The sequence below is a fragment of the Saccharicrinis sp. 156 genome (assembly GCF_050589685.1).
Classification (GTDB): Bacteria; Bacteroidota; Bacteroidia; order Bacteroidales; family Marinilabiliaceae; genus Saccharicrinis.
Genome location: NZ_JBNGOS010000038.1, coordinates 1 through 57,671 on the forward strand (window position 1 = coordinate 1; position 57,671 = coordinate 57,671).

Here is a 57,671-nt window from a genome sequence, read left to right on the forward strand (position 1 = left end):
CTCGTTTCAGTAATGCCTTGTTTTATTGTACTTGCAATGCTCATGACGAACCTCCAATACATAATCCGGGTTAAACCGGCAAATCAGGAACAGGAGATGGTTCGTTATCTAGGTATTCTTGTATGCCTTGTTTGGTTCAATCAGGAGTATTTTTTCTCTGGAAACTTTTGTATCCATGCAAGCGTATTTGAGAATGTTATATAACAATGGGCGGTTATACCAGTGAAAGTTTTGGATTCGCTGTACTGAAATATACGAAAATTTCCTTTTTTTATATGGTAAAAATGAGGTATGCGCGGCAAGGGTTTTGTCTAGATTCATTATGAAAAAGGCGGAAACAAATAAATGTCTCCGCCTTTGTATTCATTGTTATGTTGTCGATATTTTTATTCTTCCGTTTTAAACCCAAATTCGCTTAAGTGCTCCCAATATTTAGGATACGATTTAGAAACTACGGCCGGATCGTCGATATCCATATTTCCAATTGTTGATGCAGCAGGGGCAAAGGCCATCGCCATTCGGTGGTCTTTATAAGTAGCAATACAAGGCGTTTGCTCTTTCTCACATGTTGTGCCATCCCAAACCAAATCGTCTACTTGATTCGAGGTCAGCACAAATCCCATCTTTTTTAGTTCGTCTATCAGTGCGTTAATTCTATCGGTTTCCTTAATTTTTAAAGTTTGCAACCCGGTAAACTTAAATGGTATATCCAGGCAGCAGCAAGTAACGGCAAAGGTTTGTGCCAGATCGGGTTGTTCGATAAAGTTATAATTAAACCTTTTAACTGTTTCGCCCGTATTTTTCAGTATCAACCCTTTTTGTGAGAATTTATGGCTAACGCCCAGTTGATTGAAGAGTTCTGCAACTTTCGAGTCTCCTTGTTCGCTGTACTTTTTAACACCTTGCAGGATTAGTTCACAACCGGGTGTTAAGGCAGCTATTTCGAACCAGTATGAAGCAGCACTCCAATCAGCCTCTACCGTAAAATCTGTGGGTTGGTAATTGCCGGCTGGAACAGATATCACATTTCCTTTCCAATCGCTCTTAACCCCAAACGTTTCCATCATCTTTAAAGTAAGCGTGATGTACGGTCTGGATATAATTTCACCTGTCAAGGTCAGTTTGAGGCCGTTTTTCATGGTTGGACCAATCATCAATAACGCCGAAATGTATTGGCTACTCACATCGCCAGGTAGTTCAAGTTCTCCGCCTTCCATGGAACTGCCAAAAATACGCAATGGTGGATATCCTTCCTTTTCTATATACTCTATTTTTGCACCTAGCTTATTTAAAGCTTCAACTAAAATCTTAATAGGGCGTTGCTTCATACGTTCCGATCCCGTAATGGTCCATTCGCCTACAATCTTGGATAAAAATGCCGTTAAAAATCGCATGGTCGTTCCGGCTGCCCCAACGTCAAAATTATTGCTGTCCGACTGCAAAGCTTTTAACATGAGTTGGGTATCGTCACTGTCGGAAAGGTTTTTTATTGGCTTGGCACTATATGCCAAAGCGTTTAGTATAAGCGCTCGGTTACTAATGCTTTTTGAGGTAGGCAGTGCTACTTTATAGGGTGCAACTTCTTTTGGTGCGGTAACTGTATATTGCATTTTTAATTAAATATGGAGTGAAACTATCCCGAATTAAAATTAATAAAAGGTATCGGGATTTCACCTTGTTTAATATCCCACCACATATCATTGGTTTTTGGCGGGAGGAGATAAGAGACGTTGTGATTCTGCTTTAGTACCAATATGTGGCATTGCTGTCACGTCTATCTTATATGTACGATCAAAATATTAATAATTAAATGTTCAGATAAAACTCCAGTGCCTCAAAAATTTCTTCCTTGGTGCAGGTCTGGTTTATTTTTATCTGACCGATATCTTCCAAGAGGGTGAAATTAATTTGGTTTTTCTCGTTTTTCTTATCGTGGGTCATTAAATAATACAGATATTCAAAATCATTTTCGCCAAACGAAAATTTACCATAAATTGAAGTCAATATCTGATTTATTTCCTCTAGTTTAGTCAAGGGAAAGCCGCAGATCTTATGGCCAAGATATAGTTCGGCAATCATGCCGTAGGCAACCGCATATCCATGTAATATAGGGGTGCCCTCCTTCATGGCAAAGCTTTCGAATGCGTGCCCGATAGTGTGTCCAAAGTTCAGCGATTTTCTGACGTTTTTTTCGGTAGGATCAGCCTTTACAAAGTGCTCTTTTATATGTATTGAATTAACAACAAGAGGCTTTAAAGCCTCTATATCGGTGTTTTGTATATTGAAGCTTTTTAGTTCGTTCCAGGTATCTTTGGAATAGATGAGGGCATGTTTTATCATTTCGGCAAACCCCGAGCATATATTTTCCTGATCCTGCGTTTTTATAAAGTCGTTGCACACCAGTACCGAAGCGGCATGTTTAAATACCCCAATCTCGTTTTTAAAACTATGAAAGTTGATGCCTGTCTTTCCTCCCACACTGGCATCTACCTGACTAAGTAGGGTAGTTGGTATGTTAATAAAATCGATTCCTCTTTTAAAAGTGGCTGCGGCAAACCCACCCAAATCGCACGGCATTCCGCCAGCCAGGTTAATAAGCATCGACTTTCTGTCGGCACCGTGCGTGCTTAAAAAATGCCAAACATTTGAAATCGTTTCCACATTTTTGTTGTGGTCACCCTGCTCAATAACGAGCATGTTGTCTTCGTCGATCTCGGGCAACCCCTTTATTTTAGGATAGCAATGTTTATGTGATCCGGTATCCATTAACAGGAAAACTTTGCCTCGCCTGTATTTATCAATTAGTGCTGAAAGATCTTTCCTTAAATCGTCGGCTCCGTACACCTTCGATTCGCTCTCTTCAATTACCTGCATTAATTTTATTGTTTGCGTTGAATTTTAAGTCGTCAAAAATAATTAAAAAAGGATGGCGCAGCGCAAAATTATTACTTAAAATGTGACTTTTTAAGCCTGCGAGGTTTTTATACACGGAAATAGTTGGTCGATAAACTGTTTTTGCAGCTAAAAGGCGTTTTGTGTTTTGCGCATTTTTATTTTAATTTACTAAAAAATGTACAGACAAGATGAATAATAGAAAGACAGCCGGCAGTTTCCAATTGATATTTACATTCGGGATCATCATTTTTGCAGCTTTGTTTGTATGTTCGTTAACTATTGATGTTTTAATGCATATTTGGTTACAGTGGACCAGTGGGTTTATTGCGGCCCTTATCGTTTACTTTTTTGTGTATGGTGGTTACTATTATTTTGAGATTGACAAAGTAGACGACCATTTTGAAGTCAGATTCTATAATTCTTTTCCTTTTGGCAGGGATTTTAAAATGTTCCGGGTGCCTATAACCGCATTTATTAAATATGAAATCAATGGGAATAAGTTTTATAGAAAGAAACTGCTGTTGTATCAAATGTCATCCAGCCAGTTGGCTAAGTACCCTCCCATCTATATAACTGCGTTTTCGAGCAAGGATTTGAACGATCTTAAAAAATTCTTTGCTTCCATCAAGTAAAAACCGCCGACGACCCGAATTGGGGGCTTTAGTCATGTTTTTCGACTGACAGGTCGGGTTTTTCCATAATGTGGATATAATGTTTAAAAATTAAAGTTATTGTTGGCATTTGCCCATTAATTCAATAGGCTTAATCGTTGTTAATTCTATATTTTTACCGGATTAAATGATGCCTTGATATTGGAGAATCAGTTAAAATATAAAATTGCCATTAGCTTGGTGAAGGGTTTGGGGCCAAAACTAATTAGGAATGTTGTGGCCTATTTGGGTGATGTAGAAGCTGTTTTTAAAGAAAAGGAGAAGGTATTGGTAAAAATTCCGGGAATCGGAACGAAGCAAGCTTCGTTGATTGCGAATTCATCACCGCTGGAAAGGGCAGAGCAAGAAATCGAATTTCTTGTAAAGAAAAACATTGAAGCCTGTTTTTTCCTGGACGATCGTTTTCCCTCGCGACTTAATAATTGTGACGATGGTCCAGTGATGATTTATAAGTTAGGGGCGCATTCTTTGAGCGGAAAAAAGCTTTTATCGGTTGTTGGAACAAGAAAGGTTACGGAAGAGGGAAAGCAAAACTGCAGAAACCTGATTCGTGATTTATCTAAAAACAATCCCCATGTAACTATTGTAAGCGGTTTGGCCTATGGAGTGGATATTTGTGCGCACCGTGCGGCTCTGGAATTTGGATTGCCTACCATTGCCGTTTTGGCGCATGGGCTCGACCGTATTTACCCGAACATGCATAGGGGTGTGGCAAAGGATTTATTGGATCAAGGTGCTTTGGTGACCGAATTTATGAGTGAGACGAATCCTGATAAACCAAACTTCGTAAAGCGAAACAGGATTGTGGCGGGCCTAACGGATGCTACCTTGGTGGTGGAATCAGCAGTAAAAGGAGGGGCGTTGATAACCGCTCATCTGGCACAATCATATAACCGGGATGTGCTGGCCATACCCGGAAGGGTGGACGATGAATTTAGTAAGGGATGTAATAAATTGATAAAGACAAATGTGGCAGCATTGGTGGAGAGTGCCGAAGATTTGGTGTATGCATTAAATTGGGAACCGGAAAAAAACAAGACGGGAGAAAGACAGCTAAGCATGTTCGACGAGCCTTCCGGTGAGTTTGGTGTAATCTATCGATTGATTCGTCAAGAAAAAGAGGCATCTGTTAATTTTCTGAGCATAACGACAGGAATACCTATAGCCAAGGTTTCATCCATGCTGTTGCAACTGGAATTTGACGGTTTGTTAAAAAGTTTACCGGGAAATAGATATAGATGTTTGTAGGGGGGATCGCGAACAAGAAAATTCTCTGAAAAAGCGTATGATCAAAATTAACTATTAGTAAGTGAAGTACAAACGAGTACCTTATTGCATGATTTTGACTTAACAAAATTTGCATAGTTTCTCGTTTTTAACCAAACCTTTTTTTAACTAAAGACGTAGAAAAGTCTAGGTTTGATTTTTTAATTGAACCATTGGGGACTAAAACTATATGTACATGCTAAACCATCACTCACTCAACCTTAATAAAATAGGGCTTAGGAGAAGTACACTTCGCCTAGGTCTGTTTTTTGCGTTAATATATCTGGGATTATTTACTTCTGTTTATGCACAGGAATATGGCACTTGCGGCAGGAGCGAAATAAATTTTGATGAGCTCATCAAGTTGGCATTTGGCGCTGGGTATTCTAATGGCACGGGCATAGTTGTTGATTTGGACGGATTATCAATTGATGATAAAGGTACCCCAGGTGATTATACCGATGATGTAATTACAGGATGGAATCCGGGAGGTGACTACGAGGTTGAATTAGATTTTGGATCGGGCCAAGTGGATTTAGATATTAAAGAAACCAGCAGTGCCCCTTCGGTAGTTTTGTTCGATCATATTGATGGTGATAGTTTTATATGTCCGGCAACTGATAATTATAAAAATGGTTTTGATATTAGAATTACCGGTGGAGAAGATGATTATGATATTGAATTTTCCACTACGGCAGATGGCTTGCATACAGATAAGGTACATGACGAAGACAAAACTGAGGAAATACATGATGGAACTACTAACCTTCGACCTAATATAGTTCACTTAGTAAGTGTAGTTGATAAATATTATTGTAGTGCTGACCTTACTGGGATTAATGATCTTATTTATACAACAGGTGCAACAGCCGTATTGGATGTTTCCGGAAGCCCGGTTCCATCATGCGAGTCTGGAGTTGGATTAACACTCAGTTTAGATGCTACCGCAGCTAGTGATACCCCTGAAAATGGTGTTGAATACGAATTACAAAGAGATAAAGATGGAAATGGGACATATGAAGATGTTGCCTTAAGCACTTTTGTGGGAGATGGCTCTTCCGCCATTAGTTTTCCTACACAGAATGTGGCAGGAACGTACAGGGTAGTGGGTAAAGCATGTGCCGGCGATCTACCCATGAGCAATGTATATACTGTTGACAAAGATCCTGATTTAGCTTTTACTGTTACAGGTACCGACGCCTGTTCGGATGTTGGAACCATTATAGGACTGTCAGACAGTGAACTGGGAATTGATTATCAATTGCACGATGGAACTGGCCTGGTTGCAGGGACTAATACAGCGGGAACAAATGGAGCTATTTCGTTTCCCAATATGACTACTCCGGGAACCTATAAGGTTGTAGCTATAAGCGGATGTGGCACCTTCGATATGGATGGAGGAGCAACAGTCACTATTTATACTCCACCTTTAAACAGGCCCATAACTACTGCAACGGCTTGTGAAACATCAAATACGAGTGTACAATTATTAAACTCAGAATCAGGAATAAGTTATAAAGTTTATAAGGATAATGTTGATTTAGGAGAGGCAGCAAAAGTAGGAACAGGAGGAACACTTACCTGGGGGCCTTATACGGGTGCCGGAAGTGCAGGTGTTTATACCGTAAAAGGCGGCAATCCGGGATGTACGGATGTTGTGATGGGTGGGACTGTTACGATTGAAGCTGATGTAACGGGCTTAAATATCGCTTCTTCATTAGTTCCGCCATTATGTGCGGGTACACCGGTCACCTTTAATACAGTGACCAGCGAAACAGATGTCGATTATACCTTATATAGAAATTATGGTATGGGCAGTGAAACGCTCATTCAAACGGTAGCGGGTGATGCAGGTGGAAATGACAGACCTTTTAATCCGCAGTCGGTTGCAGGTATTTATACGGTTGTTGCATCTAAAAATGGAGTATGTGAAAAGGTGATGAATAATACCTTTACCATTAATCCTTCACCCGATGTTTCCGCCATAACCTTTAGCGCATCGGGCAATTGTGAAGGAACACCCATTACCATAACCTTATCGAACAATACGGAAGCAGGTGTAAACTATAATTTATTGTATGATGATGGATCAGGCCCCGTTGCCACCGCCTATTCAGTTGGGGGAAACCCGGGAGCTAATCCAAAAATTGTTACGGATCAATTATTGGCTATAGGAACCTATACTATCGAAGCAACAAACGGTTTTTGTACGGAACAGGTTTCGGGTTCTGTTTCGGTGATTGCAGCTCCAACCGATATTAATTTTAACACATCCGGTTATGTTTGTAATGTAGGCAATATCGTATTATCCAATCCCGGGCAATCCGGAGTAAAGTATACATTATATAAAAATGGAGCTCCGGATGCGTCCTATCTTCCAATAGATGGTAATGGTATTAATACCGTGCAATTTAACGGTTTGGTGCCGGCTACCTATTCGGTGGTTGCTGATAATGGAACTTGTACAACGGAACTTACGCATAAGCTAATCGTTGAAAAAAGACCGGATGTACAAACGGTAACCATACCTGAAGATAATTACTGTGAGTATGAAGCCGGTGTCGTAATTACTTTGGCAGATACAGAGACGAACGTGGAATATGTGTTGGTAGATGATACCGGAACAGATGTCGTATCCATTACGGGAGATGGCCACACGAGGGATTTTACAGGCGTAACAGCCGGAACCTATACCTTGGAAGCTAGATCACAAAATGCCAGTTGTTCGCTTAATTTGTTGACTACAGCTAAAACTATTATCGAAAACTTAAAACCCAATGGCGGAATCGATAACCTGCCTGGCGATTTTTGTGAAGATAGCCCACCGGTAACCCTTCTGGGTAGCCCTCAAAATGCAGGTGGTGTTTGGTCTGGAGCTGGTTTAGGCGTTTTCCTGAACGATAACGGAGATGGAACGGCTACATTTAGTCCCGGTGCAGTGAGTACGCCCGGTACTACCTATAATATTACCTATTCCTATACGGATGGAAACGGTTGTGTTAACTCCTGGACAGAAGGGGCAACCGTTCATGCCAACTCGATAAATGGGACTAATCTTGAAATAACCTTATTGGATAATTCGGCACCGGATACTGATTATTGCGAAACATCCTTGGATGTGAATATAAAAGCCAGACTTTTAAATGTGGATATTGGCACGGCAGATGCGGTTTTCAGCGGGCCGGGGATTACAGATAATGGAGATGGTACAGCCGTATTCTCTCCTTCAACAGCCGGATTGGGGAATCACTCAATATCCTTAAGTTACTTAGACCCGGTTACGACATGTAGTGGAAACACCTCATTAAATGTGACAGTTGGTGTGCCATTAACATTGCCGGTTCAAGCTACTTATTGCGCAAACGAAGGAAGTGTTTCACTGCTTGGGAATGAAACAACAGGTAAGGTAACTGTTTATAAGTGGGTTGCAGCTGATGGCGATTATACAAATGAGCTGAGTACCGGACCGGCCGATGGTTCAGTGACTTTTAATCCTTCGGTTCAAGGAGCAGGAAGATATAGAATCGATTTTGAATTTGCCTCGACTAATTGTACCAATGTATTACAGCAGGAAGTGGAAGTGCTGGCTATGCCGGATGCCACTTTCCTTTATCCTGATGATGGCAGTGGAGGTGAACAAAACCAATTCTGTGTTAATAATGCAGATGTTGATTTACGTCCCAATGTTGCCAGCGGATTCTTTTCCTTATATGACGATCTGGGCAATCTGGTCGCCGCAGGTGTTGATGGCAAGAAGTTTTCACCAGCCGGTGCGGGTCCCGGAGACTATGATATAACCTACCAGGTCACACAAAATGGTTGTACTTCCATCTACATGCATCCGGATAAACTGTCGGTGGTGGATCTGCCGTCGGTTGAGTTCAGTGGGCTACAGGATTCTTATTGCGAAAATGATGTTACGCCTCAAACCATAACCATCAATACGTTGTCTGCGGCGGGTACGGGCGTCTTCAGTTCTACCAAAAGTGGAGTGCTCAATCCATTTGTGACGGACAATGGCGACGATAAAACTGCCGAAATCGATGTCACCGTTGGTCCGGGTAATTATACGGTACGTTTTGTTTATACCGACGATGCTTCAGGATGTTCCGAAACGATTAGTAAGGTGGTGGAGGTATTTGACCCGATACCGGTTACTTTTTCGGATATTACTTCTGGACAAAAAATTTGTACATCATCCGGCGATATTAATCTCAATGGGTCAGGACCTTCTGCAGGAAACGGAAACTTCTCGATAGTTGGAGGTTATCCCGGGATTGTGGATGCAACTGCTGATGATGAGAAAGCAGTGCTCTCTCCATCCCTGATGACTCCCGGTTTTTTTACAGTGCGTTATGAATATGAAAGTGTTGACGGCTGTATCACTGCGCATGAGATTACCATTGAAATTGTAGGTACACCTACTAATACGTATTCAGTAACAGGTGGAGGTGCATTCTGCATGGGGGATGCAGGCATAACAGTTGGCTTAGGCGGTTCCAACAAGGATGTTGAGTATGAGTTACTATTGGATGGAAATTCTTTTTCGCCTGCAGTAAAATATTTGAATACGACAACTGGTGGAGCTTTTAACTTTACTGTAAACACGGATGGTTCCGGAGGAGATCGATTCTTTGATTCTCCGGGTAATTATACGGTTCGTGCAAATTATGCCGGATGTACATCTTATATGACCGGCAGTGTTGATATTGAAAGATATGAACTTGTTCTTCAGCTGGATTCAAAGACGGATGTAAGCTGCAAAGGCGCAAGTGACGGAGTAATAAATTTAAAAACTGGTGGTGGAAGTGGTTCCTATCTGTATTCCGCCGACGGAAGTACCTGGCAAGCCTCTCCAACATTCTCAGGATTAAACCAAGGCGTATACTCATTTTCAGTAAAAAATGCAGTCGCCCCATTCTGTCAGGAAGACGATGTGCTAACGGTGAATATAGATGAACCGGTAGCAGCTTTGTCGGTTACTGAAGATTTATCAAAAAATATTAAAGTAGGTTGTACTTCGTGTACCATGGGAGGAACTTGTGAAGGTAGCGCAACCATTGTTATTGCTGGAGGAACACCGTTCACTGATTTGGTGACTTATCCAAGCGGATATAATATTACCTGGCCAGCGGGTATTGGAGCAGCCCAATTAACGAACAAAGAGTTAACCGCTAACAATTTGGCTGTAGCAACCTATTCTGTTTTGGTGGAAGATGCGGAAGGTTGTTCACAAACGGTTGATGTTACAATCTCTAAGAATACGGCATTAGGCTTAATGGAACTGGATCCGGCTGCCAACCATGTCGATAATTTGTGTTTTGGTGGAACGGATGGTGAATGCGTAGTTCAGGCCAGCGGTGGATCTGGAGATTACCAGTTTAGTATAGATGCAGGTGTAAACTGGTTGAACAGTAACCGGGTTAACACCAACGAATATATATTTACAAATCTGAGCGCTGGCTCATATACCATATTAGTCAGGGATAAAAATTATCCTAGATGCGAATTTACAATGGCAACCGATGTTGTAATTACTCAACCAACAGCAGGATTGTCACTCGCCGAAATATCTAATACTCAGGCTACTTGTTTTGGAGCTGCTGACGGTTCATTTACAGTTCAGGCAGCGGGAGGAAATGGAACATATGCATTTTCCGAGGTAAATCCTGCAGTAGCAGTAGCCGGTGATTGGACTGTTAACGGAACAAACGAGTACACAGTATCTGGTGTGGCCGCAGGTAATCATTCTGTTTGGGTTCGGGATGCAGGAGCTACTTCTTGTACCGAAGGTACGGTTGTTGTAATTGTGGGCCAGCCAGTTGAGTTGGCATTGAACACGCCTGTAATAACCCATGTAACCTGTAATAGTGGTACCGATGGAACAGTAACGCTTACAGGCGTTGGAGGAAGCGGTAATTATGTTTACTCGATAGATGCCGGATTAAATTGGCAGGCAAGTAATGTGTTTACCGGACTTAGTGCAAATATACCTTACTCTTTCAGTATAGCAGAAAGTTCAGATGTAACCTGTCAGAGCCTGGATGTTAGAACAGTGACTTTAACAGAGCCTTCGGCATTTGCCATTTCTGAAGTTGCAGGTAGTCATAAAAATGTTAGTTGTTTTACTGGGGCTGATGGAGAATTTGCAGTGACTACATCTGGTGGTGTTGGACCATTTGAATATAGGGTTCATGATGGCACAAATTATATTACTTCATGGGATGCTGCCAGCACGTTTACTGGATATGCAGTTGGCACATATGAAATTTCCGTTCGTGATCGTGGATCGTTGGCTGCAGATTTCTGTGAGCAGGACAGAGTGTTGTCCATAACAATTACAGAACCTGCTTCGGCCATTAGCATCCTTACGGAAAAAGTAATCGATGCGGATTGTCATGGAACGGCTAATGGTAGTATTAACATAACATTGGCAGGTGCTACTCCTCCGTACAAATACCAATGGGTTTATGTACCAACCGGTACAAATGTTCCTGATTTGGATAATGGTAAAACTGCAAATCCTAAAAATTTATTGGCAGGTGATTATAGAGTTGATGTTGAGGATAATAATGGATGTACATTTAACAAAATCTATACGGTTGGCGAACCTACTGCACTAAATCTGGTAACCGATAATATTACTGACGTTACTTGTAACAGTGGTAGTAATGGAGTTATAACAGTCATTGCATCAGGTGGTTCGGGCACATATCAATTCAATGTTGACGGAGGTGGATATAATGCAGGCGACAATGCGGCTACCTTTACAGAGTCAGGATTGTCTGCCGGGAATCATGCTATTTGGGTAAGGGATTCAAAAGCAACAGGTTGCGAGTATAAGATGCCTGCTTTTATTAAAGTAGATGAGGCACCAATATTAGATTTGATAGTTTCCGATCATACGCATGTTTCGTGTAATAGCAATACAGACGGGTTCATTGAACTTACAGCATCAGGAGGAAGCGGTAATTATGATTACTCCAAAGATGGTGGAACAAGCTGGGTGTCCGGAACAAGTGCGACCCACACGTTTACTTTACTGGGAGCGGCCACATACGATTTAGTCATTAGAGATAAAAATGATTATAGTTGTACCAAATCCATAAGTTTTGAAATTACCGAACCTAGCGATTTTGTTACTACTGTTTCAAATGTGACTCCTGTTTTATGTTATGGAGAATCGACAGGAGAAATTGAACTTTCCACTACAGGAGGAGTTGGACCGTTTGAATATAGTTTGGACGGGTCAACAGGGTGGCAGTCTTCTCCGATACAAAATCTTACGGAAGGAACTTATGATATTTATGTAAGAGACATGGGTACTACAACTTTATGTCAGAAAGATAAAGTGATTACCGGAGGAGTTACGATTGCACAACCGGCAAGTGAATTAACAGTACCTGCTGGTATAGAGCTGATTACGGATGTTAAATGTAATGGTGAGTTAAATGGTGAGATTAATCTACAAAATAATGTAACAGGTGGAGAAACGCCTTATAAAAATTATACGTGGTATAAAGTGGGTACAACGGCTGACGTAATTCAAGGGCAAGGAGCAACATTGAAACATATAACTGGTTTAGGGGCAGGTGAGTATTATGTAGTAGTGGAAGACGATAATGGTTGTACCGTACAATCAACGCCAAACTATAAAGTTAAGCAGCCGGATGCATGGGATGTAGATTACACCCTTATTAATTTAACAAAATATAACGGTGCTGACGGTGTTATAAATGTATATAAACATGATGGTGCCAATACAGGTCATTCTATTAGCTGGTACGATGTAACAGATACGGAAATGGTTGCACTTGCAGGTACATGGACAGTATCCACTTTTGATGCTGGTACATACCGTTTTAAAATTACAGATGATAACACGTGTCTGTACGAAAGTCCTTATATCACATTAACACAACCTTTTGAATTTATAGTCAAAGATCCTGATTCAGATAAAATTAATATTTCTTGTTATGGAGGTAATGATGGATTTATCCCGATTCAGGTGGAGAGTGGAAGTAGTAATTATAATATTAAAGTAAGTGCGACCCTGATTGATGCTTCTGCATTTACAGCTGTTGACGAGGATTTTACCACAGATACTTATGATAAGCTTATAGGTTTAAAAGCAGGTACATATGATATTGAAGTAACCGACAAAGAAACTTCTGAGGTATATTATAGTACCGTTGTTCTTACTCAGACCGATGAATTATCGGTTTCTGTAACACCAACAGATATTACTTGTAATGGAGAAGTTGATGGTATTTTATCTGTTGATATTGAGGGACATATTGATGGTGCCACTATTTCCTGGACGGCAGACAATGGTTATGCGATGGGACCAGAAAACTTAGATGTAGCGATAAAAACGTATTCTAAATCAGGTTTACAGGCAGGTAATTATACGGTTACGGTAAACAATAATAATGGTTGTTCTCCTGTTCAGGTAACACCTATTACTATTTCAGAACCAAACCCATGGATGGTTAGTTCAGGTGTTACCAATGTTACCAGTTATGGTCATACCGATGGAAGCATAACAGTGAATGCACCAACAGGAAATACACCACCATACATTATTGCCTGGAGTGATGGAGGAACAGGTTGGTCGCGCAGTGGATTGACAGTGGGGGACTATACTTATACTATTACCGACGGCAATGGAGCAGGAACTTGTACTTATTCAGAAACGTTAACGGTTTCAGGCCCAAATCAATTATTATTCGATGTAACCGCAACTGATGCAGGGTGTTATGGTTCTGCCAATGGTAGTATTGGTGTCCTGGTGAATTCGGGAAATCCGAATTATAACATTGCACTTACAGGAATTGATTACTTAGGAACTACAGTAAATGAGTCGGACCTGGGAAATACATCTGGTAATCATGTGTTTGATGCCTTAACGGCAGGTGCTTATGAGGTTGTCATTACTGATAGTGAAGGAGAATCCTTAACCAAGGTTGTTACTATAAATCAACTGGCTGAAATCTCGGTCGTTGAAGTATCATCTAAAAATATAACTTGTTACGACGGACACGATGGAGAAATAGAAGTCGCCATATCCGGTAGAGCCATTGATGAGGCCAATTCTACTGTCAACTGGACACGTACCAATCCTGTGGGTTGGTCCACATCAGGTGCTTTCAGTGCTGAGAAGTCGCAAGTGGATTTATATGCAGGTACCTACACTATTAGTGTGAAGGATAAAAATGGTTGTGATGCAATGCCATTGTCGGTTGTTCTAACAAAACCGGCCGATATAACTTCCTCAATCGTTCAGCAGGATCATGTAACTGCAAATGGAGCTTCAGATGGAAGAATTCTGATTGACGCTGTCAGCGAAAATGGTGTAAAATCAATTGTATGGTACAAGCAGAACGCCGGTGGAACTTACGATGTATACGAAAATCCAGTTGGTACTCCTGTAACGGGAGTGAACAATAACGGAATTGAGGCGGGTGTTTACCAATATGTAATTACAGACAATAACGATTGTACTTTCACTAGTTCCGGCATAACTATCACAGAACCAGGTGAACTGGTTGTTAATGTGTCAGATGTTGATGTAAATTGTTATGGTGGTGAAGATGGTGAGATACTAGTAACGATTACATCGGGGAATGCTCCTTATTCAATTGAATTAACGGGTACTCCTGATGATGGTTCTGTATTTGCCCAAAAAACAAGTGCAAATGCCAATGTGTTGTTTGAGGATTTAAAACCAGGTATATACGAAGTTGTTGTAGCTGATCATGCGAGTCAAACGCATAATGAGACAATTACAATTTCCGAAAATGCCGAAACAACAGTTTCCGGGGCATTAACACAAATCGAATGTAACGGACAAGGCGGAGGTAAGATTCAGATTACTTTGGGCGGCAGAGAAAATGGGACAGAAACCTGGAGTGTAATTAATCCTAATAATATTACATTAAGTGGTTCTGATATCACTGCTATTGCAGCTAAAATTGGAGAGGCGAATGCTGATATTTCCGGTGATTATCAGGTGGTTGTCACAAATCAAGATGGATGTTTAATAGAAAATACCTATACTATTACAGAACCGGTTGCATGGGATGTTCACCATAATGTAACACACATTACACCAACAGGTAATAACAATGGTTCTATTGAAATTGATGTGTTAAGCGGCAATACCCCTGACACTTCGTTACCTGAGGATTATAAAATTACCTGGTCAGGTCCAGCCGGAGTTGCTTTTACTCAGAACGAACGTTTACAAACTGGGTTAATTGCAGGTACATATTCTTATCAAATTGAGGATTTGTATGGATGTTTGTACGATTCAGGGGATATTATTATAAATGAGCCAACTGCCCTATCGGCCAACGTAACGGAATCTTCAGATAATATGAAGTGTTATGGTGATGAAGAGGGAGAGATACTGGTTACGGTTCTGGCTGGTAATGAGCCATATACTGTTGTTCTTACCGGTAATGAATATGATGGAGGTGCTTTTAGTTCTACACAAACTATTATTGCCAATACAGGAAGTTATCTGTGGGATACGCTGAAAGATGGTGAATACCAGGTACAAATAACCGATAATGTAGGGAATGTGTTTGCTGAGAATGCCATTATGATTTCTCAACCAGCTGAGAATATCATTACACCTGCTTATAACGATTTAACTTGTCATGCTGCAGATAAAGGCGGACAAGTAGTTTCCATTCAGTTAAACAGAAATTTTGTAGCGATAGATAAAGTAACATGGACTGGACCAAGCGGAATTATTGATAATGGAGCTCTTGATACAACAGGTGATACTGACGCAATAAATGTATATTCAGGAGGAGATTATACCTATACATTTGTGGATGGAAACGGCTGTACTATTTCTAACACCATCACTATAGCCGAACCAGATCCTTTTACAATTGTTTGGGACGACGAAGATGCTACCATATATAATAAGGCAGATGGTATTATTGATGTGCATACCTATAGCGGTAACAGTGGCGCTCCTTATACGATTAGTTGGGCCGATGATGCAGCTGTTACAACTTTTAGGAGAGATGATTTACTGGCGGGTTCATATTCGTTTACAATTACCGACGCAAGTGGTTGTGATACTACCATAACTGATATTTTCATAGGGCAACCATATGCATTAGATGCGACTATAAATACTAGTGATGTAACTTGTTACGGCGGAAGCGATGGTGAAATAGAAATAGAATTCAACGCTCCAAATAACGGAGGAATCAAGTACACGGTAACGGGTAACACTTTCGATGGCAATGCCTACGATTCTGGTGAAATATCGGCCACGACCTTAAATCAGGTTGTTAGTGATTTATTTGCAGGGGTGTATGAAATCAATGCTTATGATGCCATTGGCACTGTATTCTATCAAAATAATATAGAAATTAAACAGGATGCTGAAGTTACTTTAATCGCTATACCTAAGGATAATACATGTTTTGGGCAAGGTGATGGTTCAATCACAGTTAGTTTGTCGGGTCGCGCTCCTGCAGCTACTGATATAATTACCTGGAGTGGAAGTAACGGTACATTCGTTAAGAACGATATAGTTTCGTATAATTCTCATTCTGTTAGCAAGGCTGAAGACTATGTTATCTCACTGCTGACAGCTAAAGGATGCATGGATACGGTTAAGGTAGAAGTAGAAGAACCTAACCAGTTGATTATTTCAGTTGATAATGTGCAGGATGTAACCTGTCCAAATGGTGATAATGGAATCATCGAAACATCAGTCTCCGGAAGATCAGGTGGCTCATATCAATACGACTGGTACAAACACGATGGTACCGATTATCAGATATACAAGGTGAACGGTGCAGCTACTTTGAAGAATCCGGTTGTGGCGGGAGATTATCGTTTGAAGGTAACAAGTCTCGGCGACGGTTGCGAGGTTTATGAGGATGGAATTATCGTTGAGGATGGTAGTCAGATCGTTATCAACGAAACGATAGGTGATGTAACAACTTGTTTCGGTGATAACTCAGGATCTGTTAGTGTGAATGTTACGGGAGGAACGGCTCCTTATACTATTAATTGCACGGGTCAAACAGCCATAACCAATAACGGAAGCAGTGCATCCGTGTTCGATAACCTTACCGCAGGGAATTATATAATTGAAGTAACGGATATCAGGGCAGCATGTTCCTCAGTAACAAAATCAGTTGTTGTTAGCGAACCAACACTGCCTGTAAGTGTGAATATAACAAATGAAAATATAGATTGCGATCCAATGGCCACAACCAGTGGAGCGCTTACTTTTGAAATTACCGGAGGTATTCCTTCCGGTGCTACAGAGTATGACTATAAGATTTTAATACCGGAAGCATCCATTGTTAAAACGGTAACCATACCGGTTGGTTCAACACACACAGAGAATGTTACAGGCTTATCCGCTGGCGATTATGAGCTTACTGTTTTGGATCTCAATTCGACTGATCCTGAACGCTGTAAATTTAATTATCCATTTACATTGCAACATATCGAAATTACCGGAACGATAAATAATACCACCTGTAAAGGAGTTACCAACGGTGAAATTACAGGAATTACCATTGAAGGTGCTTCGTCCAATATTGTAACAACATGGTCATCTGCAGATGGTTTGGGCATTGACAATACTTCCCTCGACCAGGCGGGTCTTTCGGAAGGTACCTATGTGCTGACGGTTGAAGATGTAACAAGGGGATGTACAGTAACCAAAGAATTTATTGTCGGTGTAAAAAATGCAATCCATATAAAAACGTATTCGGTTAAGGATGTAAGCTGCAATGGCGGTTCGGATGGTGCTATCAACCTTGTCGTCGAGGGTGCTGTTAACCCAACCTATACATGGTCTGGCCCCGGTATTGTAAATAGTAATTTACAGAACCAGGTTGATCTGATCACCGGGCAATATGATTTAACGGTTGAAAAAGATATCGATGGAGAAACTTGTCAATTGGATACGGTTTTCACGGTTGCTCAACCCAATCCGATTACTTATACGGCAAGTTTTGAGAATACAGCGTGCGATCCGTACGAACGTACCTTAAAAGTAGAGAATATTAATGGTGGTTCGGGTATTAAAACCATCCTTTGGAATGGCCCTGATTTCACACCTGCAGTGCCGGTCGATCCGGCTAATGTGCCTATTTACAAAGGGGGCAGCTATATCGTTACTGTTAAGGACAAGAAAGATTGTGAGGTTTCCAAGAACCTGTTTGTTCCTTATGAAATAAGTGTCGATTCCATTGTTACCCATGTAACATGTACTGGAGGATACAATGGATCTATCCAGCTGACCATCAATGGAGGTTCCGGTTTATTCAGCGTTGACTGGACAGGACCTGCCTCGTTTGATGCCCTGGCAAACAAGGACAAATCAAGTATTTCAGACCTATATGCCGGTCACTATACAGTTGTAATTACCGATCAAAATATCACTGACGGAATTGCGAGTTGTTCTAAAACCTATGAATTCGATATTGAAGAAGATCAGGCCATAGTGATTACCGAAGATGTGATACACCCAACCTGTAACGGAAACAGTAACGGTAGTATCGATATTGTGGTAAGTGGAGGAGCTGGTAATTATAATTACCAATGGAGTCCGGTGGTGGGAGCTAACCTCGCATCGAATAAGAAACAGGAAAATCTTCCTGCCGATACATATACTGTATTGGTTACCGACGGTCATAATTGTGCGGCACAGAAAGATATTACGCTTACTGAGGATGCACCAATCGTGTTAAATCTTGATGTAACAGAAACCAAGTGTGATGGTACAAGCGGTGAAATAGACCTGACCGCAACAGGAGGTTCAGGGGATGGATTCGAGTATACCTGGAGTTCCATGGGAGGCACAGGGCTTACTATTAAAGCCGAAGACCAGACAGGGCTGTCTGGGGGAACTTATTCTGTAATTGTGAAAGACCTTGGCGATGGCAAAAGCTGCACAGCAACAGCATCGGCTACCATAACCGATGCTATTTCCATCATCAATAAAAAAGAAACCGATGTAACTTGTTTGGGTAATAGCGATGGAAGCATTACCTATGATGTCATTGGTGGAGATGGCAACTACAAGTTCGAATGGAAGACGCTATATGGTGATGACACCCGACTGAATAAAGATCAGCAAAACCAAAGCGGATTAAGTATTGGCGAATATGAAGTTACCATAACCGATACGCGTTTGGATCCGGATGGAGCGGATTGTGCAATTACTGAGACATTTATCATTGAAGCGACCAATGAACTTATTGTAAATGTTGCTATCGATAACACCAATTTATGTTTTAATGAGCCGGGAGCTACCTTATCAGCATCGGTAACCGGTGGCTCAGGAATCTATTCATACGATTGGAACGATGGAGCAGGAACCAATAGCACCCTAGCAAATCAAAAACAAGGTACACACAAACTTGTTGTTACCGATAACAATGGGTGCAGTTATACAGGCTTCTATGATGTAGAAGGACCAACAGAGAAGTTGAAGTTCGACGATGTAGTCATCACCAATGTGTTATTATGTCATGGTGACGATAGCGGTGAAATATTGGTATCTGCTTCCGGAGGTACGCAAATTCCGACAACCGTATATAACTACAGTTGGGTTGGTAATCCTTCCACACCGGTAGGAAATGATAATCCAAAAGGCCTGTTGGCTGGAGAGTATACCGTTACGGTTACCGATAACAATGGTTGTACGATAGATACTACGGTATACATAACCGAACCAACATCTCGTATCAAAGTAGACAACGATCGTATTACCCATGTTTCCGCACCTGGCTTATCTGATGGTGTTATTGAAGTGGATGTATACGATGGCGTACCGCCATATAGTTTGCAATGGTATAAGAAAGATGCATCAAGTGTTTATCAACCTATTGCCGTACCGGAGGGTACTGCCAACCCACTTAAAGATGATGTCAATAATGTGGTTACAGCCGGAACGTATCAGATCATCGCTACTGATAATAATGGCTGTACTGCTGAACTAGCCGAGTTGTCGGTGGTTGAGCCGGGTCAGGCATTAAGTTTCGATAAAGTAGTCTATCAGATCCGACCTTGTTCCGGCGACGATAATGGCCAAATAACCATTCGACCCAAGGGAGGACATGCCATTGGAGGAACGCACTATAGAATCAGGTTCGTAGGTAATGGCATTGACAGGGTAGAGGATGATGTGGTTCTGGTGGAGAGTAATTTGTCGCCTGGTATTTATCAGGTTACCGTTACAGACGATTTGTCATCTACTTATTCCGAAAATATTGAAATTTTTGCCATTAACCCGTTGGAATTAGATGTAGATAAACTTGCTGATGTAAGTTGTTTCGGAGGAGGCGAAGGAGTGGTTGAAGTTACCGTAGGCGGAGGATTAGCTGATGCTTCGGGTAATTATTTTGTATTCATTGAAGGTGTAACCAATGGCTATTATAATGAAAAGCTGGATGCCAAGGATGGAGCTAGTTTTACCTTTACTGGCCTGCCTGCCGGCGAATATAATGTAATAGTTAGAGACCACGCTGACGATACGGATACTCATAGTCCGGATAGGGGTTATTGCGATAAGCAGGAGACAGTTTATATCACAGAGCCAGGTGCCGAAGTATCTTTGAGTGCTAACGGTTCTGCCGAATTGTGTAGGGGAGAGGTATTTACTTTAGCGGTTACAACGCTGAATTGGGATTTTAGTGATCCCGCATATGGTAATATAAAAGTCGATATTCTGGATAATTATACAACATTAACGACTACGTATACCATAGATAACCCATTGGTTGAAATTCCGATAGCGGTGGATCATTCCAGAACCTACAAGATTGCAAAAGTGTATAGTTTAACGGATGCTACCTGCTTAAAAGGTGAGGATGTGGGTAATAGTGTTCAGGTTACGGTGCACGATTTACCATCGGCAACAATTACCGGGCCTTCGGAGGTATGCGAAGACGGAGCGGTTACGTTAAACATCGTGGATATTAAAGGTAGGGCACCATTCGATATTACCTGGGCCGACCAAAATAACGGTACCTCCGGAACGATAACAATACATGGAAATGATACTACCTTAACGGATAGTCCGGTTGGCGATGGCAAATATGTGATTCTAAATGTAAGTGATGCAAACGGATGTTCCAATGCAGGTACTGGTGCTGTTGATGTAATTATCAATAAAAAACCGATAGTTACTTTAACGGGTAGTGATAATATGTGTGTTGGGGATAGCAGGGAGCTGATAATCGGATTCAATCAAAACAAAGGACCATACACCATCACCTATTTGGCAAATGGTAAGGAAGGGTCTCTGGTAGTTACACCTGATGCAAGCCTAAGCTATTCCTGGACTGTTGCTCCAGACAGTGTTACTACTGATTATGTGATAACACAGGTGGTTGATGCCAATTCTTGCGAGATGGATATGACAGCGGTACCTGTTCAGGCAACAATAACGTTAAATCCTGTACCAACAAATATTACAGAGATTAAAAGCGATGACGACGACGATGGTATCGTTTGCCAGGGAACCAAAGGAGTTGCATATTACATTGATGACGTTGATTATGAAACAAGTTACCATTGGGATGCAGATGCAGGCATAAACATCATAACGAGTGCGGATGCCAATAAAAAGGTAACGGTTAATTTTGATAGAGATTTTGATGGCGGTTATATCAGGGTTTATGCTAAAAACGATTGTGGTGTAAACAACACGGTTGAACGTTGGATAACAGCAGATCCTATTCCGGATCCAATTACTGTGGCACCGGTTGGAGATACCGATGTTTGTCAGGGAACAAAAGGCTTGGTATATAGCATTAATCAGGTGGATAATGCAAGCGCTTACGAATGGGATTTACCCACAGGTATGATAATTCAGGGGGATGGAACAGGTTCTTCCATTGTGGTTGATCTGGATCCTAACATACCTTCTAATACCGATATGGTAAGAGTACGCCCGGTAAACGACTGCAGCGCTTCTGAAACCTGGTCTCCTGGATTAGAGGTTACAATTACGCCACTGCCAATGGCAGATGCTGGATCCGATGACCGTGTTTGTGGAACGGTTACGGCATTAAATGCTGTTCCGGTTAGCGGCAGTGAAGATGGGGAATGGGAAATTGTGGGCGGATCGGCACAATTTGTCTATGCTGCTACGGATAAAACAAGAGCCGATGCTAATATTTATAACCTGTCCCAAGGTGAGAACGTCTTTGTCTGGACGGTTACTAATAAGGGAACTTTATGTTCGGTAACAGATACCGTTAAAATATTTAACGATCAATTAACAGTAAATGCCGTGGTTGAGAATTCGCCCGTATGTGGCGGTACTGCAACTATCAGTGGAACTCCGGTTGCATCCCTTGAAGATGCGGATGAGGGTTATTGGAATATTATAGCAGGAGGCGGTACTATAACCGATGGAACACTCGATAATACTACAGTAACAGGGTTGGACAAGGGAGTAAACACCGTAACCTGGACAGTTCGCAAAGGATCTTGCGAAAGTACCGCACAGGTTAATATAGTGAATAACGAACCTACAGAACCGGTTATTTATAATGCCAGCGATGTAATCGTTAATTTGGTTGATCTGGAATGTCAAACGGATTTCACAACACTTAGGGGAAGCACGCCGGAGGCTTATGAAAGCGGATATTGGCGAATTGAATCCGGTAAGGTTTCTATCGACAACAAATACAATACAACGATTAATATTACTAATATTGGTAAGGGCGATCATGTGCTGAGCTGGAATATTTTAAATGGAGATTGTCTGTCTAAAACTATTGTTGAGATCAGAAACAACGCATTAGAGGTGGATGCAGGCGTTAATTCTTACACCTGTGACGGAACCATCAACCTTACCGGAACCGAAATCCCGGAGGGTGATGGCGTAACCGGTGTGTGGACCTATACGCAAGGTTTTGCAAACTTTTCGGATGCAGCGGCGGGACACACTGCAGTTAGTGAATTGTCGCAGGAGAATGATGGTGTAAACATATTGCGTTGGACAATGACCCGGAACGGATGTGCTTCGTACGATACGGTTATTATCAGCAATGATGAGCCATCACAAGCCCAAATTCAAGGTCTTGGTACTTCAGATCAAATATGCGGATTTGAATATGATTTGCATGCGGTACCGGAGGTATATGGTGACGGCTACTGGAGTTTGGTTTCAGGGCAGGGTAATCTTGAAGATGCCACAGATCCATTTACTAAAGTGACAAATTTGGCAGTAGGAGACAATAAGATGCGATGGACTGTGACCAAAAATACTTGTTCGTCATCCGTAGATTTCACGATCACCAATTTGCATGTAGATACCTATGCAGGAGCCGATACAGCTGTCTGCGAGCCGGTAGCCAAGCTTAATGCTACCCCTGCCCCCGATGGAGCAACAGGGACGTGGTCCGTAGTATCTAGTATGGGAAGCGGAAGTTTTTTTGAAGACAACGAATCTAAATATAATGGTACAGTGGAGTCATTGGCTTCGGGAAATAACACCTTGGTTTGGACGGTAGACTATAATGGTTGCGTTTCCACAGATACCATGGTGGTTACTAATAACCAACCAACTCCTGTAAGTGCCATTCCATGGACTTCAACCGATGAAAGTTTCGCACCTTTAAATGCTAACGAACCTTTAGTGGGTTCGGGAGTCTGGACCTTACTTGAAGGAAGAGGTGATATTGATGATCCCACATCACATTCTACCTGGGTGTACAATCTGTTCTCTAATATCAACAAATTCAGGTGGACGGTAACCCAACTAAACTGTTCTGATTATGTAGATATAGAGGTTCAGAGTGGCGCCCTGGCGCAAGCCGAAGCAGGCTGGGATCAAACGAACCTTTGTGAGGATTATACCAACCTTGAGGCTAACCTGCCGGAGAATACCTTTGGGGAATGGACGGTTGTAAGCGGATTTGTAAAGTTTGAGGATGATGATCACAATGATCCCGAAGTAAGAATTTATGACATCAGCCCGGGCAGAAATGTTTTGAAATGGACACTGAGGTTCGCAGGTGATGGAAGCCAGTCTACCGAGGATACCGTAGTGATTGTTAACAATAAGCCTACCGTAGCTTCAGCCGGATATGATATGTCAGTATGTGGCGATTCGGCTGTGTTTGAAGCAGTAGAACCGATAGAAGGCAGTCCCTTGTGGTCTGTGCTTTCCGGAGGAGGTAGTTTTGCCGATGATACCGATCCGAAAACTTATATTACGGGACTGGCACCAGGTAAAAACGTGATCAAATATGAAGTGGCCAAAGAAGGATGTCATTCTTACGATACGGTTATGGTTTACAATATGGAGCCTTCGGAAGCATATGCCGGTGAAGATCAGGTTGTATGTGCTGATTCGGCCAAAATTGGACCAACAGCACCTAAATATGGCACAGGAACATGGAGAGTTATTAAAGGTGCTGGTAAAGGCAAAGATGATGCGGGTAATTATACCGATGAAATTAGTGGCAATTACGTGCACGCCCTGGCTCCCGGGTCGAATATGTTGGTTTGGGAAGTACAGGTGTATGGCGCAGAAGCCAGTTGTATAAAACGGGATACCATAGAAATTATCAACAACGAACCCAGCGTTTCATTTGCCGGGCACGACCGACCTGTTTGTACCGATACGGTGAGCCTTTCGGGTAATGCACCCATCTACGGGGAGGGTACCTGGACATTGATATCCGGTGCCGGAGAAATTGCGGATGTATACAATGAAAATACCCTGGTTACTAACTTGGGTAATGGTAAAAACAGGTTCCGTTGGACAGTGGATAATAATGGCTGTACCTCAACCTCGGATGTGGAGATATCCAATGACCTGATTGAGGCGTTTGCCGGATACGAACAAGTAAATTGTGCCGATACAGCAGTACTGGAAGCCAATAACCCATCTCCGGGCGAAGGAACCTGGGGTGTTTTAGGTGGTTCGGGATCGGCTAATTTTGACGATAACCTGGATCCTTATACGAACGTGCGTAACCTGGATAAAGGGGAAAACATTCTGACATGGACTATTCAGTACAATTCGTGTAGGGATGTTAGCTTAGTGAAGATTACAAATAATGCTCCTTCTAAGGCGGATGCTGGTGATAACAAGGCAACCTGTGAAAATAGTTTTGTCCTGGGTGCTTCAAATCCCGAGGTTGGCACGGGTAGCTGGACAATCAGATCCGGAGGCGGTAAGTTTGAAGATTATCTTAATGCGTCTACCAAGGTGGATAGTCTTAAATTTGGAGATAATATTTTCAGATGGACAGTGGAATATGAAGGGTGTAATTCAACCGATGATGTTCAAATCAGTTACAATAAAGTGGATGCTCAGGTAGGAGGAGATCAGGACGTTTGTTCCGATGAAACTTTCCTTGAGGCAAACAGTGCCTCCCCGGGTGTTGGTACCTGGACCGTTGTCGGAGGTGGCAGCCAGGCTAAGTTTGTGGATTCTCATGATCCGGTTACCCAGGTACTTGATTTGGCCAAGGGATCTAACGTATTACGTTGGACTATCAATAATGAGGGATGTATTACTTCCGATACCGTTACCGTGAGCAATCATTTGCCCAGTACAGCATATGCGGGTAATACTCAGGAGCTTTGTGAGGATTTAACAACGCTTGATGCAACCCCGGTTGCTATTGGTACAGGTAAATGGGAAATACTGACCGGATCAGCAATTATACCAGAAGCTGAGTTGCTGGAACCAAAAGCCAATATATCTGGCCTGTCAAAGGGCGAAAACGTGTTGCAATGGGTGGTAACCAGTGACAATGGATTATGTACTTCGGTAGATGATGTATTGGTCATCAACAACCAGCCATCAGTCCCTTATGCCGGAAAAGACGAGGAATACTGTTCGCCGGATATAGAGCTTAAAGCTGCCACGCCGGACTTCGGCACGGGCAGATGGTCCATTATCGAAGGCGGAGGAAACTTTGACGATCCTGCATTACCGAATGCAACCATATCCAGGTTGAACGAAGGTTTAAATAAATTAAGGTGGACGATTTCGCAGGGTGATTGTAGTTTATATTCCGAAATTGAGGTTTTAAACAATACGCCAACTACGGCCAATGCAGGACCGGATATCAGTGATTGCAAGGATTATGCTCCCCTGGATGGCAATGTGGCAACACAAGGGCAGGGATTCTGGACCAGAACTTCGGGTAATGCTTACTTTGTAGATGTGAATGACCCTAAAACAAGGGTGGATAGCCTGAAGTTTGGTGACAACATTCTAATGTGGAATATTCAAAAAGGAAACTGTGTTTCTTCGGATGAAATAATTGTTAGAAACAATATCCCGGATAAAGCCGAAGCGGGTACCGATAAAAATACGTGTGAGGATTATTTAACGCTGAATGCGAATGACCCCAAAACAGGAGCTGGAACTTGGATTGTGTTAAGCGGTAACGGAGATTTCGAGGATCCTAACAGTCCCACTTCGATTGTAAGGAACCTTGAACTGGGCGAAAACAAATTTAAGTGGGTAGTGGCTTATGGAAGCTGTACTACCGAGGATGTGGTCGAAATCGTATCGAATAAGGCCGATCCTTACGCAGGCGAGGATGATGTGAGCTATGCGCGCAGTTATGAGCTTAAAGCATCCAATCCGGGCAATCTGGGTGCGGAATGGACCGTAGTTGCCGGGGATGGCGAATTCGATGACCTCACATACTACAACACCCGTGTGGATGGACTAAAAGAAGGAGTAAATACTTTCCGATGGACCATGGATGTGAATGGATGTATTACCTACGATGATGTGAGTATCGAGTATAAATTAGTGCCGGATGCCGCGTTTAAGGTGGATACATTCCAGGGATGCTATCCGTTAACCGTTCAGTTTACCAACCAATCCATTGGCGGATCAACCTATAGCTGGGACTTTGGCGATGGTAAATCGTCCGACGAGAGAAACCCGGAACATACGTTTAACAATCCGGGCGAATATAAGGTAACCTTAACTGCCCCTGGACCTGATAACGTGAATGGAACATTCCAGATGGATATCCTGGTTTACGACCATCCAGTGGCTGAGTTTTCGGTTGGACCGGAAGTGGTGTATATTCCCGGAGGTTCGGTGAAATGTTATGATCAGTCGGTTGATGCAGCTACGTACCTATGGGACTTTGGGGATGGTAACAATAAGTCCACAAAGGTGAACCCAACCTACGAATATGTTGAAACTGGTTCCTATACAATAACACTGCAGGTTACAAGTGAGTTCGGATGCGAAGATGAAATTGTAAAAGTGGATGCGGTAGAAGTAAGACCTGAAGGATTTGTGGTTTTCCCTAATTCATTTATGCCGCGTCCGGACGGGGGGGCTGCCTCGGTGGCCAGTGGGGATAAAACTACGATATTCAAACCTGTTTATGACGATATTGAAACTTATAACCTGCAGATATTCAATCGTTGGGGACAATTGATTTACGAAAGTGAAAATATTGAGGAAGGCTGGAACGGTTTCTTTAACGGTCAGTTATCACCGCAGGCGGTTTATGTGTGGAAGGCAACGGGTACCTTTATAAGCGGAACAGTGTTTAACGAAACAGGAAGTGTATTGCTGGTGAGATAATAAATATTTAGATTTGAGCTTAATTTAGCATCATAGCATATAACCAAATGACCAATGATTAAACCTAATAACATATGTTTTGTATTTCTGGTGATATTATCCCTTGTAAGGGTGAGTAATGTCCAGGCACAGGATGCATCCTTTTCGCAAAACTATGCATCGCCCCTGTACCTAAGCCCATCGTTTACCGGGCTAACGGAAGGGAGCAGGATGACGTTGCATTATCGCGACCAGTGGCCAAGTATTCCCGGTACATACAGGACTTTGGCTTTTGCGTTTGATCATTATATGGCCGACTATAACAGTGGTGTTGGGGTACAGTTTTATAGAGACGATTCGGGAGGCGGCCTTCTGGTAAAGCAAAATGTTGGCTTATTGTATGCCTACGAAATCTATGTGAACGATAACGTGATGGTCCGGCCGGGGCTGCAGTTTAAGCTGGCCCAATCATTTATCGATCCTACAAAAGGAACGACCTCGGATGCATATGACAACTATGGAAACCTGATTGATCAAACGGCACTAGATGTCGATCGCGACAAGCTCAACAGGTTTGATGCAGCGGCCTCTGTGATGATCTACAGTAATTTTTATTGGGCTGGAGTAACTGCCGATCATTTGGTAAGGAACAATGAGGCATTTACCGATGTTACGTCCGATACGAATCTTAAAATAACTGCATTCGGTGGTTATAAATGGGTGTATAAGGAAGGAAGAAGGCGCATGCCGGATCAAAGTATAACTTTTGCTTTTAATTACCGAAAACAGGCCGATTTTAATCAGCTCGATGTGGGTGCGTATTGGGTGTACAATCCTATTGAACTGGGCTTGTGGTATAGGGGATTGCCCAATGCCAATGCCGAGGGACTGGGCAATCAGGATGCCATGATTGCCATATTTGGTCTTCACCTGGGCCAAATGCGACTGGGGTATTCATTTGATTTAACAACATCCGACCTGACCGGCTCCGGAGGCTCGCACGAATTTTCCATTATGTACACGATACCTTCTTCTAATAAACCCAAAATTAACCGAAGTGCTATCCCATGTTCGCAACCGGGGTATTCCGGAGGGGGTGCTTCGAGAAGTAAATACCGTTCCCGTTCGCGAAGGATTTTTTAATAGTTGTGTTTTTATGTATTGTTTTTTGAATTGAGGACTGGCATATCACAAAAAATGTGAAATAAATTTTTAAATATTTGTTATTAATATATATTTGTTGTCCGTAAAAAAATAAACTCTAGAGGGAACGCACATACTGGAATTTAATCATCTCAAATTCATGTGATGTTAAATTGTAGTCATAAAACTAAAATTACAGAAATGAAAAGGAACTTACAGGTTGTTAATTTTGCATTATTATTGGGGTTGGCATCGTTTATGTTTGTGGGATGTCAAACAAAAACAAATAAAAGTGAGCAAGCAAGCAAAAATGCTTCCGAAGGATTGATTGAGAATGGAACATTTCCTGTAGCCTATATCGATACAGATTCTCTTTTACGTCAATATGGATTGGCCATTGACCTGCAAGAGGAACTTTTAAAGAAGGAAGAGAAATCACGTACTGACTTTAATGAGCAAGCTAAGAAGTTACAAACTCAGGTGGCAGAATTCCAGCGTAAAGTTCAAAACAACGGTTTTTTATCTCGTCAAAGGGCCGAGCAGGAACAAAGGAACCTGGCCGCACGCGATCAGGAACTCCAAAGCTTAAACGCAAAACTATCGCAAGAGTTAATGGTGGAACAGGAAGGTTTGAACCGTCAGCTGCGCGATACCTTAACTAATTATCTGACAGAATTAAATGCCGATGGAAGATATAAGTTGATATTGAGTAACACACTTGGCGACAATGTGCTGTACAGCGTGCCGGGGATAAATATTACACAGCAAGTAGCGGATGCTTTAAACAGCAGATACGAAAGCAGCAAGGGTAACAATGCCGATGCAAAATAATTAGATACACAATTAATATTATTCAGGCAGATTTCAATCGGAATCTGCCTTTTTTGAATACAGACGCAGCTATGAAACCATCGTTTGGGAAGTACCTGGAAAAGCACCCGCCTTTTACATCTTTTAATGTTGGGGATATTAAAAAAGCCGGGATCCTTGTGGTAATACCAACATATTTAGAAGATGGTTTATGCAGAACGCTTGATTCCATATGTGCCTGCCATCCCGTTCAAGGGAGGGTAGCCGTTATTGTAGTCGTTAACGCAGGGGTCAATGCGACAGAGGATATTATTAAACAACAAAAAAAAACCATTCAGGAACTAAAAGATTATAAGGTTAATCGTGATTTTATCGATATATATATTATAGAGGCATTTAACCTTCCTAAAAAACATTTTGGTGCGGGATTGGCACGAAAAATTGGGATGGATATAGCCGTGCAGCATTTATCGGACTCGGATAATGAAAATGGTGTTATTGTTTCATTGGATGCGGATTCAACGGTTGATGCAAATTATCTTACTGAGATAGATAGTTACTTTGCAAAACCTCAAAATAAGGCATGTTCTATTAGTTTTGAGCACCCGGTTGCAGGTAACGAATTTGATCCTACGGTTTATGATGCCATTGCACAGTATGAGTTACATTTAAGGTATTATGTCGAAAGTTTGCGATATATAGGGTTCCCATATGCGTTTCACACAATCGGCTCTTGTTTTGCCTTTAAAGCATCTTCGTATGTAAGCGTCGGGGGTATGAACCGCAGACAAGGTGGCGAGGAATTTTATTTTATTCAAAAACTGTTGCAACAAGGTGGATATGGGGAGCTGAATACCACCAAAGTTTATCCTTCACCACGCATATCTTCAAGAGTGCCGTTTGGCACAGGCCCTTCGGTAAAAAAAATGGTAGAAAATGAAGATGAGGAATATAGGACTTACAATCTGCAAGGTTTTATCGATTTAAAATCATTCCTTGATAACGTAGAAAAATATTACAGAATTTCAGAAGAAACTTATCAGCAACTGGTTCTGGAATTGCCAGGGCGTGTCCGTAGCTTTTTGTTGAATTCCGACTTTTATAACGAACTAAAGCCTGTAGCCGATAATTGTTCAACACTGGAGGTTTTCAGAAAGCGATTCTTTCAGGTGTTCAATGCGTTTAAACTGGTAAAATACATCAACTATACACATGAGCATTTTCTTGAAAAAACGCCGGTGTTTGATGCTGCTATCGAACTGCTGGAACTAAAGCATATTGAGGTGGATGATATTTTTGACGATAGGGAACTATTGAAGAAATATCGTGAAATACAGAAATAGCTCAAGCTACGAGCCGCAAGCTTCCAGCCACAAGCTACTAACCTCTAATCTTCCTAAAGCTCACGTATAAATCGAGAGTGGCCGTAATTAAAACAGCAATCATCCAATAATTCCGATGAAGAAAAATAAGTGCTGCAGCAACAACCAGAAACAATGCGCTTACCACCATAATACCATGCAGTCTTTTGTTCTCAGGTTTGCCTTTTAAATAGTTAAACAAACGTACGCCTAACAAGGGAACAATACCTGAAACCAAACAAATAAATGCATACGGGATGTCATTTAACTGAAACAGGATTCCGGCCAATACCAGTATCATTCCAATATAATAAGCTAAGCTGAGTGTTTTGTAAATATTCATTGTGATATATTTTCGAAAGCGCAATATTAGTTATTTCTAATGCTTTTCCAAAGTTTAAAGCTTTTTCTAGTCACCGGGTGAGTAAAACTTGAATTACTTCGAAAAATAGCCTAAATTGTTACAAAACAGCAATCCATGTATTTTGCGCCGGACCAACTATACCATGTTTACAATCAGGGCAACAACAAACAACGCATTTTTTATACCCGCGACAACTACCTTTTCTTTTTAAGTAAGTTACAAAGGCACCTGCTGCCTCATTGTAGCATATTGGCATGGTGTTTAATGCCTAATCATTTTCATTTGATGCTTAGGTTAAAAGATGCACCAAGTTACTCATCGGATTCCAAGTACTCACCGGGTGACTATAAGCATGACGTAAATCCCATCTACTCACCGGGTGACTATAAGCAAGATGTACATAGTCACCCGGTGAGTAAAGATGAGATGAGTAAAAGGGTGAGTAAAGAGATGGCTACCATCCTTCGGTCATACACTCGAGCCATTAACAATCAAGAAAACAGAACCGGTTCGTTATTTCGCGAAAGAACCAAGGCAGTTTGCATTACCTGCACAGATGGTGTTGCAAAAAATTGGTATATGATTAATGGTGTTACAGTGATAAAAGTAGAAACACCGGAGAGGCAATATCCTCAAATTTGCTACAGATACATTTTAAATAATCCTGTTGCAGCACTTTTGGTTACCCGGGCTGAAGATTGGGAGTTCTCTTCGGCCAGAGATGTTATGGGGTTACGAGAAGGGACGTTAATAGATAGAGAGGTTATTAAAGAGTATGGTTTAACGTTTTAGTTCGTCCAGCTCGCCAGATTCTTCCTGCTCACCCGGTGAGTAATGCAAGCAAAAAAGCCGACCCTGATTAATCAGAGCCGGCCTGTATTTATTCTAAAAAACCTATAATGTATTATCCTAAGAACGGATATTTGTAATCGTGAGCAGGTACAAAGGTCTCCTTGATGGTTCGCGGTGTTACCCAGCGCATCAAATTAATAGACGAACCCGCTTTGTCGTTGGTGCCTGAGCCTCTGGAGCCGCCAAATGGTTGTTGCCCTACTACTGCACCTGTTGGCTTGTCGTTGATGTAGAAGTTGCCGGCGCAATTCACCAATCTTTTAGTGGCTAATTCGGCTGCATACCTGTCCTGTGCGAAGATGGCACCTGTAAGGGCGTACATCGATGTCTTATCCAGGATGTCCATGGTCTCTTGAAATCTGGCATCTTCGTATACATATAAGGTTACTACAGGCCCAAACAACTCTTCTTCCATGGTTACATATTGAGGATTGGTTGTTTGAATGATGGTAGGCTCTATAAAATATCCTTTCGATTTATCGTAGTTTCCGCCGAAAATCACCTTGGCTTCCTTGCTCGCTTTGGCAGCATCAATGGCACTGGCAAGTTTATCGAACGAACTTTCGTCGATAACGGCATTCACAAAATTGGTGAAGTCTTCCGGGTCACCCATCTTTATCTCAGCCAACTGCTCGCCTACATAACCCTTAATTTCTTCCCAGCGACTGGCAGGGATATATACACGTGAAGCAGCAGAGCATTTTTGCCCCTGGTACTCGAAACCACCTCTAACAATACCGGTAGCAACCGCTTTGGCATCGCATGATTTGTGTGCCAGAATAAAATCTTTACCACCTGTTTCTCCAACAATACGCGGGTACGACTTATATCTTTCGATGTTTCCTCCAATTGTTTTCCACATACTCTGAAATACACCGGTGGACCCTGTAAAATGGATTCCCGCAAACTCGGGATGGTCAAAAACAACCTTGGCGGCAACGGGACCGGAAACGTACACCAGGTTGATAACTCCGGCAGGAACACCTGCTTCGTTAAATATTTCCATCAATACCTGGGCCGAATAAACCGCCGTTTTAGATGGCTTCCAAACCACTGTATTACCCATTAAAGCAGGAGCGGAAGGTAAGTTGCCAGCAATGGAAGTAAAGTTGAAGGGAGTCAAAGCAAACACGAATCCTTCCAGCGGACGGTATTCTACCCGGTTCCACATGCCGGGAGCGCTTTCCGGTTGCTCGGCATAAATGTCGGTCATGTATTGAACGTTGAAACGCAAGAAATCCGCTAATTCACAAGCTGCATCAATCTCAGCCTGGAAAGCATTTTTCGACTGACCCAACATGGTGGCTGCATTCAGCTTTTGACGGTACGGGCCGGCAACCAAATCGGCAGCCTTTAAAAAGATCGCCGCACGATGTTCCCAGCTTAGGTTAGCCCACTTTTCTTTGGCAGTTAATGCTGCATCAATGGCCTTGTATACATGCGTCTCATCCCCTTGGTGATAATAACCCAGACAATGCTTAATGTCGTGAGGGGGGTGCATGGAAATTTTATTTCCCGTTCTAATTTCCTGTCCGCCGATATACATCGGAATATCTACTTCGGTTTCTTTGTAAGTTTCCAATTGTGCTTTAAGCTCCTCTCTTTCGGGAGATCCCGGAGCGTAATTTAATACCGGCTCGTTTTCGGCAAGGGGTACGTTAAATATTCCTTTAGGCATAACTTATTATTTTATCATTGTTAAAATTGTCATCATAATTGGGGTCAGCTTAACCTACTAATTCCAAGTTGTACAAATTTAAGATAGTATGCCTCGTATTTAAATGAATAAAATCAGTATTTAGATACTAAAGGGTATGATAATAGTCAAGGTTCAGCTCATCGGTCGACTCAAAATTATCCGATGCGTTTTGAACCAATGATTACACACTGTATGTTGCGGGAAACACCAAATTTCAATTAGGAGTGTTTTTCGAGGGGCCTCGGAAATGTTAAAAATCTTTGATTTTGAAAATTTCGGGACTGAATTACTGCCTGCTCGTAACCGAATTCACCTGGCTAACACCTATTAACCGGTCGTAATAATCGCCCATGCCACGGTAATAAACTATAACCAGGTAGTCGTTTTCGGCTTTGCTGTGCGAACCTTCGAACATGCTGACGGAAGCTTGGTCGAGGTTGTTTGGTTTAAACGCAATTTGATAATTGTAAAACCCTTGTTTCAATAGTAAGGAAGCTTCGTATTGCTTAAAGTCAAAATTATATTTCATTTTAGATGCTTCATCCAACTTCCAGTTGGTGAGCCCCCCGAGTATATGTACATCCCCACCCGCCAATGGTTGGCTAGGTATGGAGAAGTGAACGTAAACGTAGTCGGCTTCCCGTTCGTGTTCGTCTTTTTCTTGGACTTCAATGACATATCTCCCGTTAAAATCATTGTTGAAATAATAAGATCGGCCGGCAACCGACATATCCGGGAAAAGCTCAACATGATAGTAGGGGTCGTGAAAAGATATATCTTTTATTTTACTGCTCTGAAAACGGAGACTGCGTATATCCAGCCAGCGAAACTCGTTTCCGCCCTCAAACATGGTCTCTCGATTGTAATTATATACCAATTCGTTATGTTTGATAAACTGCGGTTTGAGTTTTGTGATGGCATTGTCCGTCCTGCCGTTCTGGAATAGGCTTACATTCACCTCTTCCAGAGGATTGCTGAAATTAAAATCGCTGTGTTTTATGGTCAGGTCAATTTCCTGTTTGGCTTTTCTCAGATCCGAATTCATGGTGTACTTAACACTCGGAATCACATTTACCTTCTGTTCGTTCACCATAAACCTTTGTGTTAGAACTAGATTGTTCGTGTCGTTATCTTCGTAAACCTGAATGATATAGTTTCCTGAAACCAACAATTCGATGTCGTTGTTGGGTAAAACAATATTGTAATGGACATAATCAATTGAAGTATTAAACGAATACACATAATCAAGAATAGGCACTTCATTGATTCCGTTAAGGTATTCTGTTTCCATCAGTTGCGATGGTTCCCAGTTTTTGTCACAATGTATGATGTTGTAGTAGAAATCCTTGGTTTCGCCATCCAAATCATCAAATGACAGTTCTATTTGATCGTTTCCGTTTAAACCAATGATGGGATATGACAATGGCCAGCCAAGTTTATGACATAGTACCGTTTTAATTTTGTGTTTATGAACAGTATTGGTGATAGGTTGAGCTAATGCCGATAGAACAGCAATAGTTAGCCACATGAAAATAGAAGTTATTTTTTTTGTCATGATTGAGGATCTAGTCGTTTAAGTCAATAACTATGCATAGTTGACCTTTTATTATTGTTGTTTGTTGGTTTAAACGGGCAAAATACAATTTTATGCTTTTACATTTACCATTTGAATAAAACGAATAAGACAAATGATATAACCGATGACCTAAAAATGCCTAATCTTTTCGGCAATAATGTGTAATTTCTTAAAGTAAAAGAAACCAATCTGCTAGGGCCAGCTTATAATTTAAAAATTATTTAACGAATTTTTTCTTTATTAGTTAGGTTTAGAGGATTGTCAAGTTATAATTTATTGTATTTTTGCATCGAAATTTTTTTAAAACTTTTTATCAAACATGTCAGACGTAATCAAAATAAAAAAAGGTCTTGATATTCGGCTGCAGGGTAAAGCGGAAAAAGTATTTGGTACTACCAAGTTACCTGAGCTTTTTGCGATCAAACCGGGCGATTTCCCCGGATTGGTTCCGAAGCTAGCTGTTAAGCCTGGCGACAAAGTTAAGGCCGGTTCGGTTTTATTTTTCGACAAATACCGTACCGATGTTAAGTTTGTCTCACCGGTGAGCGGCGAGGTTCAGGTGGTTAACCGCGGCGAGCGTAGAAGAATATTAGAGGTTGTGGTTAAAAGTGATAACCAAAACGAAGCTGAGAAATTTGGGGCTGTTGATCCAAAACAAGTGTCAAAAGAGGAAGCGCTGGAAAAGATTTTGGCTTCAGGTATGTGGCCTTACTTTCGTCAACGTCCTTACAATGTGGTCGCCAATCCCACCGATGAGCCTAAGGCAATATTTGTTTCGGCATTCGATTCTTCACCTTTGGCGCCGGATTACGATTTTATCGTAGCAGGACAAGAAAAAGAATTCCAGGCAGGCGTAGATGTGCTCAACAAACTTACTCAAGGAGGTGTGCACATCGGTGTGAACAACGAAATGGCCTCCAAATCTTTTGTTTCGGCAAGAGGAGCAAAAGTACATTCATTTTCGGGTCCTCACCCTGCAGGTAACGTGGGTATTCAAATTCACCATGTTTCACCTATCAACAAAGGAGATATCTACTGGACCATCCAACCACAAGAAGTAATTTCATTAGGTAAATTATTCCTGGAAGGTGTTTATGATGCTTCCAGGGTTGTTGCGCTGACAGGATCTGAGTTAAAGACCAGGAATTACGTAAAAACAAAGGTAGGTGCCAGTATCGCTTCGTACGTGGAAAATGTTGAAGAAGGCAAGCTAAGATATATCAGTGGAAACGTACTTACCGGCGATCAAATTGCTAAAGACGGGTATGTGGGAAGCTACCATTCTCAAATCACGGTAATCCCCGAAGGAGATGTGGCAGAATTTATGGGCTGGGCAGCACCGGGTTTTGGTAAGTTCAGTGTTTCAAAATCATATTTCTCGTGGTTGAGTGCCAAAAAAGAGTACAAACTAAATGCAAACCTTAACGGTGGTCCCCGCGCTATTATAGTCTCGGGACAGTACGACAAGGTTTTGCCTATGGATATTTTACCTGAGCATTTGATCAAAGCCATCATAACTGAGGATATCGATAAGATGGAGCAGCTTGGGATTTACGAGGTGGCAGAAGAAGATATGGCGCTATGTGAGTTTGTGTGTACTTCAAAACTCGAAATTCAAAGTATTCTTCGTAAAGGTATCGATACGATGATTAAAGAGATGAGTTAATCGGTTCAATCAATTTGTAAAAATTAAAATCATAATAAATTGAAAGCATTAAGACAATATTTGGATAGAATCAAACCGAACTTCGAAAAAGGGGGAAAGTTTGAAAAATTGCACTCTTCATTTGATGCTTTTGAGACCTTACTTTTTGTTCCTAAAACAACATCAAAAAATGGTGTGCACATCCATGATGCTATTGATTCTAAAAGAACAATGGCCGTTGTGGTTATGGCTTTAATACCTGCTTTGTTGTTTGGTATTTGGAATACAGGGTTACAACATTTTTTAGCTATAGGTCAGCCTGATGCTGATTTTTGGCAAATGGTAGGTTATGGTGCTTTAAAAGTACTACCTATTGTAGTTGTATCTTATGTGGTAGGTCTTGGCATTGAGTTTATGTTTGCTCAATTAAGAGGACACGAAGTGGCAGAGGGATTCCTTGTTTCAGGGATGCTGATCCCTTTGGTTTTACCGGCTGATATCCCGTTGTGGATGGTCGCTGTGGCAACTGCTTTTTCTGTGGTTATAGGTAAAGAGGTTTTTGGTGGTACAGGTATGAATATCTGGAACCCTGCTTTAATCGCCAGGGCGTTTTTATTCTTTGCCTATCCGTCAAAAATGTCGGGCGACCTTATTTGGGTTTCCGGCATGACCAAAGGCGAAGGTATTGTGGATGGTTACTCAGGTGCTACTGCGCTTGGTAATGCAGCAATCGGCAAAGTGGATTTATTACCTTCTGCCTTAGAAAGTTTTATTGGAACTATTCCAGGTTCTATTGGCGAAACAAGTACACTGGCAATTTTAATTGGAGCTGTTGTTCTTTTGGCTACCGGTATCGGGAGCTGGAAGATCATGGTCAGTACTTTTGTGGGTGGATATTTAATGGCTCTTTTATTTAATGCTGTAGGGGCACCAGACAGTCTGATGTCTGTAGATGCTATTCAACAGCTTTGCCTGGGTGGTTTTGCTTTTGGTGCCGTGTTTATGGCAACAGACCCCGTGTCTGGCGCACGTACCGAAAAGGGAAAATATATTTACGGTTTCTTGATAGGTGTTTTTGCTATCCTGATTCGCGTATTCAATCCTGCATACCCGGAAGGTGTAATGTTAGCTATTTTATTGATGAACACTTTTGCTCCATTGATTGATCATATGATTGTTCAGCAAAATATTAAACGCCGTTTAAAAAGGGTAAAAGTAAACGCTTAATAAATTAGAAAAATGGACAAACAAGGAAATTTATATACAGTCCTTTATGCTGTTGTCATGGTTGTTGTTGTTGCAGCAGTTTTGGCCCTGGTAGCTACTGGTTTAAAAGAGAAGCAAGATAAAAACGTAGAAGTAGCAAAGAAAATCGATTTGTTAAAGTCGGTAGGGATTGCCAGCGATGCCACAACAGCAGTGAAGCTATACGATAATCATATTGGTGAAAATACGAAAGTAATTAATATGAATGGCGAGGAAATTAAAGGGGAAGCCTTTGCTATTGATTTGGCCAAGGAACTTCGTAAGGAACCCAAAGACCGTAACTATCCACTTTATATCTGTAATCTTGATAACGGAGAAGAGAAGCTTATTATTCCTCTTCGCGGTGTTGGTTTATGGGGGGCAATCTGGGGTTATATCTCCATAGACTCCGACAAAAATACGGTTTATGGGGCCACTTTCGACCACAAGGGAGAAACACCCGGTTTAGGTGCGGAAATCTCAAAAGATTTTTTCGAAACTCAATTTAAGGGAAAAACCATTTTTGATAACTCGGGGGCTTTTACTTCTATTGCAGTTTTAAAAGGTGGTGTTTCAGAAGGTAATCCTCACGCAGTTGACGCTATCTCCGGTGGGACCATAACCAGTAACGGAGTTACCGATATGTTAAAAGAGTGCCTGGAAGGGTACGAAAAATATTTAAAAAATTAAACGGTTAAAAAATGAGCGACAAAGAACCTTTGTTTTCAGCTAAAAACCGAAAATTGATAACAAACCCGCTTAACGCCCAAAACCCTATTACCATTCAGGTATTGGGTATCTGTTCGGCTTTGGCGGTGACGGCTAAATTGGAGCCGGCCATTGTAATGTCTATTTCGGTAATGTTTGTGTTGGTGTTCGCCAATATTTTAATATCACTGCTACGCAACACTATTCCTGCCCGTATTCGTATTATCGTTCAGTTGGTAGTTGTTGCAGCTCTTGTAATTCTGGTCGACCAGATATTGAAAGCTTTTGCCTACGAAGTAAGTAAGCAATTATCGGTATTTGTGGGTCTGATTATTACCAATTGTATTATCATGGGACGTTTGGAAGCATTTGCTTTGGGTAACAAACCCTGGCAATCGGCTCTTGACGGTGTTGGTAATGCCGCAGGTTATGGTGTAATCCTGATTATTGTAGCTTTCTTCCGCGAGTTGTTTGGGTCCGGTACCTTAACACTGCCTGGGTTAGGAACCTTAAATATCATACCTCAGGCATTTTATGATTTGGGATATGTGAATAACGGTTTCATGATTTTGCCACCGATGGCATTGGTAACCGTTGGAATCATTATTTGGGTTCAGCGTTCCCGTAACAAGGAATTGGTAGAGGATTAATTGGTAACTGGAAAAATTGATTTCAATGGAAAATATAATTAATATATTCGTAAAGTCTATTTTTATCGATAATATGGTGTTTGCCTACTTCCTGGGTATGTGTTCGTACCTGGCAGTATCAAAAACCGTTAAAACATCGTTCGGACTTGGTTTGGCAGTTGTGTTTGTACTGGTTATTACAGTACCTGCCGATTATCTGTTAAATAAATATGTACTTGAAGAAGGTGCCCTTTCGTGGTTGGGTGAAGGTTTTGCCGAGGTTGACCTTAGCTTCCTGAGCTTTATCATGTTTATTGCCGTAATTGCTTCTATGGTGCAATTGGTTGAGATGATTGTAGAAAAGTTTGCGCCCGCACTTTATAGCTCGTTAGGTATATTCTTGCCACTGATTGCGGTAAACTGTGCTATTCTGGGAGGTTCTCTGTTTATGCAGGAGCGTCAATATGCTTCTTTAGCCGAAGCAACTTCATTCGGACTTGGTTCTGGGATTGGTTGGTTGTTGGCTATTGTTGGTATAGCAGCGATTCGCGAAAAATTAAAATACTCTGATATTCCTGCTCCATTACGCGGTTTGGGTATTACGTTTATCGTTACCGGATTAATGGGTATCGCGTTTATGAGCTTTATGGGAATTCAACTCTAGCCGGCCTGGCCGGAGCAAGTAACTAAAGCGCTGACGCTGAAGAAACTTGTTTAAAATAAGAAAAATGGAAATAAATATGATATTTTTAGCTAGTCAGGGTACAGTAATCGCTACCAGTGTGGTAGTTTTCTTACTGGTTATCCTACTGTTGGTATCTATACTTTTGTACGTAAAGCAAAAGTTGACTCCGGCAGGAACCGTAACTATCGACATTAATGGCGGAGAACAGGCATTGGAGGTTGCCCCGGGACAAACATTATTGTCGGCTTTAGGAAACAATAAAATCTTTCTTCCATCCGCCTGTGGTGGTGGTGGTACCTGTGCCATGTGTCGTTGTCAGGTGAACGATGGGGCAGGCTCAATCCTACCAACCGAAACGGGTTATTTTACCCGAAAAGAACAGGCCAATAACTGGCGTTTGGCTTGTCAGGTTAAGGTGAAAGAAGACTTGAAAATGGAAATACCGCAGGAAATTCTGGGTATCAAGAAATGGGAATGTGAGGTGGTCTCTAACGATAACGTGGCCACTTTCATCAAGGAGTTTGTGGTGAAATTACCGGAAGGTGAGATATTAGACTTTAAATCGGGAGGTTATATACAGATTGACGTACCTAAAATCACGGTTGATTTTAAAGATATGGAGATCGGGGAAGAGTACCGTGAGGAGTATGAGAAGTTCGGCATGTTCGATCTGCAAATGGTGAACCCGGAGCCTACCTATAGGGCTTACTCTATGGCCAACCACCCTGCGGAAGGAAACATTGTTATGTTGAATATTCGTATTGCCACGCCACCATGGGATAGGGTTAATAACGGGTTTATGAAGGTGAATCCAGGAATTTGTTCTTCATTTATCTTCTCTCGCAAGCCGGGTGATAAGGTAACTATTTCAGGTCCTTACGGTGAATTCTTCATCAAAGAAACAGACCGCGAGATGATGTTTATCGGCGGGGGTGCCGGCATGGCGCCAATGCGCTCACATATCTTCCACTTGTTCCATACATTAAAAACAGGCCGTAAAGCGACCTTCTGGTATGGAGCACGTTCCAAGAAAGAGATTTTCTACCAGGATCAGTTTGAAGCGATCGAAAAGAAATTCCCTAACTTTAAGTTTTCTATTGCTTTGAGTGAGCCTCTTCCTGAGGATAATTGGGAGGGATCGACCGGTTTTATCCACCAGGTGATTAATGATGAGTACCTAAGCAAGCATGAGGAGCCGGAAGATATCGAATATTATCTTTGTGGGCCGCCAATGATGAACGACGCGGTAAACAAGATGTTATACGATCTGGGTGTACCTGATGAAATGATCGCATTCGACGACTTTGGATCGTAGTTGAATAAAAAGACTCAGAGACACTGAGTATAATAATGATAGAAAAAGACTCCTTCGGGGGTCTTTTTTTGTAATGTAGGACCACTTTAATAGGTAAAAGTAAATAAGATAATACTTTATGTATAGCCGCTAACGATAAAAACTTTAATATCGTCAAAGAAATAGATTTTCCCAAAGTCAGCATTATAAGTTTGGTGGAGTTTACAAGTGAGTTAATGAAATAAACCCTCCAATATGCATTAGAAATTCTATTACACATTAAAATTACTTTAAAACAAGACACTTCGTTGCATCACTTCAACTCACCAGAGCGGTGCTCCCGAAAGTAATCGGGACAAGTTATGCCTCGTTTCAGTAATGCCTTGTTTTATTGTACTTGCAATGCTCATGACGAACCCCCAATACATAATCCGGGATAAAACGTGCCGAATAATTTCTTTTTTCTTTCAAACCTAACATTTCAATTCCCTATTTTTCCTACCTTCGTTAAAGTAAGTCTATTTACCTAAATCTTACTACTTGATACTTTTTTAATTATGTCAAAAAAGAGATTATTTCGTAATTTATTTTTAATTGCAGGAGGTTTTGTTCTCCTCTTGATTATTCTTGCCGAAATATTTAAAGAAGATATCATTAAACTCGCCATTGACAAAGGTGCTAAAACCTTTGATGTTCCCCTTGAGGTTGGCGAGGTTGATTTTAGCTTGCTATATCGTTTTCCTTATGCTACCATCGAGTTTAACGATTTGATCATGTTGAGCAGGGGAACTAATGATTCCATCAGAACCCGACCTGATACGGTAGCAGCTATCTCAAAGCTTTATGCTTCGGTAGATCTGATTCAGTTGATGAAAGGCAATATCCTGGTAAAAAAAATCGAGATTGAAGATGTAAAAGCAAAATATTTAGTTGACTCTTTGGGAAGAAGTAACTTTGATTTTTTGCTGAAGGGAGGTCGTGCAAAAACCATCGAAAACACTAAGGACACCACAAAAGTACAAGGGGTTTATACATTGGATAAGTTAGAGCTTATGAACATTGAGTTGGAGTATGTTGATGACCTGCTAAAAACTTCAGCACTTGTTCATATCTCCGAATTGGAAATGAACGGGGAGGTAGAACCTACAGGCTTTAAGGCAGCCACCAGAGGAAAACTGGTGGTAAAGGAGCTTTGTTATGGCGATTATAACTGCAATAGTCTTTCCGATACTAAACTGAATTTTTCGGTTACTGCTTTAAACGATACCATTGGTATCTCCGATTTTGTATTAAATACAGGGCACGCCAAAATTAGCCTGCACGGCACCCTTGTTCAAAAAGACAGTGCTCAAATTGATGTTAAGTTTTCAGGTTCGGAAATTGATGTCGCCGAAAATATGTCCATCCTGCCTCAAAAAATGATTGCTGACCTGAAGTTAAACAAAGTGTTGGGCAAGGTTGGGATGGAAGGCACTGCCCAAGGTTATGTTACCGCCAATACATTGCCGCAAGTGGATATGGATTTTACGCTGGCAGACGGCTTGGTTAATTATGATACATATCCTGAATTAAAGAACATAGACCTTCATGCTCATTTTTCCAATGGGTACACCGCGACTATGGAATCATCCGTTTTAAATATTAAAAAGTTTCATGCTGAAACAGACAAGAGTTCCATCGATTTGTCTGCCAAAATTATAAATCCCATAAAACCACAATACGACATTTCGGGAAGTGCTTCAGTCGATTTGAGCGAGTTGCAACCGTTTATTCCTGATTCTTTGGTGACGGATATTAGCGGGAACCTGAAAGCAAGCTTGGCCACATCGGGAGTCATGCCCGATTCTATTACCGATGATTTTACGGAGTACTTTTTAAATAGATCCCAATTAAATCTGAGTCTAAAAAATGTGGGCTTACGGATGGATTCTGTTCCCGAAATTAAAGGATTGGGTGGAGTTTTGGCATATCGCCCCAAAAACATAAAATTAAGCGCTATAAGGCTGCAGGTTCCCGATTATAACGTTAGCATAACCGAAGGATATTTGACAAGTTCATTCGCAGGAAAAATTAGCGATTACGAAAATATGTCTTTGCAGATAGATAGCCTGCTTATGGCAACTGCAAACTCCTATATTTCGGCTTCGGGACAGATTGATGGATTTAAAGATGTGAAGTATGATTTAAAGTCAGATGTATCTGTAAACCTCTTTGAAATATATCGAATGTTGCCGGACTCGTTAGCCAATAGCATGTCGGGTGAAGTAGGGGCTAATTTGGCTTCTGCAGGTTCTTTTAACATGGATTCTGTTGCAGACCAGGCCATGAGTCTGCTATTTGAAAATAGCCAGTTTAAGGTGCGCATGAATAATGTTTATCTGAATATGCCGGATACCCTGATGAACGTGAAAATGTTATCGGGAAATATAGCTTACAAAAACGACAGTGTGTGGATGAACCGGGTGTCGGGAAATTACCTGGGACTTGATTTCTCTGCGGATTCCACCACCGTTTCCAATGTGTATACCGGAGCTGTTTTAAATAACCCTAAAGAACTGAGGGTGCACGGTAATTTCGAAGTTGGTGATTTGGACTATGCCTGGATTGAGGCTTTTATGATAGATACGGTGCCCGATTTGGAAGAAGTAACCGAAGCCGGTATAAAGGCGAAACAGGAAGAACAACCTTATGTGCAGAAGTACACCGTTAAAGCGAAAGGAAGAGCCAGAGCCAAAAGCTTTAAGTATGAAGATATTTTGGCAGAAAATATAGATTCTAAGTTTTTGGTTGACGTGGAAAAAAGTTTTTATGTAGCCAAGGATTTAACTTGCAACGTTTTTGGTGGGGAGGCTAAACTTTCTGTCAATTATGATATGGCTCAAGAGGATCCGTCCGTGAAAAATGAAGCTGAAAGGAGTTTTAGGGATTTCATGCAATTTAAAAGCGAAGTAAAGAATCTGGATGTATCCAGAATGATGTTTGAGCTGGAAACCTATATCGATCAGGAAGATTTCAAGAAAGAAAATGTTCAAGGCACATTGTCCGGTGCTATGGATGGAGAAATTGTTTTGGTAGATTACAGTCCCGTTTACGAGAAAATGCTTTTAAAAGGAAATGTTAAGATAGAAAATGGAGCACTTATCAATGTTAAACCAATAATGGAAATCGAAGAAATAAAAGCGATTAAACTGGACGGTTTGGATAAGTTGTTTTTTAGTACGATAGAGAGTAATTTATTTCTTTTCAAGAATAAGATGTATTTCCCGCGTACTAACATCAAAACTTCATCGTTTGATGCTATGTTTTTTGGAATGTATAGCTTTGGTGAAGATTATACATACCATCTAAAAATGTACTTGAACCAGCTACTGTCAAAAAAGGATAAAGCCGCACTTGAAAAAATGGCAAAGGAAAATGGCTTTGAAGAAGATGAAGTAAGAGATGGGAAAAGACCCATTTATGTAGTGTCTAAGTTTGAGAATGGCAAATATAAGGCAGGCTTGGATAATAGGCCGGATAGGATTAGAATGGATGCAAAAGTGAATTTACAAGAACAAATGGTAAGTTTTAGGTTTGATCCTAGGTTGGTTAAATACAGTGTTGAAGATAAAGAATAAATGAAACTTGTAACAGCAATCATTAAAACAATATTCATTCTCTTCTTATTTTTTTTGTCTTGCACAAGAGATAAGAAAGATAGCGTTTCGGAGCTGAAGATACCATTGGTCCAGAGTTATGAGGACGTGGTCTTTGGAAATGATTCCTCTGCCAATACTATCTTTTTGTTTGCTTCATATGATTGTAAATATTGTAGATATCTTTTTTTGAAAACATTTCCGGAATTGAAGGAAAAATATTTAGATAGTGGATTGGCTAAGGTAGTGGTAAAATGGGTTAGTTTTGGAGAAAATCCATCATCTTTATATGCGCTACAGGCAGCTAGTTGTATTGCTCAATATGGTTCGTACGATAAATTTCACGAACTGCTTCTTACAAATCCTTCGGTAATTGTTTCTGAGGATTTTCGTGAATTAATTGACGATATAATGGCAGAAAATTATGAAATTGCGGAATGTATAGTGTCAAACAAAGATTTCTCATATTTGAAAGAGAATGTCAGGTTGTTCAGAGAAAATAATTTAAGCGGAACTCCTTGCCTGATTATAAATAATAGAGTGTATAGTGGTTATAGGCCGTTTAAAGAATTAGATGTAATTTTAAAGGAAGAATTTTAATCAATAAATGATGGGAAAAATGAAAACTAAACTATTTGTTTTAATGTTGATGACTTCATGGGTGTGCTTTTCATGTGCGGAAGAGGAGTCTGATGAGTTTTGCTCAAACCCGGATGCAGAATGTCCAGATGGTGGCCCTTCAATCGATGTTAACGCCTGTTGCACGGACCAGAGTTGTTATTGGACGTATAACGGCGAAGATTATAATTGTGAAGGGACTGATTGTTCAGGTGCATATGATATTATTATTGTGAATGCCTGTGCTGTGGGCGCATTGGCTGACTTGAAATCTTCGGATACCAGATTTAATGCGCTTAAGGCTGAGCTGGAAAGTGTTACGCAAAAGTTGCTTTTAGAAGCTCGTGCCTGTGCTGCCTGCAATTAGAAAGACTAAAAATGGCTGCTTTTTATTTGGGCAGCCATTTTTTAATATAATAAATTCGCAATGTTTTTGTTTTCTTCGGGGATATTCGAAACCTGGTTCTCCATCAGGTTTAAATCTTCAATATTCTTACCTTCAGTTAAGTGGAACGGAAATGAAGTAAGCTCGTTTTGTTTCAGGTAAATGTTTTTTATCGTTTTAGAGTTAAACAGATGTTCGCAGCCTTTTGAAACCAGGTTGTTGGTAAAATCAATGGTGCAAAGAGAGGGACACGAGCCTACAACCACAGGTATTTTTTGAAAAGCATTGTCACCCAGGTAGAGTTTTTCTAACATCGGCATTTTAACTAAAGATGTTGGGAGTGAGCTGAGTTGGTTCACGCGGATATCCAAACACTTCAAACTTTTTAAATTAGAGATTTCTGTGGGTATCGCAGTGATTTCATTATCCTGTATATCCAGGAATTCAAGGTGCTCCAATTTAAAAAGGGCTTTGGGCCATTGTCCTTGAAGCCCGAACTTTGAGATGCTCAGGTGGGTAACATGTCCCAAATCGTTCAGTTGATATCCACGTAAAAACCAGGTTACCCTTTTGACTTCTTTCAGCTTTTTGGGTAATTGATTTCTTAGTTCTTCAATAATATGTATATCTCCCATTTAATAACTCTTTGTATAACCAGTATGTGAAATACGTAGGAATATACTTATTGTTTTAAAAAAATTAAAATTCCACTCAAATAAATATTATGGATATCAATCTGTCGGGGCAAATGTATGTCCGTGCAATAGTTGTGCTGTAAATTTCAGATATGCCATAATTTTAGTAACTTACATACGCCCATAAAACGTGTAACCATGAAAACTAAAGACAAGAACAACCGACGTCATTTTATTAAAGTAACAGCTGCCGGATTGGCAGGAGTTACGTTGTTAAACGGAAATACCGCGGAAGCCAAGCCTAAAAAAGAACAAAAAATAATTTATCGGACGCTAGGACGTACGGGAGTAAAACTTCCCATTGTTAGTTTTGGTGCCATGCGGGGTGATGGCAAGGCTCTGGTCGAAGGAGGTATCGCCAAAGGAATCCTTCACTTTGATACAGCTCATGGATATCAGAAAGGTAAAAATGAAGTTATGATAGGGGAGGTGTTGAAAAATCACGACAGGGACAAGTTTTTTATAGCCACCAAAGTGTACTGTCAGGATATGGATAGAAAAACCGGGTTGATAAATGAAGAAGCTACAGCCGAAAAGTTTTTGGAGATGCTTGATATAAGCCTGGAGCGTTTACAGATGCGTCAGGTGGATCTGCTGTATGTGCATGCTCTCTCAACAAAGCAAGCAGTTCTTCATCCCGAAATATTGAAAGCGGTTAAAATAGCCAAAGAGCAAGGGAAGGCTCGGTTTATAGGGGTGTCAACACATAAAAACGAGCCAGATGTTATCAGGGCAGCGGTAGAGGCTGGTATTTACGATGTGGTGCTAACTGCATACAACTTTAAGCAGGACCATCGCGAAGAATTAAAACTGGCCATAGCAGAAGCAGCTGCCAAAGGAATCGGTTTTGTGGCCATGAAAACCATGGCAGGGGGATTTCTGGACAAAGAAAAAACGGCGCCTGTTAATACCAGGGCGGCACTAAAATGGGCTTTGCTCGACGAGAATATTTGTACCGCTATTCCGGGATTCACTTCTTTCGAACATCTGGAAGAAAGCTTTTCGGTAATGGAAGATCTTAAGCTGACCAAAAAGGAAGAAAAAGATCTGGACTATGCCCGTGATGTGGCAGGCTTATACTGCAATCAGTGCAGCCATTGTGAAGGAATGTGTAAAAACAATCTGCCAATCCCCGAAATAATGCGTTCGTACATGTATACTTATGGTTATCGGGATATGAATCAGGCTAAAGACTTGTTGTCGCACATGGAGGTCAATAGTAATGCTTGTGCAAACTGTGATGAGTGCACGGTAACATGTGTTAAGGATTTTGCCGTGGGCGAAAGAGTACAAGATATTTGCCGTTTAATGGACGTGCCTGACGATTTTATCGTGTAACAGGGCAATGGAACGGTTCTGTATCTAATGCGAATCAGAACCGTTCCCTATACCTAATAGAAGGCGTCTTAATTAAGCGTCAGGTAAACAAGATATTATCCCTTAATCCTAGAACCTATTTACTTATGAATTACAGAAAATTATTTTTACTCCTAATCCTATCAATCCAATATTCTGCCTTCTCCCAATCTTATCCAACCAAATTTGCCAACATAAATGCCTGGGACATTGAAGGTGAAAAACAATACTTTTCTCCCGATAACCTTTACGATTATATCAATGGTGCATCCGATTTTTATTTGGGTTATGATTTCAAGGATTTGTGGGTGGTCGATTATAAAAATTCATCCGGGCAAATGTTAACCTTGGAGCTTTACCGTCATGGAAATCCAATGCTGGCCTTTGGTATCTATTCCGAGGAAAGGCCTCAAACTGCAAGTATAAATAATATTGGGGCACAAGGATTTATTGATGGGGGAGCGGTGTTTCTTCTAGCAGGGGATTATTATGTGAAAATATATAATGGACAACCCGAAGTAAATGAAACAGAGCTGTTGACTTTTGCAAGGAGGGTGGCAGCATCCATCTGCAAAGATTGCTCTTTACCGATGCAGTTCAATTGGTTTCCAAATGAAAACAAAATTGATTATTCCGAACGCTATATGGCAGAAAACTTTATAGGCCTTACCGGTTTTGATGGTGTGTGTACGGTAGAATACAATAATGCTGGAGAAAAAATCCGTTTGTTTGCCTACAAAGGGAACGATGAGAAGTGTAAAACCCTACTTGAAAAATATTTCGATAGAGTTAAATACAAAAAAAAGCTTAAGCCAAAGCAATATGTGTTTGCAGACCCATATATTGGTAAGGTAGTGCTAGTATATGATCGGGGTATGATTTGCGGTCTATTAGACTCCAAAGAACCCGAAAAACATCAGCAGCTTTTAAATGACTTGCTGACAAATGCAAAATAAACAATAGTTCCAGTTCCAATAAAGTTCGGGTGCCTGAATCTTGAAAATGATTTTTGTTCATTGGGGTGAGCCGTTGGCGTGAATTCCAAATGCACTTCTGGCTGTTTGGAATTATAATGTTGTCCATTTTGTTTTTGCATCTGTCGCAAGTTTGTTAAAACCTTCATTCAAATCTTAATTGGTATTATTTACTATTGTCAAATGCCAATAATCTGTTAAATCCTTTTAAACTGTGGACAAAAAATGATCAATCCGTATTTCAATTCCACCACTCAAACAAGTAATCCATTACCTAAAATACTATTGGAAAAATAATTTCGTTATCTTTAAATAAATCAACACAACACACAACTTAATGGCAGCAACAGACAAATTATCTGGTGCCTTAGGAAGAACAAATGCGGCCCATCTGTTACGGCGGGCTACTTTTGGACCTACTGAGGCGGCCATTCAACAGTTTGCTTCTTATACTGTTGATGAGGCCATGAATGAACTCTTCTCGGAGCCTGCTCCGCCCGAATTACCCGTCGATTTAAAGACTGGTGAAACCTGGTTAAACCCTGCAGCAACAGGAGGCAACAGCGGGCAAAAAGAGTTGACCGATTATTTTATTATCTGGCATCTGGAACAGATGCGAAATTCGGGAACTAATATCTCCGAAAGGTTAACTTACTTTTTTCACACCCATTTACCTGTTCGGCGCAGTTTGGTGGAATCATCAGAAATGATCTACTATCAGAATGCCTTGTATCGGCAATTCGCTTTTGGCAGTTTCAAGGAGCTGTTTAAACACATTTGTATGGATAATGCCATGCTTATTTATTTAGATAATGGCACCAACGATGTAAGCAGTCCCAATGAAAATTTTGCACGGGAGATGTTCGAGCTGTATTCCATTGGTCGGGGACCACAGGTGAGCCTGGGCGATTATACCCATTACACCGAGGATGATATTAAGGCCGCTACACGGATTTTGACAGGATATCAGGTTGACCATTCTTTTGGAAATATAAATGAAGATACACAATTACCCACAGGTGTATTAAGAGAATTGGAAAGCGGTGACACTTTTATTGCCAACAGGCACGACGCCGGAGAAAAGGTGTTTAGCAGCAGGTTCGATAACAGTATAATAGCACCATCAGCACTAAGTAACGGTTATGCTACCAGCGATGCGGCCAGGCAAGAGTTTGATGAGATGATTGAGATGATTTTTGATAAAGACGAAGCGGCCCGCTTTATCACCCGCAAACTCTACCGCTTTTTTGTTTATTATATGATTGATAATGACATTGAGGCCAATGTAATCGTGCCATTGGCCGCCCAGTTTAAATCCTCGGGCTATGATATGCCAACATTGGTAAAAGCCATGTTAAGCAGCCAGCATTTTTACGATGTGGATGATGCAGCAACATCCAATAATATCATTGGATCTATCATCAAATCCCCTATCGATCTTATTTTAGGAACTTTGCGGTTGTTCGATGTAAATGTTCCTGCTGACTTGGATACTTTGTACAATACGGTATATATCGATGGTATTTTTGAATTTATAGAAGAACAAGGGCTTAATTTCTACGAGCCGTTCGAAGTGGCAGGTTATCCGGCTTATCATCAATTCCCTATTTACAGCCGAAACTGGATCAGGCCTCATACGTTGGCATACAGATATAAGTTTGCCGAGTATATTTTAAATGGAGTAAACCCCAAGGGCGAAGTTCTAGGCATTAAAATAGATGTCCTGTCCTGGGTTGAGAACGGTGGTGCAATTTCTACTCCTGCGGATGCTAATATCCTGGTTGATGCATTGATAGAATTGATGATTCCATTCCCGATAGCTGCGGAAAGACGTGATTTCTTTTTGACCACCGTGTTTCTGGATGGTTTGTACGTATCGGCGTGGACCGCGGAATGGAACAACTATGTTTCTGATCCAAGCCAATATAAAACCACCGTTGAATCCCGTATTTTGATCTTGATCAATGCTATTATGCAGTCGCCTGAATACCAATTGTGCTAATTAATCGCTGCAAGGTATTGCCAAATATGAGTTCACCATAATCTGCAAGTAAGCGTGGGAATTATATTTGACAGCATCCTTTCAAAGATTTAAACAGAGATAAACAGGGGTAGTTATTTTAAAAAACTTTGTGTCCCAGCGTCTTTGTGTTCGTTTGTCTTAATGCTAATCAATATGAAAAGAAGAAGTTTTATACGAAATATAGGTGCAACAGCTGCAGGTACTTTTGCCTTAGGTGGTGTACCGGTGAGGGCGATGATGCCCACAACGGCCATGGCCAAAGCCGCGTTGGAAGGTAATAACGAAAATGTGCTAATTTTTATTCAGTTACATGGCGGTAATGATGGGCTTAACTCGTTGGTTCCCATTGGTCAATACAACGAATATTATAATTTGAGGGCGAATATCGCACTGCCCGATCATGGGGAGCGCAGTTATATTAACGTAGATGAATCCATTCCTGAGCGCAGACAGGTAGGATTACACCCTGATATGATTCATTTCAAGCAACTGTATGACCAAGACAAGGCAGTTGTTATTCAGAATGTGGGTTACCCCGATATGAACGGTTCGCATTTTAGAGGGCGCGACCTGGTTTTTATGGGGTTGGATGGTACCGAAGACCAGGCTGATGTCACTTCGGGATGGATGGGTAGGTTCCTTAATCTGGAATACCCCAATTACCCGGATGCATTTCCAAGTGAGACCATGAAAGATCCCGTTGCCATAGAGATGGGGAGTGCCATGTCGTTGGCTTTTCACAGGGAACAAGGAATACCCATTGGATTAAACGTACAAAGTCCCGAAGCATTTTACGAGCTGATTAACGGGGTGGGGGTAGATAATGCAACCTTGCATAAGCCCGATGGTTATGCGGGTGAAGAACTGGAATATCTGTGGCAGTTCGAAGGTATGTCGAATGTTTATGCCGAGCGCTTAAAGCAAGTGTACGATAATGGTTCTAACTCAACCGTTGATTACCCTACAGAATACCCTGCGCCCACCTTGGCGCTATATAAGAAAAATGCCCTGTCGGGTCAGCTTAGGCTGATAGCCCGTTTGCTGAAAGGCGGAATTAAAACGCGAATTTTTATGTGCCGCATGGGTGGGTTCGATACACATGGGAATCAGGTGGACGAGAACGATTCTACGCTTGGAATACATGCTTCGTTAATGTACCATTTGTCATCGGCCATTAAAGCCTTTCAGGATGATTTGGCCAATATGGAATTGGAGGATAAAGTGCTGACCATGACCTTTACCGAGTTTGGCCGTAGGGTGAAATCCAACGATAGTTACGGTACCGACCACGGAAGCTCAACCCCGGTATTTGTTTTTGGGAAAGCCGTGAAAAGCCAGGTGGTAGGCGACAATCCCGACCTCAGCGATTTGATTGGGGGGAATATGAAGTACCAGGTCGATTATCGTCAGGTATATACGTCCGTTTTACAGGATTGGTTTGGAGCCAGCAAAGAAACCCTGGAGGTAGCCCGCTTTAGCGATTTTATTGATAACAGGATTGATATTTTTGGCCTGGATATCGGTGTTAGAGAGCTGGAAGCGGGTTTTGTTAATGCCATAGCTTTCCCAAATCCTGTTTCCGATAGATTGACTATTCAATTTAAGATGCCCATGCCCGGCAGTGCCAAAATAAAGATTTTTGATGTAAATGGCAGAGTGGTGTATCTGCATAAAACAGAGTTCCTGAATTATGGGGATCACAATTTTTACCTGTTGGTAAACAACCTTCCGGTAGGCCAATATCTTTTCTCCGTAGAAACAAAACAGTACACGGAAAGCGGTAAGATTATTGTCAAAAGATAGGTAATAGTTCAGTCATTGGTCAATGGATATTAGAGTCATTGGTTCTTCCCCTGGTTCTGAAACCGGGGAAAGTACTGCGTCTAAGACGAAGGGACCGGGGGTAAATTAGCCTATGCTTCCTATATTAATAAATTTGTATTGTTTGGTTTCCCAAGGCTGAATGCCGAATATAGAGCGAAGCGACACCCCGTACCCTTGAATTGTTTATTAACTTCGGGTCCATACACCTTTAAATGACAACATTTTTCGTTTGTTGAAAACGTCACTTTTAAAGTCAACTATACCATTGACTAATCAACTAATAACTAAAAATCCATCTCATCCGTTGCCACTTTGTATAATATAATACGTTCGTATCTTCCTGCTACCATTGTTTTTCCGGCAATTATAAGTCCACCGTCATTGGCTTTAAAGAAACTGGATATTTCTACAGGGTTAGTATGTCCCAGGTATTCGGTGAGTTTTAATTCATTGGTTTCGGCGTCAAAAAAGTATAATGCCAATTGATTGCTGTTGGTTGTGGCGGCATATACCAACATTTCTTTCCCATTCAACTCTTCCTTTACGATTTTAACATTCGATTTTGTCGATAATTCAGGATAAGCTATATCTTCAAGTTGGGTCACGTTCTGAATACCGTTAACATCAATGGCCGCTTCTGTAGCAAAGGCAATATCTCCAATATTAAATTTTGATTTGGCAATGGCAAACACTCCATCTGCCTTATTAACCGTTGCGCCTATTCCACCTTGTTCCTGGTATCCGTTTACCCTGCCGCTGATGGTTTTGCTGCTGTGATTCACAAAAAGCAAGGATAAGGTATAGTTTGAAAAAGCATTTACGCCGTAGTAGGTTATCCCGTTGTTTTCAAAAGAATGGATGAAAAAGGGAAAAGGAGCACGCTGTTTTTTTAAGTGCTGAAAAATATCGTAAGAAAAATCCTTGTTGGTAGGTGAGATAAGCTCAAAGGATAAATTCAAAGAAGCATCATATCCGGTAATCATGGTATTGTAACCAATTCCATCGTACGATGCTATCACAAGTGTGTTGGTTTCCGGCGAGTAATGAGCTGCAAGCGGATAGCTATCGGGCATATCGCCTACCTCTGTAACATCACCTGTAACGGTGTTTATCTCCATTACCTGTGCTATAAATGAGTTATCGTCCATGCATACAAAGCGTATCTCGCCCCCAAAACTCAGTAGGCCCGTGACGGGACTAACGTAAGCGGGATCAACGTTCGTTTCCCATTCCGGGTTTCCGCTTTTATCCGTTTTCATCACATGAATAGTAGGGTAGTTTGTGCTCTGCGAATCATTTACGGCAGATAATATAATGATGCTTCCGTCATCAGTTTCTATTGCGCCTACAGGGAAATAAGACTTGGTAACATCTTCATCATCGTAAACCTTAACAAAATTGTATTCGGGTTCTACATTACTGTTTCTAATGTCGCAAGAGCATAAAAACAATGTTAGAACTAAACTGTATATTAAAACGTAACTATGTTGCATCATGTTGGCTGTTGATTGATTACCTTTTCTTTCTATCTCTCTGTTCTCTAAAATAATTACACTCTATATCGGAACGTTTGGTGATTTTGCTGATAGGAAATATCACCGACAGATTCACTTTTAAAGCATGTAGGTTAAGATCGTCCTGAACATCATAAGCATTGCCTACAAACAAATCGTTCGAATAGCGATTTTCTTCATCGGTAACATTGTTTATATTAATGTAGTACGACGCACCCAGCATCAGAATAATCTGATTAAAGTCGTAGGATACTCCTGCTCCAACACCCAGGTCGAACCTGCTGGTGATAAAATTGTCGCTATAATCCGATTTTATCGAGGTGCTTTGAACAACAGAAGCAGTGGCTCCGTTGTCTCTGGTAAATTCCGAATTTGCTGTTTTGTCTGCCGTATGCATCATCCCGTAAGAAACGATGCCTTCAACAAAGGGTTTAAGCTTAGTAGTGCCCACATAATAACGAACCGATAAGGGGATCTCAAAATACCTGAGCTTTTGAATGTGTTCAGTTTCATCATTAAGAGTAGAACCAGTTTCTTCGGTCCAACTTCGTTCTGTTGTATAGGCATACTTGTAACTGCTATAAGATGGAAGCAACCCAATATGTAGATTGCCAAAAGCAGGGTAAAACATTGCAAAACCAAACTGGTTACCCCGATTACTTAACATTCCATGGTAGTTCTTTGGGGTTATATCGGATGTTGAGCCAAGAACATTATTTACGCTGTAGGAGTATAAGCTGGCAGGTTGGGTAAAATTCACTCCTCCGTAAAACCCAACCAGCAATGTCGGTTTGCCTTTCTTAGCCGCAAAAGTAGGGTGTAGAACAGCCAGGAGTAAGGCCGTTAGTAAAATGTTTTTTTTCATGTATAAATAATAGCAAAACCTTAATAACCAGTGCAAAAAACTAACAATAATAGGTTGTCCTAATAATTTGCTCCTGTCTGCAACAGGCAGGCGGCCATGCCGGTTCCATTGTGTTGTGTATGTTGATATATTAGGTAAACGAATAATGCTTTTATATAGTGTGCGAAAAATGAGCAATTTTGTGTTTTTCGAAGAACAACTGTAGTATGTAAAAGTTTTTTTTGTGTTTGAACGTAAGCAGAATTTTGTTGAATATAATTCATTCGGTTATCAAAAAAATGTATTTCTTGAATAAATAGAGTAAATTGCGACTGGTTTATACCACTTCTTACTTCAATCAGTTATTGCTTCATTTTGCTACGAAACAACATAATCATTCTCTCTGGCAATAAATTTCTCATTGGATTACTTATGTAGAGCCGATAATATTTTTTTAATGGCAAAAATTTAAAGAGAAAAGTTTATGGAAAGAATTATGCTAGGAGTTATTGGTACTTCAAGAAAACAAGATGAAAAACGCGTCCCGATTCATCCCGATCACTTGACACGGATTCCGGAGAACATCAGGAGGCAGTTAATTTTTGAAGAAGGGTATGGCGCACCTTTTGGTGTGGATGACGAGTTTTTCACTTCTCGTGCAGGAGGTGTGGCTTCTCGTCATAAATTGTTGACAGAAATTGGTTCTGTAATTATTGCAAAACCAGTATTGGCCGATTTACAGGAAATAAAAGAAGGTGGGTTTATATGGGGATATCCGCATTGCGCCCAACAAAATGACATTACTCAAATAGCGATAGACCGAAAATTGACACTTATTGCCTTTGAGGATATGTTTGTTTGGACTCCTGAGGGTCGGGTAGGAAGACATACGTTTTATAAAAATAATGAAATGGCAGGTTACTGTGCCGTTATTCATGCATTACAATTAAAAGGCATCGATGGTCATTATGGCAACCAGCGGAAAGTAATTATTTTTAGTTTTGGTGCAGTTAGCAGAGGTGCCATTTATGCGTTAAAGGCACATGGATTCAGGGATATAACGATTTGTATCCAGAGGCCGGACCATGAGGTGCGTGAAGAAATTTTGGATGTTCATTATATCCGTATCCGTGATGGTGTTGATAATGAACCCAGACTTGTTGCGGTAGAGCATGATGGAACGCTACTGCCTCTATCGGATTTAATTGGAGAATCTGAAATTATTATTAATGGTGTTTATCAGGATACAGACCATCCAATCAATTTTGTGACGGAAGAAGAAAAAGATATTTTAAAACCAGGCACTCTAATTATCGATGTCAGTTGCGACGAAGGTATGGGCTTCTATTTTGCGAAGCCAACCACATTTAAAAATCCTTTGCAACATATTGGTAATGTCGACTACTATGCTGTAGATCATACACCAAGTTATCTGTGGGAAAGTGCCTCAAGGTCAATTTCAGCTGCATTAATTATATATTTATCTGCTATTATTGAAGGACGTAAGGGTTGGATGAAAAATAGTACGATCCGAAAAGCAATTAATATTGACCAAGGGGTGATCGTTAAAGAATCCGTTTTAACTTTTCAGAACCGTATGTCAAATTATCCGCATAACTTTAACTCGGATTATGCATTAGAACTTCGTGGTGAACATTGAAAGTGCAATAAAACAAGTCTTTACTGAAACGAGGCATAACTTGTCCCGATTACTTTCGGGAGCATCGTTATGGTGAGTTGAAGTGAAGCAGCGGAGTGTCTTGTTTTGAAACAATTTCAATGTGTAATATATTTTCTAATGCATATTGCGGGTTTAATGGGAATCAGAAGTGAGATTCGGCCTAAAGGATTTTAAACTTTGTCTGCTTCGGATATTGCGTTATTTTTGCGCTTGTATCTCAAAAAATTAAATAATGAAGCAGATCCTTATCATACTCCTGACCTTAGTAACTTTGTCGTGCCAAACAAAGTCTTACGACTATGTAAAAATAGAAGGTCCTATTTTTGGAACCTACTACCATATTATTTATCAGCCTGTTCAGGGGAATGATGCTTTAGATAAAGGCGTAATGACCGCCTTGAATGAGGTAAATGCATCTTTGTCAACTTATGTAAAAACATCTACCATCAGCAGATTTAACTTGAGCGAAAAAGGTGCAGAGATAGATCCCATGATGAAAGAGGTTTTCCTTTCTGGTCAGGAGGTCTATAAAAACTCGAAAGGGGCTTTTGATATGACAGTCGGTCCGTTGGTGAATGTCTGGGGTTTCGGTTTTAAAAAGAAAGATGAGGTGACCCCAGAATTGATTGATTCACTGATGCCGAATGTTGGCATGGATATGGTTAGTTTAAACGATGATTTCCTTAATAAGGCTAAGCCGGATATCATGCTT

General features: G+C 41.1%; 31 protein-coding genes (1 of these 31 running past the window's edge). 23 read left to right on the forward strand and 8 right to left on the reverse strand.

Going from position 1 to position 57,671, the window contains the following annotated elements:
* On the forward strand, positions 1-204 hold a 204-nt coding region (locus tag ACRD64_RS20130), incomplete at its 5' end, for a hypothetical protein (protein WP_430935406.1).
* 182 nt (positions 205-386) lie between these two features.
* Here ACRD64_RS20130 and ACRD64_RS20135 read toward each other — a convergent pair.
* Positions 387-1,610, reverse strand: a complete 1,224-nt coding sequence (locus tag ACRD64_RS20135) for a 3-phosphoshikimate 1-carboxyvinyltransferase (protein ID WP_430935408.1) — start codon at positions 1,608-1,610, stop codon at positions 387-389.
* Positions 1,611-1,806: 196 nt separating this feature from the next.
* Positions 1,807-2,874 (reverse strand): 3-dehydroquinate synthase, encoded by a 1,068-nt coding sequence (gene aroB / locus ACRD64_RS20140; protein WP_430935410.1) that lies wholly within the window; start codon positions 2,872-2,874, stop codon positions 1,807-1,809.
* A gap of 209 nt (positions 2,875-3,083) precedes the next feature.
* Between aroB and ACRD64_RS20145 the strand changes: the two genes are divergently transcribed.
* From ACRD64_RS20145 to ACRD64_RS20170, 6 genes are all read left to right on the forward strand, one after another.
* Positions 3,084-3,527 (forward strand): hypothetical protein, encoded by a 444-nt coding sequence (locus ACRD64_RS20145; protein ID WP_430935412.1) that lies wholly within the window; start codon positions 3,084-3,086, stop codon positions 3,525-3,527.
* 180 nt (positions 3,528-3,707) lie between these two features.
* On the forward strand, positions 3,708-4,814 hold the full coding sequence (gene dprA / locus ACRD64_RS20150) for a DNA-processing protein DprA (RefSeq protein ID WP_430935414.1): 1,107 nt from the start codon (positions 3,708-3,710) through the stop codon (positions 4,812-4,814).
* A gap of 214 nt (positions 4,815-5,028) precedes the next feature.
* The gene (locus ACRD64_RS20155) at positions 5,029-27,420 is read left to right on the forward strand and encodes a PKD domain-containing protein (protein ID WP_430935416.1); all 22,392 of its coding nucleotides are present in this window, start codon (positions 5,029-5,031) and stop codon (positions 27,418-27,420) included.
* A 54-nt stretch (positions 27,421-27,474) separates the two neighbouring features.
* Positions 27,475-28,542 carry a PorP/SprF family type IX secretion system membrane protein gene (locus ACRD64_RS20160; protein WP_430935418.1) on the forward strand — a complete coding sequence of 356 codons (1,068 nt, stop codon included), beginning with the start codon at positions 27,475-27,477 and terminating at the stop codon, positions 28,540-28,542.
* A 201-nt stretch (positions 28,543-28,743) separates the two neighbouring features.
* Positions 28,744-29,373, forward strand: coding sequence for an OmpH family outer membrane protein (locus ACRD64_RS20165; protein ID WP_430935420.1), 630 nt, complete (start codon positions 28,744-28,746; stop codon positions 29,371-29,373).
* A gap of 71 nt (positions 29,374-29,444) precedes the next feature.
* A complete protein-coding gene (locus ACRD64_RS20170; protein ID WP_430935422.1) occupies positions 29,445-30,695 on the forward strand; it encodes a glycosyltransferase in 1,251 nt (416 codons plus the stop codon).
* A 37-nt stretch (positions 30,696-30,732) separates the two neighbouring features.
* On the opposite strand, the gene ACRD64_RS20175 is transcribed toward ACRD64_RS20170, so the two are convergent.
* Complete coding sequence (locus tag ACRD64_RS20175; RefSeq protein WP_430935424.1) at positions 30,733-31,056, reverse strand: hypothetical protein; 324 nt, start codon at positions 31,054-31,056, stop codon at positions 30,733-30,735.
* Positions 31,057-31,191: 135 nt separating this feature from the next.
* On the opposite strand from ACRD64_RS20175, the gene ACRD64_RS20180 reads away from it, so the two are divergent.
* Complete coding sequence (locus ACRD64_RS20180) at positions 31,192-31,869, forward strand: transposase (protein ID WP_430935426.1); 678 nt, start codon at positions 31,192-31,194, stop codon at positions 31,867-31,869.
* 112 nt (positions 31,870-31,981) lie between these two features.
* Here the strand turns inward: ACRD64_RS20180 and pruA are convergent, their stop codons facing one another.
* Both pruA and ACRD64_RS20190 read right to left on the reverse strand, forming a co-directional pair.
* The gene (gene pruA / locus ACRD64_RS20185; RefSeq protein ID WP_430935428.1) at positions 31,982-33,607 is read right to left on the reverse strand and encodes an L-glutamate gamma-semialdehyde dehydrogenase; all 1,626 of its coding nucleotides are present in this window, start codon (positions 33,605-33,607) and stop codon (positions 31,982-31,984) included.
* Between the two features lie 307 nt (positions 33,608-33,914).
* Positions 33,915-35,183, reverse strand: a complete 1,269-nt coding sequence (locus ACRD64_RS20190) for a DUF5103 domain-containing protein (protein ID WP_430935430.1) — start codon at positions 35,181-35,183, stop codon at positions 33,915-33,917.
* 340 nt (positions 35,184-35,523) lie between these two features.
* On the opposite strand from ACRD64_RS20190, the gene ACRD64_RS20195 reads away from it, so the two are divergent.
* From ACRD64_RS20195 to ACRD64_RS20235, 9 genes are all read left to right on the forward strand, one after another.
* On the forward strand, positions 35,524-36,870 hold the full coding sequence (locus tag ACRD64_RS20195; protein ID WP_430935432.1) for a Na(+)-translocating NADH-quinone reductase subunit A: 1,347 nt from the start codon (positions 35,524-35,526) through the stop codon (positions 36,868-36,870).
* Between the two features lie 39 nt (positions 36,871-36,909).
* Complete coding sequence (locus ACRD64_RS20200) at positions 36,910-38,076, forward strand: NADH:ubiquinone reductase (Na(+)-transporting) subunit B (protein ID WP_430935434.1); 1,167 nt, start codon at positions 36,910-36,912, stop codon at positions 38,074-38,076.
* Positions 38,077-38,088: 12 nt separating this feature from the next.
* Positions 38,089-38,784, forward strand: coding sequence for an NADH:ubiquinone reductase (Na(+)-transporting) subunit C (gene nqrC / locus ACRD64_RS20205; RefSeq protein WP_430935436.1), 696 nt, complete (start codon positions 38,089-38,091; stop codon positions 38,782-38,784).
* Between the two features lie 11 nt (positions 38,785-38,795).
* A complete protein-coding gene (locus tag ACRD64_RS20210; RefSeq protein ID WP_430935438.1) occupies positions 38,796-39,452 on the forward strand; it encodes an NADH:ubiquinone reductase (Na(+)-transporting) subunit D in 657 nt (218 codons plus the stop codon).
* A gap of 25 nt (positions 39,453-39,477) precedes the next feature.
* A complete protein-coding gene (nqrE, locus tag ACRD64_RS20215; protein ID WP_430935440.1) occupies positions 39,478-40,095 on the forward strand; it encodes an NADH:ubiquinone reductase (Na(+)-transporting) subunit E in 618 nt (205 codons plus the stop codon).
* Between the two features lie 64 nt (positions 40,096-40,159).
* On the forward strand, positions 40,160-41,431 hold the full coding sequence (gene nqrF, locus ACRD64_RS20220) for an NADH:ubiquinone reductase (Na(+)-transporting) subunit F (protein WP_430935442.1): 1,272 nt from the start codon (positions 40,160-40,162) through the stop codon (positions 41,429-41,431).
* A gap of 536 nt (positions 41,432-41,967) precedes the next feature.
* Positions 41,968-45,027 carry an AsmA family protein gene (locus tag ACRD64_RS20225; RefSeq protein ID WP_430935444.1) on the forward strand — a complete coding sequence of 1,020 codons (3,060 nt, stop codon included), beginning with the start codon at positions 41,968-41,970 and terminating at the stop codon, positions 45,025-45,027.
* Positions 45,028-45,645 carry a DsbA family protein gene (locus ACRD64_RS20230; RefSeq protein ID WP_430935446.1) on the forward strand — a complete coding sequence of 206 codons (618 nt, stop codon included), beginning with the start codon at positions 45,028-45,030 and terminating at the stop codon, positions 45,643-45,645.
* Positions 45,646-45,664: 19 nt separating this feature from the next.
* Positions 45,665-46,030: a hypothetical protein gene (locus tag ACRD64_RS20235; protein ID WP_430935448.1), complete on the forward strand. Its 366-nt coding sequence runs from the start codon at positions 45,665-45,667 to the stop codon at positions 46,028-46,030.
* Between the two features lie 41 nt (positions 46,031-46,071).
* Here the strand turns inward: ACRD64_RS20235 and ACRD64_RS20240 are convergent, their stop codons facing one another.
* On the reverse strand, positions 46,072-46,683 hold the full coding sequence (locus ACRD64_RS20240) for a leucine-rich repeat domain-containing protein (RefSeq protein ID WP_430935450.1): 612 nt from the start codon (positions 46,681-46,683) through the stop codon (positions 46,072-46,074).
* Between the two features lie 198 nt (positions 46,684-46,881).
* Here ACRD64_RS20240 and ACRD64_RS20245 point away from each other — a divergent pair, with 198 nt between their 5' ends.
* The 4 genes from ACRD64_RS20245 to ACRD64_RS20260 all read left to right on the forward strand — a co-directional run bounded on the left by ACRD64_RS20245 (position 46,882) and on the right by ACRD64_RS20260 (position 52,899).
* Positions 46,882-48,081 (forward strand): aldo/keto reductase, encoded by a 1,200-nt coding sequence (locus tag ACRD64_RS20245; protein WP_430935452.1) that lies wholly within the window; start codon positions 46,882-46,884, stop codon positions 48,079-48,081.
* A 125-nt stretch (positions 48,082-48,206) separates the two neighbouring features.
* On the forward strand, positions 48,207-49,055 hold the full coding sequence (locus ACRD64_RS20250) for a DUF6599 family protein (RefSeq protein ID WP_430935454.1): 849 nt from the start codon (positions 48,207-48,209) through the stop codon (positions 49,053-49,055).
* Positions 49,056-49,410: 355 nt separating this feature from the next.
* Positions 49,411-51,075: a DUF1800 domain-containing protein gene (locus tag ACRD64_RS20255; RefSeq protein WP_430935456.1), complete on the forward strand. Its 1,665-nt coding sequence runs from the start codon at positions 49,411-49,413 to the stop codon at positions 51,073-51,075.
* A 174-nt stretch (positions 51,076-51,249) separates the two neighbouring features.
* Entirely contained in the window at positions 51,250-52,899 is a 1,650-nt protein-coding gene (locus ACRD64_RS20260; RefSeq protein WP_430935458.1) for a DUF1501 domain-containing protein, read from the forward strand.
* Between the two features lie 305 nt (positions 52,900-53,204).
* On the opposite strand, the gene ACRD64_RS20265 is transcribed toward ACRD64_RS20260, so the two are convergent.
* Together ACRD64_RS20265 and ACRD64_RS20270 are read right to left on the reverse strand one after the other, a co-directional pair.
* Positions 53,205-54,416 carry a hypothetical protein gene (locus ACRD64_RS20265; protein ID WP_430935460.1) on the reverse strand — a complete coding sequence of 404 codons (1,212 nt, stop codon included), beginning with the start codon at positions 54,414-54,416 and terminating at the stop codon, positions 53,205-53,207.
* 16 nt (positions 54,417-54,432) lie between these two features.
* Positions 54,433-55,299 (reverse strand): outer membrane beta-barrel protein, encoded by an 867-nt coding sequence (locus ACRD64_RS20270; RefSeq protein WP_430935462.1) that lies wholly within the window; start codon positions 55,297-55,299, stop codon positions 54,433-54,435.
* Positions 55,300-55,762: 463 nt separating this feature from the next.
* On the opposite strand from ACRD64_RS20270, the gene ACRD64_RS20275 reads away from it, so the two are divergent.
* Positions 55,763-56,938 carry a N(5)-(carboxyethyl)ornithine synthase gene (locus ACRD64_RS20275; protein WP_430935464.1) on the forward strand — a complete coding sequence of 392 codons (1,176 nt, stop codon included), beginning with the start codon at positions 55,763-55,765 and terminating at the stop codon, positions 56,936-56,938.
* A gap of 253 nt (positions 56,939-57,191) precedes the next feature.
* On the forward strand, positions 57,192-57,671 hold the 5' portion of the coding sequence (locus ACRD64_RS20280; RefSeq protein WP_430935466.1) for an FAD:protein FMN transferase. Its footprint extends 525 nt past the window's final position; only the first 480 of its 1,005 coding nucleotides appear in the window; it begins with the start codon at positions 57,192-57,194; its stop codon lies off the right edge, out of view.

Coding starts and splice junctions, on each gene's coding strand:
- ACRD64_RS20255 (WP_430935456.1), top strand. CDS start 49,411: ATGGCAGCAACAGACAAATTATCTGGTGCCTTAGGAAGAACAAATGCG.
- nqrE (WP_430935440.1), top strand. CDS start 39,478: ATGGAAAATATAATTAATATATTCGTAAAGTCTATTTTTATCGATAAT.
- ACRD64_RS20270 (WP_430935462.1), bottom strand. CDS start 55,299: ATGAAAAAAAACATTTTACTAACGGCCTTACTCCTGGCTGTTCTACAC.
- ACRD64_RS20265 (WP_430935460.1), bottom strand. CDS start 54,416: ATGATGCAACATAGTTACGTTTTAATATACAGTTTAGTTCTAACATTG.
- ACRD64_RS20210 (WP_430935438.1), top strand. CDS start 38,796: ATGAGCGACAAAGAACCTTTGTTTTCAGCTAAAAACCGAAAATTGATA.
- ACRD64_RS20180 (WP_430935426.1), top strand. CDS start 31,192: ATGTATTTTGCGCCGGACCAACTATACCATGTTTACAATCAGGGCAAC.
- ACRD64_RS20160 (WP_430935418.1), top strand. CDS start 27,475: ATGATTAAACCTAATAACATATGTTTTGTATTTCTGGTGATATTATCC.
- nqrC (WP_430935436.1), top strand. CDS start 38,089: ATGGACAAACAAGGAAATTTATATACAGTCCTTTATGCTGTTGTCATG.
- ACRD64_RS20175 (WP_430935424.1), bottom strand. CDS start 31,056: ATGAATATTTACAAAACACTCAGCTTAGCTTATTATATTGGAATGATA.
- ACRD64_RS20155 (WP_430935416.1), top strand. CDS start 5,029: ATGCTAAACCATCACTCACTCAACCTTAATAAAATAGGGCTTAGGAGA.
- ACRD64_RS20190 (WP_430935430.1), bottom strand. CDS start 35,183: ATGACAAAAAAAATAACTTCTATTTTCATGTGGCTAACTATTGCTGTT.
- nqrF (WP_430935442.1), top strand. CDS start 40,160: ATGGAAATAAATATGATATTTTTAGCTAGTCAGGGTACAGTAATCGCT.
- ACRD64_RS20245 (WP_430935452.1), top strand. CDS start 46,882: ATGAAAACTAAAGACAAGAACAACCGACGTCATTTTATTAAAGTAACA.
- ACRD64_RS20250 (WP_430935454.1), top strand. CDS start 48,207: ATGAATTACAGAAAATTATTTTTACTCCTAATCCTATCAATCCAATAT.
- ACRD64_RS20195 (WP_430935432.1), top strand. CDS start 35,524: ATGTCAGACGTAATCAAAATAAAAAAAGGTCTTGATATTCGGCTGCAG.
- ACRD64_RS20240 (WP_430935450.1), bottom strand. CDS start 46,683: ATGGGAGATATACATATTATTGAAGAACTAAGAAATCAATTACCCAAA.
- ACRD64_RS20230 (WP_430935446.1), top strand. CDS start 45,028: ATGAAACTTGTAACAGCAATCATTAAAACAATATTCATTCTCTTCTTA.
- aroB (WP_430935410.1), bottom strand. CDS start 2,874: ATGCAGGTAATTGAAGAGAGCGAATCGAAGGTGTACGGAGCCGACGAT.
- pruA (WP_430935428.1), bottom strand. CDS start 33,607: ATGCCTAAAGGAATATTTAACGTACCCCTTGCCGAAAACGAGCCGGTA.
- ACRD64_RS20275 (WP_430935464.1), top strand. CDS start 55,763: ATGGAAAGAATTATGCTAGGAGTTATTGGTACTTCAAGAAAACAAGAT.
- ACRD64_RS20135 (WP_430935408.1), bottom strand. CDS start 1,610: ATGCAATATACAGTTACCGCACCAAAAGAAGTTGCACCCTATAAAGTA.
- ACRD64_RS20260 (WP_430935458.1), top strand. CDS start 51,250: ATGAAAAGAAGAAGTTTTATACGAAATATAGGTGCAACAGCTGCAGGT.
- ACRD64_RS20235 (WP_430935448.1), top strand. CDS start 45,665: ATGAAAACTAAACTATTTGTTTTAATGTTGATGACTTCATGGGTGTGC.
- ACRD64_RS20170 (WP_430935422.1), top strand. CDS start 29,445: ATGAAACCATCGTTTGGGAAGTACCTGGAAAAGCACCCGCCTTTTACA.
- ACRD64_RS20165 (WP_430935420.1), top strand. CDS start 28,744: ATGAAAAGGAACTTACAGGTTGTTAATTTTGCATTATTATTGGGGTTG.
- ACRD64_RS20225 (WP_430935444.1), top strand. CDS start 41,968: ATGTCAAAAAAGAGATTATTTCGTAATTTATTTTTAATTGCAGGAGGT.
- ACRD64_RS20145 (WP_430935412.1), top strand. CDS start 3,084: ATGAATAATAGAAAGACAGCCGGCAGTTTCCAATTGATATTTACATTC.